Consider the following 56,350-nt stretch of genomic DNA (forward strand, 5'->3'; position numbering starts at 1 on the left):
GTCGGGGGGTGGTGGGGGGCGGTTCCGTAGGGTGCGGTCGTCGGTGTCGGGTGTGTCGTGGGGGTGTGCGGTGTCGGGTCACGGCGAGGTGGTGGCGGCGTTGCGGGCGGAGTCGGCGGCGCTGGAGGGGGTGTTGTCGGGGTTGTCGGAGGCGGAGGCGGTGTTGCCTTCGCGGTGTGCTCCGTGGGATGTGGCGGCGTTGTCGGTGCACACGGTGGGGGCGTTGCTGCGGGTGGGGTTGATGTTGGAGGAGGCGCCGCCGGGGCCGGGGGTGGGGTTGGTGTCGGCGGCGGGGTACTACGCGCCGGATGTGCGGTTCTCGCCGGAGGTGAACGGTGAGCGGGTGCGTTCGGCGCTGGTGGCGGCGGAGCGGCGTGCGGACGCGGGTGAGCCGGGGCGGGTGCTGCGGGAGCGGTGGCGTCCGCTCCTGGCGCGGTTGGCGTCCGAGGAGGGCGGCCGGGTGGTGGTGACGCGGCACGGTGATCCGATGCGGTTGACGGATTTCCTGGTGACGCGGGTGGTGGAGGCGTTGGTGCACGGGTTGGACCTGGCGGACGCGCTGGGTCGGGAGCCGTGGTGTTCGCGTGAGGGGTTGGGTGTGGTGACGGGGTTGGTGTTCGGGGGCGCCGACATGGTGGCGGTGGAGGCGGTGTTGCCGGGCGCGGCGGACGGCGGTGCTGGGTCGGTGGCGGCGGTGCGCGCGGTGACGGGGCGCGGGGGTCCTGTGGTGGACCGGGACGCGCTGGTGGCGGCGGGGGTGTGGTGGCCGGCTCTGGGGTGAGTCAGGCGTCGCGGCGCGGTTGGGGCAGGTAGCCGCTGACGCGTCCGTAGGCGCGCAGGATGCCGAGGCGCTGGATGGTGCGCATGCCTTCGCGTTCGGCGGTGGCGGTGGCGTCCCAGTGTTCCCAGTTGGCGTCCCAGCCGCCGTCGGGGCGCTGCTGCTTCTCGAAGAGGTCGAGGTTGCGTTCGATCTCGGTGTCGGTGAAGAGCGGCCTGGCGATGTGCTGGGGGTTGGTGGCCAGGTCGAGTGGTGTGTGGGCCCTGCCGTGGTCGTGCAGGCGGACGTCGATGACGGCGCGGAGTTTGGTGGAGAGCCGGTTGATGGCCTGGATGGCCCGTTGGCGGTCGTCGACGTGCTGGAGGAAGGTGCAGAGTCCGACGGCTTCGTGGCCGTTGGTCCAGGCGAGGGTGTCGATGTGCTTCCAGCAGTAGGCGGTGGCGGTGTCGCGCCAGGGGTGGGTGACGCGGCCCTTGTGGAGCAGGCCGGTGATGTGGGCGGTGGTGTCCAGGCGGGCGCTGAAGTCGGTGGTGTGGCGCCACCAGGGGGCGGCTTCGGTGTGGCGGACGGTGGGCAGGACGGGTGGGACGCCTCCGTCGGGTTGGCTGACGCCGGAGAGGTACCGGCAGACGCCCTGGCCGATGTCGTGGGGGATGGGACCGAGTTCGTCGAGGTAGCGCAGGGCGGTCTCGATGGCGAGGGGTTGGCTGGCGTGGCCGCGCAGGTCGGGGTCGAGTCCGTTGCCGTAGCCGCCGTCGAGGTTGCGGTAGGCGGCCAGGGCCGAGCGGACGGGGTGGGTGGGGCCGTTCTGGAAGAGGTGGGCGAAGCGCTGCCGGTCGATCAGCCGGGCGTTGCGCATGGTGAAGTGTTCCGCGGCGCGGACTGAGTCCCAGGTCACGACTGTCATGGTTCGACCGTACGACCGTCGGTCGGCGGGGCGTACGGCTTGTGGGTCAATCCATTCGCGATTTTTACGCCTGGTTCGGGCGGGCGTGGCGGCGGTGTCGGCCGTGGTGGGTGTGGCGCGGGGCCGGGGCGCGGGGTGTGGAGGCTCGGCCCCTTGGGCGCGGGGGGTTCGGCCCTTGGGCGCGGGGGGTTCGGCCCTTGGGCGCGGGGTGTGGCGCCTCTCCGCAAGCGCGGGGCGGCGCCTCAGGCGGGCGCGTGGTCCCTGGCGCGTCGTCGGCGGAGGGTGAGCAGGGCCAGGCCGGTCCAGGAGGCGATGACGACGGCGCCGACGCCGGCCTGCACGGTGACGAGGTGTTCCTGGGGGTAGATGACGCCGGTGAGGTAGTGGTCGATGAAGCCCTCGTCGGGGAGTCCGGCCTGTCCGGCCCGCTCACGGCCCCAGTTCTCGACGTGGGTGAGGGGGCAGATCCAGCCGACGACGCTGATGCTGAGGCCGTAGAGGGCGCAGCCGAGGTGGATCCAGAAGGTGCGGGGCCATTTCCAGGCGAGGAAGCCGCCGATGGCCATGTAGAGGATGAAGGCCGCGTGGGCGACCATGGCGGCTTCGCCGATGATGCGGTAGAGCATGGTGCCTTTCCCGGGGTGGGGGGTGGTGGGCCCGGGGGCGCGGGGAGGTTCGGGTCGGCGCGGGCCGCCACGTGTGGCGGTCCGTCCGCGGTGTCCATGGTGGGCGGTGGAGGTGGGGTGGCCGACACGGCGGGGTCACGGGTGGGCAACGTCGCCGTGGGTGTCCGGCCGGTGGCGCGGGTGGGACGGCGCCGGGCGCGGGGGTGGTCCCCCGCGCCCGGCGCGTTTTCCGCGTTTCCGCGTTTCCGCGGTCCTGCTGTCCTGCTGTCCTTCTGTCCTTCTGTCCTGCGGCCGTCCTAGACGAGCGGGCGCTCGGTCGGCGGGATGGCCACGGGCAGGGTGGTGTCCTCGCTGAGGTAGCGGTCCACGCCGGCGGCGGCGGAGCGGCCCTCGGCGATGGCCCACACGATCAGCGACTGGCCGCGGCCCATGTCGCCGGCGCAGAAGACGCCGTCGACGCTGGTGTGGTAGTCGGCGTCGCGCTGGACGTTGCCGCGGCCGTCGAGGTCGACGCCGAGCGCCTCGATCATGCCCTCCTTCTGGGGGCCGACGAAGCCCATGGCGAGGGTGACGAGGTCGGCGGGGATCTCGCGTTCGGTGCCCTCGACGGGTTCGAAGCCCTTGTCGGTGCGCTTGACCTCGACGAGCTTGAGGGCGCGCACGTTGCCGTCCTCGTCGCCGAGGAACTCCAGGGTGTTGACGGAGTAGATCCGCTTGCCGCCCTCCTCGTGGGCGCTGGTGACCTTGTACAGCATGGGCATGGTGGGCCACGGCTGGTGGTCGGGGCGCTCCTTGGGAGGCTTGGGCATGATCTCGAGCTGGGTGACGGAGGCGGCCCCCTGGCGGTGGGCGGTGCCCACGCAGTCGGCGCCGGTGTCGCCGCCGCCGATGACGACGACGTGCTTGCCCTCGGCGTGGATGGGGGCGCGTTCGATGTCGCCCTCCTGCACCCTGTTGGCCAGGGGCAGGTACTCCATGGCCTGGTAGATGCCCTTGAGTTCGCGGCCGGTGGCGGGCAGGTCGCGCCAGGCGGTGGCTCCGCCGGTGAGGACGACGGCGTCGTGGTCGGCGCGCAGCTGGTCGACGGTGATGTCGACGCCGATGTTGACGCCGGTGCGGAAGGTGGTGCCCTCGGCGGTCATCTGGGCGAGGCGGCGGTCGATGTGCCGCTTCTCCATCTTGAACTCGGGGATGCCGTAGCGGAGCAGGCCGCCGATGCGGTCGGCGCGCTCGTAGACGGTGACGTCGTGCCCGGCTCGGGTGAGCTGCTGGGCGGCGGCGAGTCCGGCGGGGCCGGATCCGACGACGGCGACCTTCCGACCGGTGCGGGTGGCGGGCGGCAGGGGCTTGACCCAGCCTTCCTCCCACGCGCGGTCGATGATGGAGACCTCGACGTTCTTGATGGTGACGGCGGGCTGGTTGATGCCGAGCACGCACGCGGATTCACAGGGGGCGGGGCAGAGCCGTCCGGTGAACTCCGGGAAGTTGTTGGTGGCGTGCAGCCGTTCGATCGCCTCGGCCCAGTCGTGGGTGTAGACGAGGTTGTTCCACTCGGGGATGAGGTTGCCGAGCGGGCATCCGTTGTGGCAGAAGGGGATGCCGCAGTCCATGCAGCGCGAGGCCTGCTTGGTGACGGTTCCTCGGTCGAAGTCCTCGTGGACCTCGCGCCAGTCCTGGATGCGCACGTCGACGGGGCGGTGTGCCGGGAGCTCGCGCTCCGTGATCTTCAGGAAACCCTTGGGGTCAGCCATGTGTTCTTCCTCCTCTCGTGTTCGCTGACGCTCAGGACTGCGCGGAGGCCATGACGGCCTCGTTGACGTCGCGGCCCTCGCGCTCGGCCTCGGCCTGGGCGAGCAGGACGCGCTTGTAGTCGCGCGGCATGACCCGGCTGATCCGGTCGAGTCCGCTGTCGCCGGCGGCCAGGAGGCGTTCGGCGACGGCGGAGCCGGTCTCGGCGTGGTGGCGGGTCAGGACGTCGGTCAGGAACGCCCGGTCCTCGTCGGTGAGGGCCTCGATCTCGACCATCTCGCCGTTGACGCGGTGGGCGTCCAGGTCCAGGACGTAGGCGACGCCGCCGGACATGCCGGCCGCGAAGTTGCGTCCGGTGCGTCCGAGGACGACGGCGCGGCCGCCGGTCATGTATTCGCAGCCGTGGTCGCCGATGCCCTCGACGACGGCGAGCGCACCGGAGTTGCGGACGCAGAAGCGTTCGCCGACGACGCCGCGGAGGAAGATCTCTCCGGAGGTGGCGCCGTAGCCGATGACGTTGCCCGCGATGATGTGGTCCTCGGCGACGAGTCGCGAGTCGGCGTGGGGCCGTACGACGAGGCGGCCGCCGGAGAGGCCCTTGCCGACGTAGTCGTTGGCGTCGCCGGTCAGCCGGAGGGTGACGCCCCTGGGGACGAACGCTCCGAAGGACTGTCCGGCGGAGCCGGTGAAGCTGACGTCGATGGTGTCGTCGGGCAGGCCGTCGGCGCCGTAGCGCTTGGTGACCTCGTGTCCGAGCATGGTGCCGACGGTGCGGTTGACGTTGCGCACGGGCAGTTCGAGCCTGACCGGCTGGCCGAAGTCCAGGGCACCCTCGCTGAGCTGGATGAGGGTGTTGTCCAGGGCCTTCTCCAGGCCGTGGTCCTGGGCGCGGGTGTGGGAGCGGTGGTCGCCGCCCCACGGCTCGACCTCGTGCAGGATGGGGCTCAGGTCCAGGCCCTGGGCCTTCCAGTGCTGGACGGCGTCGGTGGTGTCGAGCAGGTCGACGGCGCCGATGGCCTCGTCGATGCTGCGGAAGCCGAGCTGGGCGAGGTACTCGCGGACCTCCTGGGCGATGAACTCGAAGAAGTTCACGACGTACTCGGCCTTGCCGGAGAACCGTTCGCGCAGGGCGGGGTTCTGGGTGGCGACGCCGACCGGGCAGGTGTCCAGGTGGCACACGCGCATCATGACGCAGCCGGAGACGACCAGGGGCGCGGTGGCGAAGCCGAACTCCTCGGCGCCCAGCAGGGCGGCGATGACGACGTCGCGGCCGGTCTTCATCTGGCCGTCGGTCTGGACGACGATGCGGTCGCGCAGGCCGTTGAGCAGCAGGGTCTGCTGGGTCTCGGCGAGGCCGAGCTCCCAGGGGGTGCCCGCGTGCTTGAGCGAGTTCAGCGGCGAGGCGCCGGTGCCGCCGTCGTGGCCGGAGATGAGGACGACGTCGGCGTGGGCCTTGGACACGCCGGCGGCGACGGTGCCCACTCCGGCCTCGGAGACCAGCTTGACGTGGATCCGCGCGGACGGATTCGCGTTCTTGAGGTCGTGGATGAGCTGGGCGAGGTCCTCGATGGAGTAGATGTCGTGGTGCGGCGGCGGGGAGATGAGCCCGACGCCGGGCGTGGAGTGGCGGGTCCGGGCGACCCACGGGTAGACCTTGTGGCCGGGCAGCTGGCCGCCCTCGCCGGGCTTGGCGCCCTGGGCCATCTTGATCTGGATGTCGTCGGCGTTGCTGAGGTAGTGCGAGGTGACGCCGAAGCGGCCGGAGGCGACCTGCTTGATGGCGCTGCGGCGCAGGTCGCCGTTGGCGTCCGGGGTGAAGCGGGCCGGGTCCTCGCCGCCCTCGCCGGTGTTGGACTTGCCGCCGAGGCGGTTCATCGCGATGGCCAGGGTCTCGTGTGCCTCGGCGGAGATGGAGCCGTAGGACATGGCGCCCGTGGAGAAGCGCTTGACGATCTCGGAGACGGGTTCGACCTCGTCGACGGGGATCGGTTCGCGCACGCCCTCCTTGAGGCGGAAGAGCCCGCGCAGGGTCATGAGCTCCTCGGCCTGGTCGTCGACCTTGGAGGTGTACTCCTTGAAGATCTCGTAGGCGCGGGTGCGGGTGGAGTGCTGGAGCTTGAAGACGGTCTCGGGGCTGAACAGGTGCGGTTCGCCCTCGCGGCGCCACTGGTACTCGCCGCCGACCTCCAGGCGCCGGTGCGCGTTGGGGTTGGCGGTGTGGGCGCGGCGGTGGCGGATGGCGACCTCTTCGGCGAGGACGTCGAAGCCGACGCCGCCCAGGCGTGAGGTGGTGCCGGTGAAGCAGCGGTCGATGACCTCCTGGCCCAGTCCGAGGGCCTCGAAGATCTGGGCGCCGGTGTAGGAGCTGACCGTGGACACGCCGATCTTCGACATGATCTTCAGGACGCTCTTGCCGTAGGCCTTGACGGTGTTGCGCACGGCGGTGTCGGCGTCGATGCCGCCGATGGTGCCGCGCTCGACCAGGTCGCGCACGGTGGCCAGGGCCAGGTACGGGTTGACCGCGGAGGCGCCGTAGCCGACCAGGAGGGCGACGTGGTGGCACTCGCGTACGTCGGCGGCCTCGACGAGCAGGCCGACCTCGGTGCGGGTCTTCTCGCGTACCAGGTGGTGGTGGACGGAGCCGGTGAGCAGCAGCGACGGGATGGGGGCGCGGGTGGCGCCGGCCCGGCGGTCGCTGAGCACGAGGATGTGGGCGCCGTCGGCGATGGCGGCCGAGACCTCGTCGTTGAGTTCCTCCAGGCGGGCGGCGAGGGCGTCGCCGCCGCCGTCGACGGGGTAGGTGCCGTCGACGGTGAAGGTCTTCAGCGCCGGGTTGGTGCGGCCGGCCGCGACGATGGCGGCGAGTTCGGCCTGGTCCACGACGGGGGTGGGCAGGACGAGGCGCTGGGTGTCACCGGGCGCGGCGTCGAGGATGTTGTGCTCGGCGCCGAGCAGGGTGGACAGGCTGGTGACCATCTCCTCGCGGATGGCGTCCAGCGGCGGGTTGGTGACCTGCGCGAAGTTCTGCGAGAAGTAGTCGAAGAGCTGGCGTGAGCGGTCGGAGAGCGCGGCGACCGGGGTGTCGGTGCCCATGGAGCCGATGGGCTCGGCGCCGGTGCGGGCCATCGGTGTGAGGATGATCCGCAGTTCCTCCTCGGTGTAGCCGAACACCTGCTGGGCGAGGTTGAGTTCGGCGACCGGGGCGGGGTCGGCGTCGGGCAGGTCGGCCAGGCGCAGGACGCCGTTGTCGATCCACTCCTGGTAGGGGTGTTCGGCGGCGAGTTCGGCCTTGATCTCCTCGTCCTCGATGATCCGCCCCTGGGCGGTGTCGACGACGAAGATGCGGCCGGGCTGGAGGCGTCCCTTGCGCACGATGGCGGCGGGGTCGATGTCGAGCACGCCGGCCTCGCTGGCCAGGACGACGAGGCCGTCCTCGGTGACCCAGTAGCGCCCGGGGCGCAGGCCGTTGCGGTCCAGGACGGCGCCGACGAGGGTGCCGTCGGTGAAGGACACCGAGGCGGGTCCGTCCCAGGGCTCCATGAGCGTGGAGTGGTACTCGTAGAAGGCCCGGACGGCCGGGTCCATCTCGGTGTGGTTCTCCCACGGCTCGGGGATCATCATGAGCACCGCGTGCGGCAGGGAGCGTCCGCCCAGGTGCAGGAGCTCCAGGGCGTCGTCGAAGGACGCGGTGTCGGAGTCGTCGGGGTCGACGATCGGGAAGATGCGGTCGAGGTCGCCGGGGATGAGGTCGGTGGCGAGCTTGGCCTCGCGGGCCCGCATCATGTTCCGGTTGCCCTTGACCGTGTTGATCTCGCCGTTGTGCGCGACGTAGCGGAACGGGTGGGCCAGGGGCCAGGACGGGAACGTGTTGGTGGAGAACCGGGAGTGGACCAGGGCCAGGCCGGAGGCGTAGCGCCGGTCGGACAGGTCGGGGAAGAACGGCTCCAGCTGCGGGGTGGTGAGCATGCCCTTGTAGGCGATGGTGCGCGGGGACAGGCTCGGGAAGTAGACGTCGGTCTCGTGCTCGGCGCGCTTGCGGACGCAGTAGGCGTAGCGCTCCAGGGCGATGCCGGTGAGGCCTTCGGTGGCGGTGCCCGGGGTGCCTGTGATGAAGAGCTGCCCGAAGTAGGGCATGGCCTGCCGGGCGGCGGGGCCGCTGTACTGGGGCTCGAAGGGCAGTTCGCGCCAGCCGAGGACGGTCAGGCCCTCGTCGGCGGCGATGGCGTCGATGGCCGCGACGGCGGCGGTGCGCTCGGCCGCGTCGGAGGGCAGGAAGGCGATACCGGTGGCGTAGGCGCCGGCCTCGGGGAGCGTGAAGTCGCAGACCTCGGTGTAGAGCTCGTGCGGGATCTGGGTGAGGATGCCCGCGCCGTCGCCGTCGTCGGGGTCGGCTCCGGAGGCTCCGCGGTGGTCGAGGTTGCGGAGGACCGTGAGCGCCTTCTCGACGATGTCGTGGCTGCGACGTCCAGTGAGGTCGGCGACGAAGCCCACACCGCAGGCGTCGTGCTCAAAGGCGGGGTCGTACAGGCCCTGGGAAGTGGTTTCCGCGTTCGTTCGGACGGACGAACGCCGCACCTGAGCAGCAGGCATCTACCCTCCTGTCGTCTTTCGTCGGCTTCGTGAAAAGCGCATCCGGGACGACATTGGCCCTGCTGCGTGATCGAGTTGTGCCGCCTGTGAGGGCGGTGGTCCCCTGTGGCGGGCGCCTGTCCGTCACCGCGTGTGTCCACGTCCTCGTGGCGTCGGTGTCGGCCGGGTCGCCCTCGTTGGGGCAGGTTCTCTTATACATGCTGGTCCAGCGGCGATGCGAATCGCAGGTCTAGACCAAGTGCGGCCGCGCGCTACGTCGTTGGTCACGCGGTGTGCCGCCTCGTGGAGGTGACACGGTCTCTCTCGGACGGGTGTGTCCGATGAAAGCTGGCTTTGCCGGTTTTTCCACGAGGGAACCCCGGTAAACCTCCCAAAGTGGATCAAGACTCCGCCCGGAGGCGGTGACCTCAACCTGGGCATGCGGACGCCGAGGACCCTGACCACACATTACCCCGCTGTTAACGCCCCACCCAAGTGGGGACGAAGACTGTGCGGGGGTGATATCCCCCTCATCCTTCGCCGCGCGTCTGACCAGGGCGCCGGTGAACCGGCGCGAACGTGGGACGATCGTCGCATGGCAGGACACCCGACTTCTCCCGGCGCCGCCGGCTCCGGCGCCGCGCGCACAGACGACCTCCCGGCGGATGCCACGGCACCGCCGCTGCCCGCGCCCGCCCCGCCGCTGCCCGAGGCGGCCTACCGGCTGCTGTACGCGCACGGCGTGGACGCCCCGCGCCCGCGCCGCGTGCTGGCCCTGCTGTCCGACGGGCGCTGGTGGAGCGCCAACGACCTCGTGCGCGCCAGCGCTGTGGCGCACTCGGTCGTGGCGGGTCTGCTGCGCGGGTTGGACGAGGCCGGTGAGCTGGTCACCGAGGGCGGTGAGGGCCAGGGGCGCGTCCGGCTGGTCCGGCCCGCCGACTACCGCGGCGCCTCGCTCGACGACCTGGCCGACCCGGTGGCCCACATGGTGCCGCGGCACGCCCGCAACGCGGCCGAACTGGCCCGCGCGGTCGTCGAGGGCCCCGAGTCGGACCTGGACCTGGACCACGTCACCGCGACCGCCGACACCGCGCTGCGCCGCGCCCTGTTCCTGACCACCCGCTTCGACCTGTCCGATCGCACGGTGCTGTGCGTGGGCGACCACGACCTGACGTCGGTGGCCCTGGCCCTGGTGTGCCCCAGTGCCCGCACGGTGGTCGTGGACGTCGACGAGCGCGTCCTGGCGCACATCGACGCGCTGTCGGCCTCGCTGGGGCTGCCGGTGCGCACGCACGCGGCCGACCTCCGGCTGGGGCTGCCCTCGACGGTCCGGGGCGTGGCCGACGTGGTGTTCACCGATCCGCCCTACACCCCCGACGGGGTGGAGCTGTTCGTACGGCGGGGGCTGGAGGGCATGGCCGACCCCCGCAGGGGCCGGGTCCTGGTGGCCTACGGCGCGAGCGAGGCCACCCCGCGCCTGGCCGCGACGACGCAGGCCCGGCTGCTGCGCATGGACCTGCTGGTGGAGTCGATGTGGCCGGACTTCAACCGCTACCAGGCGGCCGAGTCGATCGGTGCCGCCTCGGACCTGTACGTGCTGCGCCCGCTCTCGCGCACGCCTCCCGGCGGCACGGACGAGGCCGCGCGCGTGTACAGCCAGGGCGTCAACGCCAAGGAGGCCAGGGGCGGACTGGACGCCGAGGCCGCGCTGGGCGTGGCCGCCAGGGCGGTCGAGGACCAGGGCGGTGCCTCCGTCGCCGGGGAGCCGACGCTGGTGGGCGAGTGGCCCGCCGAGGTGACGCGCGGAGGCAGGGTCCGGCTCTCGACGTGGATGGACTCCCCCGCCCCGGCGGCGGGGTTCGCCGTGGTCAACCTCACCGGTGGCTGGGAGCGGCTGGCGGCGCGCGCGGCGCTGGCCGCCACCACCGACACGGTGTACGTGCTGGTGCCCTCCGCCGCGGCGTGCGTCCGGGACGAGGCGGGCCAGCGCGCGCTGCGCGCGATGCTGGAGCCGCGCTTCGGGGTGCGGTTCCTGCGCGGCTTCGGCCGGTCGGATCTGACCGCGGTCCGGCTCCTGCGGGGACCGGAGTCCGACACCGCGTCGGCGGTCGACCGGCTGCTGGCCCACGTGAAGGGGCGGGCGCACGGGACGCTGACGTCCACGCTGCGGGGCGGCCTGGTCGAGGTGTCGGCGTGGCTGGGGCGGCCGGTGAACAAGCGCACGGCGCGGCACGCGGTGGCGTCGGCGCCGGGGTGGGTGGCGGGGCACAGCCTGCTCGACCTGCCCGAGCACCGGTTCGCCGAGCTGCGCGGGGTGGCCCAGGGCCTGCTGGCGGAGATCGGAGAGGCGTAGGGCGTGTTCCGCGGACACTCGCCCCGCTGCGCGGCGGGTCCGCTCCGGAGCCGTTCCCTGGGTCCGCGCACGGCTGCGGCCGCCGACCCGTGCGGGTCGGCGGCCGCGGGAGTTCCCTGGGTCGTGTTTTTTGCAGCATTCCGGGCTCGCGGCCGCCAGGCTGCCTCTCGCCGCGCCTCTGCGCTCGTGAAGCACAACCAGGCTGAACTTCGCACATCCTTGCGAGAGATGGCCTGGCGACCGCTCGCTCACCCGAAAGCCTGGAAAAAAGACTCCCTAGTCGGTGCCGGTCGTGCCGGTGGTGCCGTCCGTGGTCCCGGTGCCGTCGGTGGTGCCCGTCCCGTCGGTGGTACCGGTCCCGTCCGTGGTCCCGGTGCCGTCGGTCGTGCCGTCCGTGGTCCCGGTCCCGTCGGTGCTCCCCCCGGGCTCCTCCTCGCGCAGGTTCACCATGCGCCGGTAGAGCGGGTCGCGGAAGTTGGCCAGCGCGACCAGCGGGCTGGACAGGCTGACCCGGTCCTCGACCGACTCAGAACCGGTCGGCTGCACCCACACGACCACGAGGTAGTGGCCGCTGATGATGGCGTCGGCGGCGCTGTAGCCCTCACCGAGCCGGTTGAAGGGGTCCTGGCCCGAGGGCGGCACGACGAACCCCGTCGCGGGCGCCGCCGCGGCGTCCTCGTCCTCTTCCCCGCCCTCGGCGTCCTCGGGTTCGGCCATCGCGGCGGCGACGGCACGGCTGCCCTCGACGTCGCCGAGGTTGAACACGGCGGCCACGCCGAAGTAGGTGTCGGAGACGTAGGTGGCACGGCCCGCCTGCGCGCAGTCGGCCGCGGCGAGGGCGTCCCGGACGTCCTGGCCCCACACGGCCTGTGAGCAGTCCTCGACCAGGTCGGAGTCGCGCAGCGTGAACTCCAGGCTCTGGCTGGAGATCTCGGCGTTGTTGCGCTCGAACAACTCGCCTTCGTTCAGGACCCGTGAGTCGTCCTCACGGGAGGCCAGGACGGTGTTCATCTCGCCGCTGTCGACGACCTGGTAGGCGGCCGGGCGCGCCTGGACGGGCGCGGATCCGCCCTCCTGGGAACCGGATCGCAGGTAGAAGACGACTCCGACGCCGATCAGCGCGACGACCAGCACGCCCACGAGGGCGAAGAGCAGGGGCCGGCCGCGCCGTGCCTCCTGCTTCCTGCGGCCTCCGGCGCGGCGCCGTCCTCCCGACCGCCGGGACCGGCCGTCGTCCTCGACGGGGGCCGCAGCGCCGGGTTCGCTGACTTTCCTGCGACGTCCCACGGAGCCGGACGCCGGCGGTTCGGAAGGGGACACCATGGACCTTTCCTCGGGGCGGGCCGTCCGCGTGATCGCGGACCGGCCCGTGTTCGCTCGGGCGGGAGGCGGGCCTGGCCCGGCCTCCGCACGACCCTGGCGGATGGGTCGATCTGTCCGAGATCCTATCGGGGCCCCCGAGGGCGCCAGGACGAGGATGGAGCCCAGGGCTCCGCGCCGGGTGGAAACACAGCGCCCGCCATGCGCCCCGTGGGCGATGGCGGGCGGTGCTCGGGCCCCGGGCTGGCCTAGTCCCGGTCGGCCTCCACGACCTCGTCGTAGACGTAGCGCACGGCGTTCATGGACGCCACGCTCAGCGTCGCCATGTCGGAGTCGTCGCCGGGGTCGGAGCCGTCGGTGCGGGCGACCCAGAACACGGCCAGGTAGTGGCCCATGACCTGGGTGCTGGCCTGGCTGTAGCCCTCTTGCAGAGCCTGCACGTCACCGGTCTGCGAGAGCACGAATCCGGCGCTGTGCTCGGGGTTGCTCGGGTCCAGAACGGCGGCCACGTCCGCGGCCGCGTCGCTGTTGGCCAGGTCGAACAGCGAGACCTGGGCGACGTACTCTCCGCCGGAGTCGGTGTAGACACCGTTCGCGGCGTTGACGCAGTTGCCGTCGACCAGGCTCTGGCCCAGGTCCTCGCCCCACACCATGGAGGTGCAGGAGTCGGTCACCGAGCTGTCCTGGAGTTCGAGGGACATGCCGTCCAGCTCGATCTCCTCGACCGGGCCGAACACGGCGTCCTCGGTCATCGGCTCGTGCCCCTCGGGGCGCTCGTTGATGGCTCCGAAGACGTCGTCGCGGTTGCCCTCGGACAGGTACAGATCCGGAGTGAGGGTGCCGTGCCCGTCGGGCGGGATGACGACGGCCTGGTCACCGCCCTCGATCACGCCGTCGGAGGTGGTCGTCAGCTGGAAGACCAGCAGTCCGAGCAGGGCGACCAGGGCGACGCCGAAGGCGCCCAGCAGCACGCCCAGGGCGGCGGTGCCGCGCTTGCGCTTGCTCTGCTCGGCCAGCGTGTACACGATCTGGTTGGGCCGGTCGCCCAGGACGGAGACCTTCTTGATGGCGGAGGCGGAGAAGGCCGAGACCTTGCCCACACCGCCGCGTCCCACGGCCGAGGGGGCGCGTGAGCCGCCGCGGCGGCGCCGGGAGGCGCGCCTCGATCCCCTGCGCCGGGGCTCGCCGCCGGCGCCGTCGTCGCGGGCCTCGTCCTGTGCCTGGTCGTCGGGGCCCTCGTCGTAGCGCTCGGACTCGTCGGCACGGGTGTGGGTGTGGCCGTACTCCGCGGAGAAGTCCTCCTCGGGGTCGTAGCCGTCGGTGCCCGTGTCGGGCCCGAGGTCGTCGGGGCGGTCGTAGGCCCGGTCGGCGCGGCGTGTACCGCCGCGCCGACCTCTGCGCCCGGACCGGGACTCAGCTCTGCTCACGGTCTTTCTCAATCGTCAACCCGGGGTCTGCTCGAAGGTGCGGGGAGCACCGCTGGGTGTGGCCGGACACGGCCGCAGGTCCAGATGGTTCCCCTGCGCTACTCGGGCTTGGTCCCGGAGTCGGTGCCCGTGTCCTCGGATGCGCTCTCGGTGGAGCTCTCGGTACTAGATCGCTCAGGGCTCGGGTGGTATTCCGTCCCCGCCCCCTCTGAACTGCCGTTCCGTGTTCCGATCTCCGAATCCTCGGCGTCCACGGCGCTGTAGACGGTGCTGTCGTCAGCGACATCACTCTCGGGTGTGGGACCGAACACCTGGGTTCCGGCGTCGTGCCCGTGCGGGACGACCGCGGAGGAGAACCGGTCCAGCCGGCGGCCCGCCCACACGAAGTAGACCAGGGCGCCCAGGAAGACCGCGATGGAGGTCCAGTTGTTCAGGCGCAGGCCGAAGAAGTCGTTGGCCGGGTCGATCCGCAGGTACTCGATCCAGAACCGGCCCACACAGTAGCCCATGACGTAGAGCGCGAACAGTCGTCCGCCCGCGAGGCGCTCCTCGTAGCGGCGGCCGAGGTAGGCCAGCAGGACGGCCAGGCCCAGGCACCACAGGGACTCGTAGAGGAAGGTGGGGTGGTACAGGGTCTCGCCGGGGATCATGCCCTGGCGCAGGCCGCCCTCGGGGTAGGGGTTGATGCGCAGGGCCCAGGGCAGGTCGGTGGGGGCGCCGAAGAGCTCCTGGTTGAAGTAGTTGCCCCAGCGGCCGATGGCCTGGGCGAGCGGGATGGTGGGCGCGATCGCGAAGGAGAGCTTGGACATGGACAGGCCGCGCTTGCGCGCGACGATCCACACGCCCACGGCGCCCAGCGGGACGGCGCCCCAGATGCCCAGGCCGCCCTCCCACACGTACAGGGCGCGGATGGGTTCGCGGCCGGGCCCGAAGTAGAGCTGGGCGTCGCTGATGACGTGGTAGAGGCGGCCGCCGATCAGGCCGAGGATCACGGCCCACACGGCCATGTCCATGATGGTGCCGCTCTCACCCCCCATGCGGGCCCAGCGGCGTTCACTCCAGAACACCGCCACGATGACCCCGGCGAGGATGCACAGGGCGTAGAAGTGGATCTCCAGGGGTCCGATCGGGATCGAGCTGATCTCGGGGCTGGGAATGGCCGCGAGGGCGCGGCCGTACTCGGCCGCGCCCTCGGAAGCTGTCGACGACACAGTCACTGCTCTGCTCTCAGGTTCGCCCCGCGTGCGGGGGTGGCTACTGGGATGTGTCCGCTTCGCCCCCGTCGCCCAGCGGCTCGGTCTGGACCTCGCCGGCGTCCGCCTCGGCGATCGCCTGGGTCAGGCCCCTGACCGTCATGGCGGTGTCATTGGAGAGCAGCTCGCCGTTGATGTAGACGGCGGGGGTTCCGCGGAACATGTTGTCTCCGCTGTAGCGAGTGTAGATCGTCCCCGTGGCATCGATGATCTCGCCCGTGTAGGTGCCCTCCAGGAAGGAGGGGTCGTGCCCGTGGTCGGCGCCCCAGGAGATGAGGTCGGACAGGACCATGGTGCCCAGGGTGTCCTCGCCGATCTCCTCGGCGGCGGACTCGGTCAGTGCGGGCAGGTAGTCCTGGGTGAACCGCTCGACGACCTCGGCCTCCTCCTCGACGCGGGCGTCGAAGGTCTCGGCCTCCTCCTCGGTGCCTCCGGCCTCGCGGAACCACTCCTGGAGCTCGGCGACGGTGAAGCCCTCCTGTCCCTCGGCGGGCTGGTTCTCGAACAGCAGGTCGTTGTACTGGACGAACACCCCGGCGTCGGCGGCGGCCCGGGCGGCGGCTCCGGCCCGCAGGGAGTTGCTGCTGATGGGCGCCGGCTGCTGGGCGAAGATGCTGACCGGGCGGTAGTGGACGATGGCCTCGCCCTCGGCGGCGCTCTCCTTGAGGGTGTCCCCGTTGAGCAGCTCGAACTGGCGGCAGGCGGGGCACTGGTAGTCGGCGTAGACCTCCACGACCGGGGCCTCCACGCCCTCCTCGGCCAGGACGACGCTGCCGTCCTCCTGCAGGACCTGCGGCGGCAGGGCGCCCTCGAATCCGCTGTCGCGCCGGTCGGCGGTCAGGACGGCGTAGCCGACGCCGACGATGAGCACCACGACGATGGCGGCCACGCCGACGACGAGGAGGGTCTTCTTGCGCTGCGCGGCGCGCTTCTCCTTCGCCCTCTGCTCCTTGAGCCTTTCGCGCGAGCGCTTGCGCGCTTCACTCCCCATGCTTTCCTCGGTTTCTGGACGTGCGGTGTCGGTCGGTCGCCGTTCGGCGCGCGGTCTCAGCGGAACAGGCCGAGGGCGCGGTCGACGGCGAAGGGTGAGCGGGGCCAGATCGCGATGAAGGCGCCCAGTGCGGCGAAGCCGATGTCGCGGGCGATGGACAGCCCGTAGCTGGTCTCGCCGGGGTCGACCTGTCCCCCGCCGCCGAAGCAGCCGCAGTCGATGCTCAGGCCGCGGGCCATGGCCGAGACGATGCCGGCGATGAACGCGATCATGAGCAGGGCGCTGACGGCCCCGGTGAAGCGGGTGGCCAGCCCGACCAGCAGGAGCAGGGCCAGGGCGATCTCGAAGAGCGGGAGGGTGTAGCCGATGAGTTCGGCGATCTCGACCGGGAAGAGGTCGTAGGCCTCCACCGCCTGGATCGACAGGGCGGGCGGGTACTTGGACACGGCCGCGTAGAGCAGCACGCCGGCGAGCCCGAGACGGCAGGCGAGCGTGATCCAGGGCTGGACGGCCGGCCAGCGTGTGGGGGACGCGGGTGGCGCGGTGGTGTCGTCTGCGGTGTCCATCGTGGGGCCTTCGCGGAGTGGGTCGGGTCGGGGGCGACGCTGAGGACACCGGTGGCATCGCTCAGGGTAGTGGTCCAGATACTACTGGTCGCAGCGCCCCGGTGGCACTCGGATGGCGGGCCCCGGACGCGTCCGGAGGCTCCCGCCGCGCGCCGTTTCCATACCACCATCGATCCGGTCCCCACGGTGGCCGAATCGGAGGCGGCGGGTAGGATCTCACGGGATTCTCACCTTCTTTACCGCTTTCTTGCCCGGGTTCCGGTGCGGGCCCGGAGGTGCCCGCGACAGGAGCGCGCCCGGGAGCGCCACACGACAACGGTGGCCGCCCCCGAGGGAGCGGCCACCGTGGTGTGGATGCGCGTGCGGTCAGCGGCGCACGCCCGCCGCGAGCTCCTGGGCGAAGGAGCGGACGGCGGTCAGCGCGGTCTCCAGGTCGGGGGCGTCCAGGACCCGCTGGCAGAACCCGGCACCGACGATGACGCCGTCGGCGTAGGCGGCGACCTCGGCGGCCTGGGCGGCGGTGGAGATGCCCAGGCCCACGCAGATCGGCAGGCCGGAGTCGGCGGTGGTCTCCCGTACCCGGCGCACCAGGGTCTCGGCGGTGTCGGCGACCTGCGCGCGGGTGCCGGTGACCCCCATGAGGGAGGCCGCGTAGACGAAGCCCGAGCAGGCGTCGGTGGTCAGCGCGAGCCTGCGGTCGGTGGAGGAGGGCGCCACGAGGAAGATCCGGTCCAGTCCGGCGGCCGTGGAGGCCTCGACCCACTCCTGGGACTCCTCGGGGATGAGGTCGGGGGTGATCACCCCGGCCCCGCCCGCCTTGGCCAGCCGGTCGGCGAACCGGCCGACCCCGTAGCGCTCGATCGGGTTCCAGTAGGACATGACCACCGCGGCGGCGCCGGTGGCGGCGGTCGCCTCGACCACGCGGAACACGTCGTCGGTGGTGGTCCCGGCGGCCAGTGCGCGGTCGGCGGCGCGCTGGATGGTGGGGCCGTCCATCATGGGGTCGGAGTAGGGCAGGCCGACCTCGACGACGTCGCAGCCGCCCTCGACCATGGCCTCCACGACCTTGACGGAGGACTCCACGTCGGGGAACCCGGCGGGCAGGTAGCCGATGAGGGCGGCGCGGCCGGCCGCCCGGGTCTCGGCCAGCGTGGTCTGCAGCGTGGTGGCGGTCATCGCGCCTGTCCTTCCGGGTCCGAGTCCATGAGGCCGAAGTAGGCGGCCGCGGTGTCGACGTCCTTGTCGCCGCGCCCGGAGAGGTTCACCAGGATGACGGCGTCGGGGCCCAGGCGCTCGCCGAGCTTGCGGGCTCCGGCCAGGGCGTGGGCGCTCTCGATGGCGGGGATGATGCCCTCGGTGCGGCACAGCAGCCGGAAGGCCTCCATGGCCTCGGCGTCGGTGATGGGCTCGTAGTGGGCGCGCCCGGTGTCGGCGAGGTAGGCGTGTTCGGGGCCCACCGCCGGGTAGTCGAGTCCGGCGGAGATGGAGTGGCTGGGCAGGGTCTGCCCGTACTCGTCCTGGAGCAGGTAGGTGCGGGCGCCGTGGAAGACGCCGGGGCTGCCCGCGGTGATGGAGGCGGCGGTGCGCGAGGGCCCCTCTCCCCCGGCCTCGAAGCCGTACAGGGCGACGCCCTCGTCGGGGATGAACGCCGCGAAGATCGCGATGGCGTTGGAGCCGCCGCCCACGCACGCGGCGACGGCGTCGGGCAGGCGCCCGGTGAGGGCCCGGACCTGGTCGCGGGCCTCGGCGCCCACGACGTAGTGCAGGTCGCGCACGAGTTTGGGGAAGGGGTGCGGGCCCGCGACGGTGCCGAAGAGGTAGTGCGTGTGGTCGACGTTGGCGACCCAGTCGCGGAACGCCTCGTTGATGGCGTCCTTGAGGGTGCGGCTGCCGATGGTGACGGGCACGACCTCGGCGCCGAGCATGCGCATGCGGGCGACGTTGAGCGCCTGGCGGCGGGTGTCCTCCTCGCCCATGTAGATCACGCAGTCCAGGCCCATGAGCGCGCAGGCGGTGGCGGTGGCCACGCCGTGCTGCCCGGCCCCGGTCTCGGCGATCACGCGGGTCTTGCCCATGCGCTTGGTGAGCAGGGCCTGGCCGAGCACGTTGTTGATCTTGTGCGAGCCGGTGTGGTTGAGGTCCTCGCGCTTGAGCAGGACGCGTGCCCCGCCGCAGTGCTCGGAGAAGTTGCGCGCGTCGGTGAGGGCGCTGGGGCGCCCGGTGTAGGTGCGCAGCAGGTCGTCGAGTTCGGCCTGGTAGGCGGGGTCCTGGCGGGCCTTCTCCCACTCGGCCTCGACCTCGTCGAGGGCGGCGATGAGGGCCTCGGGGGCGAACCGGCCCCCGAAGCGGCCGTAGTGCCCGTGCGCGTCCGGCACCGGCGGGGTGTTGCTCATGCGAAGTCTCCTACAGACGGGGCCGACCGCGGTGGCGTCCCGGGCGTGGCCGCGGGCCGCGCGGGTCGGCCGTCCGCGCGCCACCGGGCTCGGGCGGCGCGGTCGGGCTGGGGCGTGGCGTGTGCCGTGGATGCTGTTCGCCGCGGGCCGGTGGGAACGCGGCGGACGTGCTGCTGGGTCGTCGCCGCAGGGTGTGCTCGGTACGAGACGGGCCCTGGGAGCGACGAGGTACGGGGAACCCGCGCGGAACGTGCTCTAGGACCATCGCCATCGGCGGCCCGGACGTGTCCGGTCGGTCACCGCTGTCGTCGTTCCCATCCCGGTCCTCAGTTCCTGTCGCGCAGCGCGGGGTGGGCGCCCGCGGTCACCAGGTCGGCCACGGCCTCGCGCGGGTTCCGTCCGCGGACCAGGCTCTCCCCGACGAGGACGGCGCCGGCGCCGGCGCCGGCGTAGGCCAGCAGGTCGTGCGGGCCGCGGATCCCCGATTCTGCGATCTTGACACAGTCGGCGGGGATGCGGGGGGCGAGCCGGGCGAACGTGTCCCGGTCGACCTCCAGGGTCTTGAGGTTGCGGGCGTTGACGCCCACCACGGTCGCTCCGGCCTCCAGGGCGCGGTCGACCTCGTCCTCGTCGTGGACCTCCACGAGCGGGGTCAGTCCCAGGGAGCGGGCGCGCTCGACCAGGGAGACCAGCGCCTCCTGGGGCAGGGCCGCGACGATGAGCAGGATCGCGGAGGCCCCGAAGACGCGGGCCTCCCACAGCTGGTAGGAGCTGACCACGAAGTCCTTGCGCAGCAGCGGCGTGTCGACCGCCTTGTGGACCGCTTCGAGGTCGGCGAGGCTGCCCTTGAAGCGCCGCTGTTCGGTCAGGACGCTGATCCAGGCGGCTCCGCCGGCCTCGTAGTCGCGGGCGAGGGCGGCCGGGTCGCCGATCGAGGCCAGCGGCCCCTTGGAGGGGCTGGCGCGCTTGACCTCGGCGATCACGTGGACTCCGGGGCGGCGCAGCGCGGCTTCGGCGTCCTTGGGGGTGGGCACCGACTCGGCCAGGGCCTTGAGGCGGTCCAGCGGGAGTTCGGCCTCCCGCTCCGCCAGGTCGGCGCGTACCCCGTCGAGGATCTCGTCGAGCACGCTCACCAGTTACCGCTCCCTACGTGAATTGGCCGGTCACGGTGGTCGGACCCGTCTGGGGCGGTGTCCGCGCGCGGCGGGCTTCGGTTGAGCCGCCGACACACCGTGTGCTCGTCATCGTATCCACCCACCCGGCCGGTGGGGGCGCCGCCCCCACCCGCGGGTCCGTCAGTAGGTGGTCGTCGGGGCGGTGGCCATGAGCCCGACCAGCACCACGAAGAACAGGATGTACAGCACGACGAAGACGATCATCAGGATGAAGCTGACCAGGCCGATGATCCCCATGATCTTGGCGGTCTTGGCCGCGGACTCGGCGCCGGCGTAGTCGCCCATCTCCCACTTGCTGCTGACCTGGAGGGAGAAGATCAGCCCGATGATGCCGATCACGGTGCAGCTGAGGATGCCCAGGATGTTGTGCACCATGTAGTTCTTGGGCGGGCCGCCGGCGGGCGGGACCTGACCGTAACCGGGGCCTTGGCCGTAGCCGCCGGGGGGCGGACCGTAGCCGCCGGTGCCGTAACCACCGGATGGGCCCTGGTGTCCGTAGCTCATGAATCTGCCTTCCGGGAGGAGTGAGGAGTTGTGTCCACAACTGGGACGTACACGGGGGTGTCACGGTTCGGTGTGCCGGAGGACCGGCGCGGGGAAGATGCGGTCACCAGCCGGGAAGCAGGGGCACGCCGGGCGCGAGGAACGAGAACCAGGGCAGGTTGCGCAGCAGCCAGTACGCGTTGATGACGATCAGCATGCCCCACAGGAACCAGCCGGGTGTGAGCTTCGGCGGCGTCTTCGGAGGCCGGATCGTCCACGAGAACCAGCGCGTGTAGGCCCACAGGATGTAGGGGGCCAGCAGGAACAGCAGGGGGTTCATGCTCAGGGCGCCGGTGATGTCCAGGTGCGTGGTGAGCGCGATGGCGCGCATGGTGCCGCAGCCGGGGCAGAAGGTCCCGGTGAGCAGCAGCCACGGGCACGTGGGGTAGTTGCCGGGCTCGTTGGGGTCCACGAAGTGCAGGAGTGTGGCACCCAGGAGTCCGAGCGCGCCGAGCCCGGCCGGCCACACGACCGGGGGCAGGGCGTCGACCCGCTGCCGGAGCCGGTCGGTCCACGACGGGGCGGCCGTCGGCGCTTCCGGGGGGTCGGATTCGCTCTGGTGGGTGTGGGGTGGGTGCACGTCGACCAGCCTACGGGGTGGGAGAGGGTTCTGCCCCCGGACGCCGTGGGCGTACGGGGGCAGAGGAGGGCGCCTGCGCGCCGGGGGTCCGACGACTAGTAGTAGGTCGGGGTGCTCGCGGCGGCGACGATGAACATCAGCACGTAGAAGGCGATGAGCAGTACGTACGCGATGCCGCCGAGGATGAAGGCGAGCTTGGTGAACTTCTTGGCCTGGGCCTGCGCCTCCATGGCACCGGCCTGGTCGCCCCGGTTCCACAGGTCGTTGACCTTGGTGGCGTTGATGATGGCCGGGATGGCGAAGGGCCAGCAGCAGAAGATGGCGACGATGGCCCAGGTCAGACCATTGTCGGGCGGGGTTCCGCCGCCCATGGGGGCACCGTAGCCGCCGGAGGGCGGGCCGCCGTAGCCGCCACCGGGGGGCGGGGGGTTGCCGGGGGGCGGGGGACCATAGCTCATGATCGGAACAACTTTCCTGAAAGGGACAAGGGGTTTGCACGCGGCGTACGGAACGCACACCGACCCAACACGGGGCAGGGCTGGGTCACCGGACGAGAGCCGCGGGCAGTAACGAATGATGCCAGATCGGCGAGACATCCATCTGCTGAAACATACGCGGCGGACAGGACCGGTGGAGAGAATCTACCCGCCCTATGCGACCTTCGTCCATTTTCCGTTACCCAGTCGTTGCGAGCTGGGCAAACGTCACAGGAGGACGGTGGCGTCAGGCCTGGCCCGCGGTGACGGAGGACGCACGGGCCGCCTCCCACTCCTCGCGCGTGGGCGGCACCGGGCGCGGCTCCTTGCGGCCCAGGCCCGCCTTCTTCATGACCCCGGCGATCACCGCGCACACCACGCTGACGCCGAGGGTCAGACCGGTCCACAGCAGGAAGTCGCCGCCCGCGATGATGGCGACGCCGCCGACGGACCACACGATCAGCCAGGACGCGGTGAGGAACCACGCGGACAGGGTGTTGCCGTGGTCTTCGTGCTCTTCGTGGTGTCCGTCGGCCATCAGCTGTTCTCCTTCGGTTCGGCTGGCCGTCGTGCCAGCGGAGCGGTGGCGGTGCCACCCTCGGGTGCGGTGCGGTCCGCGCCGTCGGCGCGCCCGTCGCCGCGCCCGGGGGCGTCGAGTGTGGGGTCGTCACCGGCGTCCAGGGATCTCCACAGGTCGGAAGGTGTCTCCGCCTGGTGCTGTCGCGGTGCGGCGTCCCGATCGTACCTGGTGCCCATCCCCGGCCACGCGGGGGAGCGTACGGTCGCCAGCAGGCCGCTCAGGAGCAGGGCCAGGGCGCCCGCCGCGGCCATGGCCGGGCCGAGCGCGGCCAGATCCGGTTCGGCGGCGACCTGGGCGGTGCCGCCGGAGGCGGCGGCGTGCGAGGCGACCGTGTCGGCGAGCACACCGGGCCGTGTGGCGCTCCACACCGAGGCGAGCACGAGCACGCCGCCGGCCGCGGTGAGCAGTCCGATGGCGCGGCGGACCCAGCCGCGCGCGGCGTAGAGCCCCGCGACCGCGGCCAGCCCGGCCCAGCCGACGCCGGTGGGCGTGCCGGTCAGGTCGGCACCGGTGAGGTCGATCGCCGTCGGCGCGACGGGTCCGGGCACGTCCAGTACGCCGGTGACCCAGTGGCGTCCGGCCGCGGCCAGCAGCAGCGCCGCCCCGGCGACCATGGCCAGGGTGGTGATCCCGTATTCGCGGCGGTCGCGGGCGCGGTCGGAACTCACAGCAGCCGTCCCGCGTCGAAGCACGTGTGGTCGCCGGTGTGGCAGGCGGCTCCGTGCTGGTCGACACGGACGAGCAGCGTGTCGCCGTCGCAGTCGAGTGCGACCGACACCACACGCTGGGTGTTTCCGGAGGTGGCCCCCTTGACCCAGTACTCTCCCCGGCTGCGGGACCAGTACGTGGCCGCGCCCGTGGTCAGGGTGCGGTGCAGGGCCTCGTCGTCCATCCACGCGAGCATCAGGACCTCGCCGCTGTCGTGCTGCTGCACGATGGCGGGGACGAGTCCGTCGGGGTTCCGTTTCAGCCGTGCGGCGATGCCCGGGTCGAGGCTGGTGAGGCTCATGCCCCCAGATTATGGCCGACGCGCGAGCGCCCGGCACCGGGGCGGTGTCGGGCGCCGGCGCTGTCGGTGGGAAGCGCCGTGTCCGGCTACAGTTCGTGCGTCCGACGCCTCGCCGCCCGCGGGGCACACACGGGAGTGGGGAGTTCCTTGACCGCCGAGTCCCTGTCCGCCGACCTCTCCGGCATGCCCGCGGCGCTGACCGCCCTGTCCAGGCGCTTCCCGCGCTGGGACCCCTTCGCGGCGCTGCCCGCGCTGCTGGACGACGAGCCCGCGTCCGTGCGCCTGCTGGGGCTGGGGCCGGCCCGCCACCTGTGCGAGACGGCCGCCGCCCGGCTGCGCCGCGCGGGCGTGGGCGCCGGCGCCGACTTCTCCTCCTCGGCGGAGGAGCCCCCGGCCGGCCCGGAGACGCTGGTGGTGGGGGTGTCCCTGGGCGGTGGCCAGCGCGAACTGTGCACGGTGCTCGACCGCTACGTGGCCCGCTCGCCGGTGATCGTGCTGACGCCCGACCCGGATGCCGTCGTCACGCGCTACGCGGACCTGCTGGTGCCGTTGCACGCCGGCGAGGAGGCCAGCGGGCTGGGATGCCGCGCCTACCAGCACGCGATGGCCCTGCTGCTGCTGTTGGGGCACCGGCTGGGCGCTCCGGCGTCCGGGAGCGCGCAGAACCTGCCGGGTCTGCTGCTGCGGGCGGCCAACGCGACGGGGTCGCTGCTGAAGAGCGCCCCCGAGTGGGTGCCCGAGGCGGCCCGGGTCCTGGACTCCCCGCACGGGGTGCACATGGTGGCGCCGGCGGAGCGGCTGGCGTCGGCGTGGCAGGGGGCGCAGATCGTACGGCGGGGGCCGGTTCGGGTGGCGCACGTGTGCGAGACCGGGGAGTGGTCGCACACCGACCGGTACCTGGCGGCGGTGACGGACTACCGCGCGCTGCTGTTCGCGGGGTCGGCCTACGACGAGCGCTTCGCCGAGCACCTGGGGCAGCTGCGGGGGCGGTTCGTGGCCGTGGGTCCCACCCCCGGGCACGAGCGCGTGCCGGGGGCGGAGCTGACGGTGCGCTATCCGGGCGACGGGGACGCGGACGTGAGCCTGCTGGTCGAGCCGCTCGTGGCCGAACTGCTGGCCGCCCACTGGTGGCACGGCGCCCCGCGCTGACGGGGACGGCGGGCCAAGCCCTGCGGGTACCGGCCCGGCCGCGCCCACCGGAGGAAGGCCCCCACGCACAGGGCCCCGGACCGGTGCGCCTCCCCCACCAGCGCAGGCGGGCCCACCGGCCACCCGCCGGGTACCGGCCCGGCCGCGCCCGCCGGGTGCGGCCGGTGCGCCCCTCAGGCGGAGGAGCGGGCCCAGGAGGCGTACAGGTCGGCGTAGACCCCCGGCCGGTCGACGAGTTCGGCGTGCGCGCCGCTCTGGACGACGCGCCCGTCGTCGAAGACGAGCACCCGGTCGGCCGCCTCGGCCGTCGAGAGCCGGTGGGCGATGGCCACCGAGGTGCGGCCCCGCGTGAGCCGGTCCAGGGCGCGCTGGATGCGCACCTCGGTGTGCGGGTCCACCGCCGAGGTGGCCTCGTCCAGGACCAGCAGGTCGGGGTCGGCGACGTAGGCGCGGACCAGGGCGACGAGCTGGCGCTCCCCCGCCGAGAGCGACTCCCCCCGTTGGCCCACGGGGGTGTTCAGCCCGTGGGCGAGGCTGCCGAGCCAGTCGGCCAGCCCGAGTTCGGTGACGGCGGCCTCCAGTTCGGCGTCGGTGCTCTCGGGTCGGGCGAAGCGGATGTTGTCGCCCAGGGAGCTGTCGAAGAGGAAGCCCTCCTGCGGCACCATGACCACGCGCCCGCGCAGTGACGTGAAGGCGACCTCCCGCAGGTCCACGCCGTCGAGTCGGACGGTGCCCCGCGCCGGGTCCATGAGCCGGGTCAGGAGCTTGACGAAGGTGGTCTTGCCCGATCCGGTCTCCCCCACCACCGCGACGCGGGTGCCGGGGGCGATGGTGACGTCCACGTCGTCCAGGACGACGGGGCCCTCGGGGTAGGCGTAGGTCACGTGGTCGAAGCGCACCTCGACGGGGCCGCGCGGGAGCACGTGCCCGGCCTCGCCGGGGTCGGCGATGTCGGGGACGGTGTCCAGGACACCCAGGACGCGCCGCCACCCGGCGATGGCGTTCTGGGCCTCGTTGAAGATCTCGGTGGCCATCATCATGGGCTGGATGAACAGCGTCATGAGGAAGAGGAAGGCGATGAGCTGCCCGGCGGTGAGGCCGCCGCCCAGGCCGAGCCACACGCCGACCAGGACCACGGCGGTGTTGCCGACGGCGGCGACGATCTCGGCGAAGGGCGAGACGGCCATGGACAGGCGCTGGGCCCGGACCTGGGCGGCGCGGGTGGCCAGCACGGTGGTGTCGATGCGTCCGGCGGTGCGCTCCTCGGTGCCGTGCGCGCGGATGACGGCGGCGCCCATGACGGTCTCTCCGACCGCGCCGAGCATGTCGCCGGTGCGCTCGCGGACCTTGAGGTAGGCCTTGGACAGCAGCTTCTGCAGCCAGCGCACGCCGAAGAGCAGGGGCAGGAAGCACACCCAGACGACGATGGTCAGCTGCCAGGAGTAGACGGCCATGAGGATGGTGGCCACGAGCAGCTGTCCGGAGCTGACGATCAGGAGCAGGCCGCCCCACTGCATGAAGGTGCTGATCTGGTCGACGTCGCTGGTGACGCGGGAGACCAGGGCGCCCTTGCGCTCGCTGTTCTGGGTGAGCACGGACAGGTCGTGCACGTGGCGGAAGGCCTTGCGCCGCAGGGTGGCCAGCCCGGACTCGGTCGCCCGGTACAGGCGCAGGTTCATCAGGTAGGAGCAGGCCATGGTGACCACGAGCAGGCCGGCGCAGGTGGCCACCATGCGGGTGACGAACGCCAGGTCGGGCCCGTCCGGGCCGGTCAGGCCGTTGTCGATGATCTGCTGGACGGCGACGGGCACGATGATCTTGCCCGCGGTGGCGACCACGGCCAGGGCCAGGGTGATCCACAGGCCCTTGGCGAACTCCGGTGAGAGCTGCAGGCCGCGGCGCAGGGTGCCCATGGCGGTGTCGGTGGAGCGGTGCAGGGACAGCAGGGAGCGGCGCCGGCCGCCGTCGTCGTCGGGGGCGCGCTCGTCGGAGCGGGTCGGGGCTGGTGCGCTCATCGGCGGGTCTCCTCCGTGGTCGCGCCGCCGTTCGCTCCGGCGCGGGCGGTCGGATCGGTCAGGGAGGTGTCGACGGGGCGCGGGTCGAGGGGCCCCGGCTCCTCGGGGACGGGGTCCCGCGCGGCCTCGGCGGAGGCGCGCTCGTAGGCGGTGACGAGCTTGGTGTAGCCGGGCGAGGTGTGCAGGAGTTCGTCGTGGGTGCCGCGCGCCAGGACGCGACCGCCTTCGAGGTAGACGACCTCGTCGGCGAGTTCGATGGTGGCGCGGCGGTAGGCGACCACGACCACGGTGGCCGCGTCGTCGCGTTCGCGCAGTCCGGCCAGGATCTGGGCCTCGATCTGCGGGTCCACGGCGGAGGTGGCGTCGTCCATGATCAGCAGGCGGGGGCGGCGCACGATGGCGCGGGCCAGGGCCAGGCGCTGGCGCTGGCCTCCGGAGAGGGTGGTGCCCTTCTCCCCCAGCCGGGCGTCGAGGCCGCCGTCGAGCGCGCCGACGAACCCGTCGGCGCGGGCCAGGCGCAGGGCCGCCCACACCTGGTCGTCGTCGATGGCCCTGCCCAGGGTGATGTTGTCGCGGACGGTGTCCTCGAACACGAACGTGCCCTGGGGGACGAGGGCGGCGTGCGTGGGGATCTGGTCGCGGGCCAGGTCGCGGACGTCGACGCCGTCGAAGGAGACGGAGCCGGCGTCGGGGTCGACCAGGCGCATCAGGACGGTGGTCAGCGTCGACTTGCCCGATCCGGTGGGGCCGACCAGGGCGACGGTGCGCCCGGGGGCGATGTCGAGGTCGACGCCGTTGAGTACGGTGGTGCGCGCGCCGGTGGCGGTGTCGTCCATGAGGTCGTGCACGGCGCCGTCCGCGGTGTAGGCGTCGGCGTAGGAGAAGGTGACGTCGCGGGCGCTGAGCGCGATGCCGGTGGGGGTGTCGTCGAGCGTGCGGTCGCCGTGTTCCATGGTGCCCTCGGCGCGCAGGACGGACTGGACGCGGTCCCACCCGACGACGCTGCGGGGCAGGTCGCCCAGGATCCAGCCGAAGGCGCGGATGAACAGCGCCATGAGGGTGAAGAGGTAGGCGATCTGGACGAGGTCGCCGGGGTCGATGGCGCCGGTGGACAGGCGCCACATGCCCAGGAGGAGGACGGCGAGGACGCCGAAGTTGGGCAGGGCCTCCATGAAGGGGTCGAACAGCGAGCGCATCCGGCCGACCTGGATGAGGGCGTCGCGCAGGCGGTGGGCGGCGTGGGTGAAGCGCTCGGTCTCGGTGTCCTCGCGGCCCAGGCTCTTGACGACGAGGGCGCCGTCGAAGGACTCGTGGGCCACGCCGCTGACCTCGGCGCGCAGGGCCTGGGCGCGGGAGGCCATGGGCGAGACGCGGCGCTGGTAGACGACGTTGGCCACGGCCAGGACCGGGAAGACGACGAAGCCGACCATCGCCAGGACGGGATCGGTGACGATCATGGCGATGCCCGCGGTGAGGAGCATGAACACGCTTCCGACCGCCATGGGCAGGGGCGCCAGGGGCGACCAGGCGGCCTCGACGTCGGCGTTGGCGTTGGACAGCAGCTGTCCGGTGGGGTGGCGGTGGTGCCAGGCCAGCGGGAGTTCGAGGTACTTGCGGGCGACGGCGCGGCGGTAGCGGGCCTGCATCCGGAACTGGTGGAGCCCGGCGAAGAGGCGGCGCAGGGCGAGTCCGACGGCCTTGCCCAGGCCCACGCCCATGAGCAGGGCGGCCGCGGTGAGCAGTGCGGCGGCGGTGGTCTCCCCGCTGGCGAACGCGGGCAGGATGGTGGCGTCGGTGAGATGGCCCAGGACGGAGGCGGACCCGACCGTGACGAAGGCGTGCAGCATGGCACCGGCCACGGCGGTGAGGAAGACGAGGGGTTCGGTCCGCGCGGCGACCCACATGACCCGCAGGCCGCGTGCGAAGACCCGGGTGTGGCGCTCCGGCCCGGCTGCGGGGGCCCGCCCGGAGGAGGCGTCCCTGCCCTCTTCGGGTGGCGCGCCGTCCTCCCCTTCGCTCCGGTCCCGCGTCGTCGTCCCCTGCGCCATGCGCCCCCCGTTCTCGTCGTGCGGTCGGCCGCGTGCGGCCGACCGGGCAGCGGCCCCGGCGCGCGGCGTCCTCCGGGCATGCCGAAGCGGGCCGTGCGCGTGCCGGGTCAACCTATCCAGCGTCAGCGACAGGTTCCACCGGTTTGTTTCAGCGTCGGCCGCTGCGGGGCTATTCCGTCCAGGTGGCGGGCGCGGCGCCCGGGGTCGGGGGGCGCGTTCCGTGCGGACGGCTCAGCGGTCGTAGCCCTGGTAGGCGATGAGTGCGCGGAAGGTGGCGGGGCCGGTGATGCCGTCGACGTCGGTGCCCAGGTGGTCCTGTGCGGAGCGCACCGCCCGCTCGGTCTGGGGCCCGTAGAGCCCGTCGGTGGCCAGGTGGAGGGCGTACTTGGCGTTGAGCAGGCGCTGGACCGCCTCGACGACGGGTCCGCTGGAGCCGCGCCGGTAGAGGCCGAAGGTGTCGTCGCTCAGCAGCTCCCAGGTCGGCTCGTCCAGCCGCCCGGTCTGGGTGAGGCCGCCGTTGGCCTGGTAGGCGTTGACCGACGCCTCCATCTGCGCGTTGAAGGGGATGGGGTGGGAGTAGTCCATGTGCGGGTCGTAGCCGAGGTCGATGAGCAGGAGCTTGGCGGCCGCGACGTCGACGTCGGCGTCACCGGTGCCGTACTCGGGCCAGGGCTCGGCGCCGGCGGCGGGCGTGGGGACCGGGGCGGCGGGCCGGTCGTGGGCGGAGGCCGACGAGGTGCCGGCCAGGGCGACGGCCAGGACCAGGAGTCCGGCCGAGAGCAGGGCCGCCAGGCGGCCCGTGGGGCGGGTGCGCGATGTGGTGGACATGAGAGGTGTTCCTTCCCGCCGAGGATGATCCTCGTTCACCTCATGGGATGAGCGGCGCGGACGTGTCGTTCACCACATGTTCGGGAAAGCGCGCGGGGCCGTGCCGGCCCGCGGCACGGCCCCGCCCGTGGAGCCGCCGGTCCTCGTCCGACCGGTGGCGCACGGCGTCGCGCCGGACACCGCGGGAAGGACGCCCCCGCGGTCCCGGACCGGCCCCGGACCGGCCCGGGCGGAGCGCGGGTCCGGTCCGCGCGCGGTGTCCTCAGCGCACCGGGTGGCCGGCCTCCCGCAGGCTCCGCTTGACGTCGTCGATGGTGAACTCTCCGAAGTGGAAGACGGTCGCGGCCAGGACCGCGTCGGCGCCGGCCTCGACCGCCGGGACGAAGTGCTCCACGGCCCCCGCCCCGCCGGAGGCGATCAGCGGCACGTCGACGCGGGCGCGCACGGCCCGGATGAGTTCCAGGTCGAAGCCCTCCTTCGTGCCGTCGGCGTCCATCGAGTTGAGCAGGATCTCGCCCGCTCCCAGGTCGGCGGCGCGCTCGCACCACTCCAGGGCGTCGGTGCCGGTGCCCCGGCGCCCGCCGTGGGTGGTGACCTCGAACCCGCTGGGCGTGGGCTCGCCGCCCTCGCGGACGCGGCGCACGTCGGCGGAGAGCACCAGGACCTGGCGGCCGAAGCGCTCGGCGATCTCCGAGATGAGCTCGGGGCGGGCGATGGCGGCGGTGTTCACGCCGACCTTGTCCGCGCCCGCGCGCAGCAGCTGGTCGACGTCGTCGGCGCTGCGCACGCCGCCGCCCACGGTCAGGGGGATGAACACCTGGTCGGCGGTGCGGCGCACCACGTCGTAGGTGGTCTCCCGGTTGCCGCTGGAGGCGGTGACGTCCAGGAAGGTGAGCTCGTCGGCGCCGCCGCGGTCGTAGGTCCCGGCGAGTTCCACCGGGTCGCCCGCGTCGCGCAGGTTCTCGAAGTTGACGCCCTTGACCACGCGGCCGGCGTCCACGTCCAGGCAGGGGATGACTCGGACGGCCAGGGTCACGGGTTCACTCCGTTCACGGTCGCCAGGGCGTCCTCCAGGGTGAACGCCCCCTCGTAGAGCGCGGTCCCCATGATCGCGCCCTCCACGCCCTCGGGCACGAGCGTGGCGATCGCCCGGAGGTCGTCGAGACTGGACACGCCGCCGCTGGCCACGACCGGCTTGTCGGTGCGCTCGCACACCGTGCGCAGCAGGTCGAGGTTGGGGCCCTTGAGGGTGCCGTCCTTGTTGACGTCGGTGACGACGTAGCGCGCGCAGCCCTCGGACTCCAGGCGCTCCAGGGTGGCGAACAGGTCGCCGCCGTCCCGCGTCCAGCCGCGCGCGGCCAGGGTGGTGCCGCGCACGTCCAGGCCGATGGCGATCCGGTCGCCGTGCTCGGCGATGATCCTGGCGCACCACTCGGGGTTCTCCAGCGCGGCGGTGCCGATGTTCACGCGCCGGCAGCCGGTGGACAGGGCGGCGGCCAGGGACTCGTCGTCGCGGATGCCGCCGGACATCTCGACCTTGACGTCCAGGCGGCCGACGATGTCGCGCAGCAGGTCGCGGTTGTGGCCGCGGCCGAAGGCGGCGTCCAGGTCCACGAGGTGGATCCACTCGGCGCCGGCGTTCTGCCAGGCCGTGGCGGCTTCGAAGGGGTCGCCGTACTGGCCGCCGGAACCGGCCTTGCCCTGGACGAGCTGGACGGCCTGGCCGCCCGCCACGTCCACGGCGGGCAGCAGTTCGAGGACGGGTGCGGTCGTGGTGGTCTCGCCGGTCATCTTGCCTTCTCGTACTCGGTGGGGTGGTGGCGCTACAGAGTGGCGGCCCAGTTGGCCAGCAGGCGGGCGCCGGCGTCGCCGGACTTCTCCGGGTGGAACTGGGTGGCGCTCAGGGGCCCGTTCTCGACGGCGGCCACGAACGGTTCGCCGTGTTCGGCCCAGGTGACCCTGGGCGCGTTCACGCGCGGGTTGTGGGAGGCGAGCTCCCAGGTGCGCACGGCGTAGGAGTGCACGAAGTAGAACCGGTCGCCGGGGTCGATGCCGTCGAAGAGCACGGAGTCCTCGGGCGCGCGGACGGTGTTCCAGCCCATGTGGGGCAGGATGGGCGCGCGCAGGCGCTCGACGGTGCCGGGCCACTCGCCGCAGCCCTCGGTGGCCTTCTCCTCGGCGTGCACGCCGGCCTGTTCGACCCCGCGGTCGAACAGGACCTGCAGGCCCACGCAGATGGCCAGGACGGGGCGCCCCCCGGCCACGCGCCTGCCGATGACGCGGTCGCCGCCGGCGGCCCGCAGGCTGGACATGCAGGCGCTGAAGGCGCCGACGCCGGGGACGACGAGCCCGTCGGAGTCGAGCGCCACGCGCGGGTCGGAGGTGACGGTCACCTCGGCGCCGGTGCGCTCCATGGCGCGCTGGGCCGAGCGCAGGTTGCCGGAGCCGTAGTCGAAGACGACCACGTGTGCGGGCATGGGTGTGCTTCCTTTACTCGAGGTCGCCGGGGTCTAGAGGTAGCCGAGCCGGAGTACGCCGGCGGCCACGGCCAGCGCCGTGCATCCGCCCAGGGCGACGGCCAGGGCCCGGTTGGTCTTCCACAGGGCGTAGGTGCCGCCGGCCAGGAATCCGGCCAGCACGATGAAGAACAGCCCCCACAGGTCGCCGTCCATCTACAGGGCGCCCTTGGTGGAGGGGACTCCGCTCACGCGGGGGTCGTCCTCGGTGGCCGTGCGCAGGGCGCGGGCCAGGGCCTTGAACTGGCACTCGACGATGTGGTGGGCGTTGCGGCCGTAGGGCACGTGGACGTGCAGGGCGATGCGCGCCTGGGCGACGAACGACTCCAGGATGTGCCGGGTCATGGTGGTGTCGTAGTCGCGGCCGATGACGGGCGCCATGCCCTCGGGCTCGCTGTGCACGAGGTAGGGGCGGCCCGAGACGTCGACGGTGACCTCGGCCAGGGCCTCGTCCAGGGGCACCTTGGCGTCGGCGAAGCGGCGGATGCCGCGCTTGTCGCCGAGGGCCTCGCGGAAGGCGGCGCCCAGGGCCAGGGCGGTGTCCTCCATCGTGTGGTGGGAGTCGATGTGCAGGTCGCCCTCGGTGCGCACGGTGATGTCGAACAGGCCGTGCTTGGCGAGCTGGTCGAGCATGTGGTCGAAGAAGCCGACGCCGGTGGAGACGTCGGCGACCCCGGTGCCGTCGAGGTCGATCTCGACCCTGACCTTGGTCTCCTTGGTGGCGCGTTCGACGCGTCCGATGCGGCTCATGGTGGTCCCTCCTGGCGTTGAGGATAGGCGGCCCTGGGGCCGTTCGTTGCTGGTGGCGACGGGTGGGCGGGCTGCGGGTGGGCGGTCAGCGCCCAGTGGCCGCGAGCAGGGCGGCGCGGAAGGCGGCCATCTCCTGCGGGGTGCCGACGGTGACGCGCAGCCAGCCGGGCGGGCCGACCTCGCGGATGAGCACCTGGTGGTCGAGCATCGCCCGCCACACGCTCGTGCGGTCCTCGAACTCGCCGAACTGGACGAAGTTGGCGTCGGAGTCGGCGACGGTGAAACCGTGTTCGCGCAGCCAGGCGACCAGGGCGTCGCGTTCGGCGCGCAGGTCGGCGACGGCGCCCAGGAGTTCGTCGGCGTGGTCCAGCGCGGTGAGCGCGACCACCTGGGTGACCGCGGACAGGTGGTAGGGCAGGCGGACGAGCTGGAGGGCGTCGACCACGGCCGGGTGGGCGGCGAGGTAGCCCACGCGCGCGCCGGCCAGGGCGAAGGCCTTGGACATGGTGCGCGAGACGATGAGCCGCGGGTGCTCGTCCAGGAGCGTCACGGCGCTGGGCGTGTCCTCGCGGCGGAACTCGGCGTAGGCCTCGTCCACGACCAGGACCCCGGGCGCCGCCTCCGCCAGCCGCCGGATGTCGGCGATGTCCACGGCGGTACCGGTGGGGTTGTTGGGCGAGGTGAGGAAGATGACGCTGGGCCGGTGCTCCTCGATGGCGGCCAGGGCGGCCTCGACGTCGACGCGGAACTCGGCGTCGCGCGGGACGGACACCCACGCGGTGCCGGTGGCGCGGGAGATGATCGGGTGCATCGAGTAGGAGGGCTCGAAGCCCATCGCGGTGCGGCCGGGCCCGCCGAAGGCCTGGAGGATCTGCTGGAGGACCTCGTTGGAGCCGTTGGCGGCCCACACCTGGGCGGCGGTCAGCCCGTGGCCGAGGTAGGCGGCCAGGCCCTCGCGCAGGCGCACGGCGTCGCGGTCGGGGTAGCGGTTCAGGTCGAGGGCGGTCTGGGCGACCGCCTCGGCCAGGGCCTTGGCCAGGCGGGCGGAGGGCGGGTGCGGGTTCTCGTTGGTGTTGAGGACCACCGGCACGTCCATCTGCGGCGCGCCGTAGGGCGACTGGCCTTTGAGGTCGTCGCGCAGGGGCAGGTCGTTGAGGCTGAAGCTCACGTGTGTCACGCTCATGCTCGGTTGTGGGCCGGTGGGTCGTGTGGCCGTCGGGCCGTCCGTTCGGGCGGCCCCGCCGTGGTCGGGCCGCCCGGTGCGGACCGCAGCGGGCGGGCCGGTGGCCGGTGGGTGGGCCGCCCGCCGGGGCGGGCCTGGCGCCGTGGCACCGCCTGTCGACGCTGGCAGGCGAGCCCTTGACCGCGGGACCACCCGTTCGGGTGGACCCGGAGCCGCCCGGACCTCCGTCTCCCTTGACGGCGAGCCGGTGGCCGCGCGGCCGTCCCTCGGGACGGGCCCGGGGCCGCGGCACCACCCCTCGACATCGGCGGGCGGGCCGGTGGCCGCGGGACCGTCCGTTCGGGTGGACGGCGTCCGGGCCGTGCTGGGAGACCCGGTGTCGCGAGCGCCGACACGCACCGGCGCCGGACGAGTCCGGGCCGCCGTGCTCGCGGTGACCGCATCCCGCGCCTCCCGGCGGTGCCGCCGGGCTCAGTTCCGGCTCGGGTCCGTCCGCGCGGCCACGGCCTCGCCGTGCGCGGGCAGGTCCTCCGCCTCGGCCAGGGCGATGACATGGTGGGCGACGTCGGCCAGCGCGTCGCGGGTGTAGTCGACGATGTGCACCCCCCGCAGGAAGGTCTGCACGCTCAGACCACCGGAGTGGCAGGCGCAGCCGCCGGTGGGCAGGACGTGGTTGGATCCGGCGGCGTAGTCCCCCAGGGAGACCGGCGAGTGGTCGCCGACGAAGATCGCGCCCGCGTTGCGCACGCGGTCGGCGACCCCCGCGGCGTCCTCGGTCATGATCTCCAGGTGTTCGGCCGCGTAGGCGTCCACGACGGCGAGCCCGTGGTCGAGGTCGTCGACCAGGACGATCCCGGACTGGGGTCCCGCCAGGGCCTCGCGGACCCGGTCGCCGTGCTTGGTGGCGGCGGCGCGGACGGCCAGGCGCGCGGTGACGGCCTCGGCCAGGGCCTCGTCCGGGGTCACCAGGACGGAGGCGGCGACGACGTCGTGCTCGGCCTGGCTGATGAGGTCGGCGGCGACGTAGTCGGGGTCGGCGGTGGCGTCGGCCAGGATGGCGATCTCGGTGGGACCGGCCTCGGCGTCGATGCCGATGACCCCCTTGAGCAGGCGCTTGGCGGCGGCGACCCAGATGTTGCCCGGGCCGGTGACCATGTCGACGCGACCGCACTCGCCCGCGCCGTAGGCGAACATCGCCACGGCCTGGGCGCCGCCCACGGCGTAGACCTCGTCGACGCCCAGCAGGGCGCAGGCCGCGAGGATGGTCGGGTGCGGCAGCCCGCCGAAGTCGCTCTGGGGCGGCGAGGTGACGGCCAGGGACCGCACGCCCGCCTCCTGGGCGGGAACGACGTTCATGATGACGCTGGAGGGGTAGACCGCGCGCCCGCCCGGTACGTACAGGCCGACGCGGTCGACGGGGATCCACTTCTCGGTCACGGAGCCGCCGGGGACGACCTGGGTGGTGTGGTCGGTGCGGCGCTGGTCGCGGTGGACCATGCGGGCGCGGCGGATGGACTCCTCCAGCGCGGCGCGCACGACCGGGTCGAGGTCGGCCAGGGCGGCGTCGATCGCGTCCTTGGGGACGCGGATGTCGGTGAGCCGGACGCCGTCGAAGCGTTCGGTGAGGTCGATCAGTGCCTCGGTTCCGCGATGGCGCACGTCCTCGCACAGCGGTCGCACGCGGTCGACGGCGGCCGCCACGTCGAGTTCCGCCCGCGGAAGGGCTTCTCGGGGGTCGCCTTGGGTGCCTCGGAGGTCGATTCGACTGATCACGGCCCCAGTCTAGGGTGCTCCGCCCGCCTGGCGGGTGGCGGTGTCCGAATGATGGACACCACATCCGCGCACGGCGGGTGCGACCGGGGCGAACACCGTCGCGGGGGCATCGTGGAACAGCCCCCCGCATACCGGACGAATAAGTGTCGCCTTACTTTGGAATACCTAACCTCAGCGATATTGCGAAAGGCTTGCCTAACTAATTCCGAGACGCTCGTGTGCGTTTCGCATATCGCCATTGTTTGCGTTATCGTGGGGCCATGACTGCAGTTAAGAGTTCGGATAGCGGCCTTTCCAAGTTCCACCGCCTCCTGGTTGACCAGGTGCGGCACGAGTTCACCGCTTCGCACCAGTACGTCGCGATCGCGACCTGGTTCGACAACCAGGACCTCCCGCAGCTGGCCCGGGTGTTCTACGAGCAGTCGCTCGAGGAGCGCGACCACGCGATGATGATCGTGCGTTTCCTGCTGGACAGCGACATCGACTTCGCCATGCCGGGCGTGGACGAGATCGAGACGCATTTCACCGCTCCGCGCGACCTCGTCGCCCTGGCCCTGCGCCAGGAGCGCGAGGTGACCGACCAGTTCCTGCGCATGGCCAAGGTGGCCCGCGACGAGGACGACTACACCGGCGAGCAGTTCCTCCAGTGGTTCATCCAGGAGCAGACCGAGGAGGTCGCCAAGATGTCCACCCTGCTCAACGTGGTGGACCGCTCGAACGGCAACCTGTTCGACGTGGAGACCTTCGTCGCCCGCGACATGCCCAGCGACGACGCCGGCAGCCAGGGCGCTCCTGGCACGGCCGGACCCTCGGTCTCCTGACCGGGGCGGCAGCCACGGCCACCGGAGGGTGGCCCGTCCACGCGTCCCGGGGCGCCGGCTCGGCCGGTCTTTGAGGGGAGAACCGGCCGTCCCGCCCCGGGACGCTCGCGTGTGCCCGGCGCGGGGCGCCACTGTGCGCCGCGCGCCGGGACGGCGACGCCCGCAGCGCGTCATGACCGGCATACTGGGGGTATGCCCGTGGCACTGCCGATCTTTCCGCTGAACACCGTGTTGTTCCCCGGTATGAGCGTCCCTCTGCACATCTTCGAGCGGCGCTACCGGCGCCTGGTGTCGGAACTGCTCGACACCGAAGCCGAGTCCTCCGCCGCCGGGGAGGGATCACGCGGGCCGCGGCGCTTCGGAGTGGTGTGGATCGAACTGGGCCACGAGGTGGCCAGCGAGTCCGGGCAGGGCGCGGGCGGCGCGGAGACGGGTGTGCCGACGACCGGCGGCTCGCACGCGTCACTGCCCAGGATCAGCGCGGTGGGGTGCACGGCCGTGGTCCGCGACGTGCGGCCCTACGGCGACGGGCGCTACGACCTGGTCGTGGAGGGCGGCGCCCGGTTCTCCGTCACCGACCTGTCCGAGGTCGACCCCTCCTCCCCCGACGAGTACGCGCAGGCCTCGGTGTCCTTCCTGCCCGAGCCCCTGGGGCCGGACGTGGAGGAACACGCCGAACGGGTCCGGGACCTGTACGAGGTCTACTGTGAGCGCCTGGCCGCGATCGGCATGGCGCCCGAGACCTCGCCCGACCTGCCCAAGGACCCGATCGCCCTGTCCTACTCGGTGGCGGCTTCGACGGTGCTGGACCAGGCGGAGAAGCAGCGGCTGCTGGAGGCGGAGGACGCCGCGACGCGGCTCGCGGTGGCCGCGCGCTTCCTGCGCAGGGAGAACCGGATCGTGGCGGCTCCCACTCTTCCCAATCTCCCCGCGGGCCCCTTCCTCAACAACGGCGTCTCGTTCAACTAGATTGCTGGGCGGGCCGGGTGTGCGTCCGGAACGGCCGGGGCGCGCTCTCGTGCCGGGACGCAGACCCGCGCTCAGGCGCGCCGACACACCACCAGGGGATCCATGAGTGCACAAGCCACGCCCGCGACCGTGGCCGCCGGGCGGACCAAGACGACCTTCACCCTCCATCCGTACTCGGTCGACGGCGACGGGCACTCCTACGGGGCGGAGGCCGCCGACGCGCTCGGTGTGCCGCACGCGCGGGTCTTCAAGACGCTGATCGCCGAGGTGGACGGGGTCTTCACCGTGGGGGTCGTCCCGGTGAGCACGACACTCAACCTCAAGGCGCTGGCGTCCGCGGTGGGCGGGAAGAAGGCCGCGATGGCGGATCCGGCCCGCGCGGAGAAGATCACGGGGTACGTGCGCGGCGGCATCAGCCCGCTGGGACAGCGCAAACGGCTGCGGACGGTGGTGGACTCCTCGGTCACGGGCCTTCCGTCGGTGTTCGTCTCCGCCGGGCGGCGCGGGCTGCAGATGGAGTTGGCGCCGCGGGACCTGCTCTCGCTGACCGAGGCCGTCACCGCGCCGATCGGCGCGGTCTGATCCGTCCTGGGTCGTGTTTCTTGCAGCATTCCGGGCTCGCGGCCGCCAGGCTGCCTCTCGCTGCGCCTCTGCGCTCGTGCAGCACAACCAGGCTGAACTTCGCACATCGTCCTGCGAGAGATGGCCTGACGACCGCTCGCTCACCCGGAAGCCCGCAGAAGAACACTCCCTGGCCGGTCCGGGGCCGGAGCGTGTGTACCGACTGTTGCCGCAACCCCTACCCAGGGGTAGCTTTGTGACATGGGCAACAGTGAATCCCCCGCTCGTTCCGTCCCCGACATGTTCCTCTCCCGCGTACGGGAATCGGGTGACCACGAGGCTTTCAGCCACCCCGTCCCCAACACGACCGGCGCTCCGGAGGAGTGGAGGTCCCTCACCTGGTCACAGACGCTGGACCGGGTGCGCCACATCGCACTCGGCCTGCACACCCTCGGGGTGACCTCCCAGGCCAGGTGCGCCATCGACTCGGGCACCAGGATCGAGTGGATCCTGGCCGACCTCGGCGTGCTGTGCGCCGGCGGTGCCGTCACGACCATCTACCCCTCCTCCACACCGCCCGACTGCGCCTACATCGTCTCCGACTCGGGCAGCATGGTCGCCTTCGCCGAGGACGCGGAGCAGGTGGCCAAGCTCGTCGACCAGCGCCCCCGGATGCCGGGGCTGTCCAAGGTCGTGGTCTTCGACGGCGAGGGCGACGGCGACTGGGTCATGACGCTGGCCGAACTGGAGGCCAGGGGCGCCGAGCTGGCCGCGGAGAAGCCCGACCTGTTCGACGAGCTCGTGGACGCGGTCCGGCCCGACCACCTCGCCACCCTCATCTACACCTCCGGCACCACCGGGCGGCCCAAGGGCGTCCGGCTGGACCACGCCAACTGGCTGTACGAGGCGCAGGCGGTCCACGACCTCGGGGAGGAGGTGAAGGCGCAGGGCCACGACCTGATGACCGGCGACGACGTGCAGTACCTGTGGCTGCCGCTGTCCCATGTCTTCGGCAAGTACATGCAGGTCAGCCAGTTGCGGATGGGGTTCAGGACGGCGGTGGACGGGCGCGTCGACAAGATCGTCGACAACCTCGCGATCGTGCGGCCCACGTTCATGGCGGCGGCGCCGCGCATCTTCGAGAAGGTCTACAACCGCGTGGTCATGCAGGCCAAGGAGGGCGGGGCCGCCAAGTTCCGCATCTTCACCTGGGCCGTGGGCGTGGGCGACCGGGTCGCCCGGCTCAAGGAGCAGGGCAGGGAGCCCGCGGGTCTGCTCGCCCTGCAGCACGCGGTGGCCGACCGGCTGGTGTTCAGCAAGCTGCGCGCCAGGTTCGGCGGACGGCTCAAGTTCTTCGTCTCCGGCAGCGCTCCCCTCGCACCGGAGATCGGGCGCTTCTTCTACGGCGCGGGCGTGACGATCCTGGAGGGGTACGGGCTCACCGAGACCAGCGCCGGCTCCTTCGTCAACCGGCCGGGCGACGTGCGCTTCGGCACGGTCGGGCTTCCGATGCCGGGCACGGAGGTCCGGATCGCCGAGGACGGCGAGGTGCTGCTGCGCGGCGGCGGCGTGATGCGCGGCTACCACAACCTCTCCGGCGCCACCGAGGAGGTGCTCACCGAGGACGGCTGGTTCGCCACCGGCGACATCGGTGTCCTGGAGGAGGGCCGGTTGAGGATCACCGACCGCAAGAAGGAGCTGATCAAGACCTCGGGCGGCAAGTACGTGGCGCCGCAGGGCATCGAGAGCCGGTTCAAGTCGGTGTGCCCCTACATCAGCAACTTCGTCGTGCACGGCGACCGGCGCGCCTACTGTGTGGCGCTGGTGGCCCTGGACCCGGAGGCGATCGAGGTCTGGGCGCGGGAGAACGGCCTGGGTGACCTGAACTACGCCGGGCTGGTCAAGGAGCCCAAGGTGCGCCAGATGGTGCAGGAGGCCATCGACGTGCTCAACCGGGACCTGCCGCGGCACGAGACGATCAAGAAGTTCACCATCCTGCCCCGTGAGCTCTCCGTGGACGAGGGCGAGATCACGCCCAGTCTGAAGATGCGGCGGCGCGCGGTCGAGGACAAGTACCGTGACCTGCTCGACGCCATGTACGAGGACTCGGTCCAGGCGCTGTGACGGCGGCGAGTCAGGCCTCGTCGGCCCGCGGTCGGCCGTCGGACGGGCCCCGATGGGTGGGCGGACGCGACGAGCGTCCGCCCCGCGCCGGGGCCCGCGGTGTGTCGCGGCCCGGCTCGGGATCCCCGCCGTGGCCGGCGGGCCGGTCGGCGGCGGGGTCGTTAGCGGGGCCGGCGGCAGGATCGGAAGCGGCACTGCGGTCGGTGGCGGGCGCGGGGCCGCGGTCGTGGTCGGGACGGTGGTCGGCCCCCTGTCCAGGGCTGGACGCGGAGCCGCGCTCGGCGGCACTCTCGCGCTCGTGACCGGTTCCGGGAGCATGGTCGGAAGCGGCTGCGGGACCGCTGTCGTCTGCGTGACCGGCCCCGGGAGCAGGGTCCGAACCGGGCACGGAACCGCGGTCGGAGTCTCCGAAGCCGGGGTCGGGCGCCCCGACGACGACGGGGCTGCGCGCTGACGTCCGCTCCGGCACACCAGGCTGGTCACGGCGGATCGCACTGATCAGATCCAGCAGCGCGTACTGCAGGGCGAAGACGAAGGGCCAGGCCACCAGGAAGGCGGTGGCACGCAGCCGGAGGCCGACCTCGACGGTCTCCCCCGGTTCGGCCGCCGCCATGGCGGCGTGCAGCGGGGCGTCCAGTGCGACGCCGATCCGCCAGGTGAGCAGCGTGGCCGCGACCGAACCCGCGAACCCCGCCAGCAGGCACACCAGCCGCAGGTCCTGGAACATCCGCCGCGCCAGCGGGAACTGCACCATGTAGGCGGTGTAGCCGGTGACCAGCCCGGCGATCGAGGTCATGACGACGAAGTAGCCCTCGGCGGCGAACACGTCCTGGCTCGTACCGGTGAAGACCTCGCCGTCTCCCAGCGAGGTGCCCTCGGCCCGGACGGGAACCAGCTCCCACCACAGCGGCCCGAGGAGCGCACCCAGCAGCGCCACGCCTCCGAACAGGCACGCCCCCACGATCAGTTGGCGTCGTACCCCCGCGGGCCGCCTGTCCTCGGTCATCCGGACCTCCCCGTCCCCGTCACCCCGAAAACCGGTGGCCTCGGGGCATGGCCGGAAGGAGAATACCGGCATGAGCGACATGAACAGCCCTGTCACCCTGTCCGCGTCGACGCGTGTCGACCCGCCGATGGCCGCGGACGAGCGCACGATGCTCCTGTCCTGGCTGGACTGGCACCGGTCCACGGTGCGGGTCAAGTGCGCGGGTCTGGCTCCTGAGCTGTCCTCCGCCACGCCCCTGCCGGCGTCACCGCTGATGAGTATCGGCGCCATCGTCTCCCACCTGCGCTGGGTGGAGGGGTTCTGGTTCGAGGTGGTGCTCCTCAACCAACCGCATCCGGCGCCCTACTCCGCAGCGGAACCCGACGGGGAGTTCCGGGCGGGGCTGCACCGGCCGCTCACCGAGCTCCTGGACGAGTACGACGCCCAGTGCGCGCGCTCGCGGGAGATCACCGCCCGGCTCGAACTGGGCAGTTCCGCCCGGGCGATCACCGACCAGCGGGGGCGCACGACCCTGCGGTGGGTGCTGGTGCACATGATCGAGGAGACCGCCCGGCACAACGGGCACCTGGACGTGCTGCGCGAACTCGCCGACGGCACCACCGGCGAATAGCCCCCGCGCTCGGCCGCGGCGTCGCGGGCGGGTCAGTCGTCGCTGGCGTCCGCCTCCGGGGCGGCCGGCCCGGTGTCCTCCTCGGCGAGGATCCGGTACAGGCTCCGCGTCGAGTCGCCCAGGAGCCGCTTGGCCCGCTCCACCTGTTCGTCGGTGCCCGCCTGCGCGACCTGCGCGGCGGCGGCGCTCAGCTGGTAGGCGAGGTTGCCGATGTCCTCGTAACGGGACCGGCTGTCGGCGTAGGCGTCGGCCACCGCCTCCCAGGGCGGGGTGAGTCCGGCGGCGTTCTCCTCCAGGTAGTCGACGCCCTCCTCCGTGAGCCGGTAGGGACGGCGGCGGCCCTCACCTTCCTCCTGGACGACCAGGCCCTCGTCCTCCAACTGCTGGAGCATCGGGTAGACGGAGCCTGGGCTGGGCCGCCACATCCCGCCGCTGCGCTCCCGGCCCTCGCGGATGATCTCGTAGCCGCTGCGCGACTCCTCGGCGAGCAGCAGCAGGATGCCGGTGCGCACGTCTCCGCGCTTGGCGCGGTGTCCGCCGCGGCCACCGCGCCCGCCCCGGCCGGGGCCGAACCCGCCCCCGGGGCCGAACCCGCCGAAGGGGTGTCCAGGGTGGCCACCTCCCCACGGGGGGACGCCGGGAGGCGGGGGGCCGAACGGGGGCTGGGGCGGGGTGGGCGGCGGCGGCCCGAACTGGGCCCGGTGCCCGCGTGGTCCGCCGTCGTCGTGTCCGTGGGGCCCACCGCCGTGGTGTTCCCCGTGGCGGCCGTGCAGCGGACCGCGGGAGTCCTCGCCCGGGGCCCAGCCCCAGAATCCGCGCGAACGCCCGGCACGGCCGGAACGTCCGCCGCGCGCGTTCCAGGACCAGGGACCGGGAAGTGCCATGGCACTCATGGTGTGTTCTCCTTCGATCGATACAGCGCGACTGTCTTGGTAAGTCGCGATAGCTCAAAGATATATCGCTAACTTCGCCATGGCAAGTGCGAGCACGACGAAGTCCCCGCGCGCCGTGGGGCACGCGGGGACTTCGGGGTCGTGCGGGTCCGTCGGGTTCAGTAGGTCCGGCGGGTCCGGCGGTCAGTAGTCGACCGCGTACGCCCCCAGCAGGCTCTTCATCTCACCGTTGAACTCCGGGGAGATCCGGACCGTGTACTTGTCCACGGCGTAGATCCGCGACCGGACCGGGTTGTCCACCCGGATGCGGACCGGGGTCTCTCCCTTGTGGGTGTCCAGCACCTGGCGCAGGTCGGCCACCAGTTCCGGCGTGAGCCGCTTCTCGTCCACGGTCAGCAGCACCGGCGGTTCGCCCTCGGTGACGTGGGAGATGTCCAGGATCGACATCTCCGAGGCGAACATCGAGTACGTGCCGTCGCGGTCGTTGAGCCGGCCCTTGACGGTGACCGCGGTGTCCTCCAGCAGGGCGTCCACGTACAGCGGATACGTCTTGGGGAAGAACAGGACCTCCATCGAGGCGTCCAGGTCCTCCACCGTGGCGATCGCCCACTGGTTGCCCGCCTTGTTGGTGCGCTTGTCCACCTTGGAGATCAGGCCCGCGATCCGCACCTCACCGCGTTCGCGCGCCATCTCCCCCGCCACGACCTGCGCGATCGAGGTGTCCCGCGAGCGCGCCAGCACCCGCTCGGCCCCGGCCAGCGGGTGGCTGGAGACGTACAGGCCCAGCATCTCCCGCTCGAAGGCGAGCTTGGTCTTGCGGTCCCACTCCTCGTCGCCCCAGTTGATGTTGAGCCCGATGGGGGTGGAGTCCTCGTCGTCGCCTCCGCCGAACAGGTCGAACTGGCCGTGCGCCTCCTGCTTCTTGGAGCTGATCATGCCGTCCACCGCGGTCTCGTGGTGGCGGTACAGCTCGCGCCGCGGCTGGCCCAGGGAGTCGAATCCGCCCGCCTTGACCAGCGACTCGATGACCCTCTTGTTGCAGGCGGCGAGTTCGATCTTGGACAGGAAGTCGGTGAAGGAGGTGAACTTGCCCTTCTCCGTGCGGGTCTTGATGATCGAGTTGACCACGTTCGCGCCGACGTTGCGGACCGCGCCCATGCCGAAGCGGATGTCCCGGCCGACCGGGGTGAAGCGCAGACCGGACTCGTTGACGTCCGGCGGCAGCACCTTGATGCCCTGCGCGCGGCACTCGGCCAGGTAGACCGCCATCTTGTCCTTGTCGTCACTGACCGAGGTCAGCAGCGCGGCCATGTACGCGGCGGGGTAGTTGGCCTTGAGGTAGGCGGTCCAGTACGCGACGAGGGCGTATCCGGCCGCGTGCGACTTGTTGAACGCGTACCCGGCGAAGGGGAGCATGACGTCCCAGATCGCCTGCATGGACTCCCGGGAGAAGCCCTTCTCGATCATCCCGGCGGAGAACTTCTCGAACTCCTTCTCCAGGGCCTCCTTCTTCTTCTTGCCCATCGCGCGGCGCATCAGGTCGGCGCCGCCCAGGCTGTACCCGGCCATCTGCTGGGCGATGGCCATGATCTGCTCCTGGTAGACGATCAGGTGATACGTCTCGCCGAGGATGGGGTCCAGCGCTTCCTTGAGCTCCGGGTGGATCGGGGTGACGTCCTGGCGCCCGTTCGACCGGTCCGCGTAGTCGTTGTGCGCGTTGGCGGCCATCGGGCCCGGCCGGTACAGCGAGATCACGGCCGTGATGTCGCCGAAGTTCTTCGGTTCCATCCGCTTGAGCAGGTTGCGCATGGCGCCGCCGTCGAGCTGGAACACGCCCAGGGTGTCGCCGCGGGCCAGGAGCTTGTACGCCTTCTTGTCGTCCAGGGGGACCTTGGACATGTCCAGGTCCACACCCTCGGCTTCCTTGATGCTCTTGACCGCGTCGTCGATGATCGTGAGGTTGCGCAGGCCCAGGAAGTCCATCTTGAGCAGACCCATGTCCTCGCACTGAGGGTAGGGAAAGCCGGTGATGATGGCGCCGTCGGTGTCGCGCTTGTGCAGCGGGATGACGTCGAGCAGCGGGTCGCGGGACAGGATGACGCCGGCGGCGTGCACACCCGTGCCGCGGGTCAGGCCCTCGATACCCCGCGCGGTCTCCATGACCTTGGAGACCTGCGGGTCGTTCTCGACCAGGTTGCGCAGCTCCGTGGTCTCCGGGTACCGCTCGTGGTCGGTGTTGAACACCGCGTCCAGCGGGATCTCCGCCCCGCCCACGGCGGCGGGGAAGGCCTTGGTGATCTGGTCGCCGACCGAGTAGGGCATGCCGAGGATGCGCGTGGAGTCCTTCACGGCGGCCTTGGCCTTGATGGTGCCGAAGGTGAGGATCTGCGCGACGCGCTCCTCGCCGTACAGGCGGGTGACGTAGTCGATCATCTCGGTGCGCCGACGCTCGTCGAAGTCCAGGTCGACATCGGGCATGCTGACGCGTTCCGGGTTGAGGAACCGTTCGAACAGCAGGCCGTGCGCCATCGGGTCGAGGTCGGTGATGCCCAGGACGTAGGCGACCATCGACCCGGCGGCCGAGCCGCGGCCCGGCCCCAGCGCGATGCCCTCGCGGCGCGCGTACTGGCAGATGTCGGCGACGACGAGGAAGTAGGCCGGGAAGCCCATCTCGTTGATGATGCCGAGTTCGTAGTCGACGCGCTGGCGGTACTCGGCGCTGACCCCGTCGGGGTAGCGGCTCGGCAGGCAGCGCTCGACCTCCTTGCGCAGCCAGGAGGACTCGGTCTCACCCTCGGGGATGGGGAAGGCGGGCATGAGGTCGCGATGGGCGAACACCGAGTCGTAGGCGTCCGGCTCGATCCGCTCGGCGATGAGCAGGGTGTTCTTGCAGCCCTGGGCCCACTCGTCGAAGTCGAGCAGGCCGCGCATCTCGTCCGGGGTCTTGAGGTAGTAGCCCGAGCCGTTGAAGCGGAACCGGGTGGGGTCGTCCAGGTTCTTGCCCACTCCCACGGCCAGCAGGGCGTCGTGCGCGGAGGCCTGGCTCTCGTACACGTAGTGGGAGTCGTTGGTCACCAGCGGCGGGATGTTCAGCTCGCGGCCGACCTCGAGCAGGCCGTCGCGGACCTGCTTCTCGATGTCGACGCCGTGGTCCATCAGCTCCAGGAAGACGTTCTCCCTGCCGAAGATGTCCTGGAGCTTGGCGGCGTACTCGATCGCCTCCTTCTCCTGGCCCAGCCGCAGCCGCGTCTGCACACCGCCGGACGGGCACCCCGTCGAGACGATGATGCCCTCGCTGTTCTCCGCCATGAGGTCCAGGTCCATCCGGGGCTTCATGTAGTAGCCCTCCATGGACGCCAGCGAGGACATCTTGAAGAGGTTGCGCAGCCCGGTCGCGTTCTGCGCCAGCATCGTCATGTGCAGGAAACGACCGCCACCGGAGATGTCCTTGCCGCCTTCACCCGAGGCGTCGTCGGAACCGCTGGCCCGGCCCCAGAACACCCGCTTCTTGTGGAAGCGCGACTCCGGCGCGACGTAGGCCTCGATGCCGATGATGGGTTTGACGCCCGAGCCCTTGGACTGCTGGTAGAACTCGTAGGCCCCGAACATGTTGCCGTGGTCGGTCATGGCGACCGCAGGCATCTCCAACCGCGCGGCCTCCTTGAACAGGGGCTTCAGCTTCGCGGCGCCGTCCAGCATCGAGTACTCGGTGTGGACGTGCAGATGGGTGAACGAGTCGGCCATGGCTCGGGTGCCCCCAGGAGGGTCGATGGACTGGTGATGCTCCCGAGCCTACGACTTTCCCACGACTCTCGCGGCCCCCTGTGGACAACCGACTGGGCCCGTGCCACGAAGACACGAGCCCAGCGGTGAGAGGTGGTCCTGGAACCGCCGTCCAGTTCGGCCTGCCGTAGCGATGCCCGGTCACGGAACCCCGGACACCGGAATGCCGCTCACAGTGGGCGACCCGTACCCACAGGCGGTCACAGGACCTTCGGGCATCCCGGGTGCCTGCTCACAGAGAGGTGGTGACCAGGGTTCCCATCTCCAAACCGCACGTCCCGCCACCCGGCCTGGGCCTCGGGAGAACTCGGTCAGCTCAATCGGAAGCCAGATGCCCCTGACCCCAGCAGGGCTGAAGAGGTCAGCTCCGTTCAGCGGACGTGAGGAATGCTCTCCACTCATCCGAATCGAAGAAGAAGTAGCCCAGTCCGGGATTCCTGGAGTCCCGAAGGTTCATGCCGTGATCACCCTCGGCCACCTCCACGCACTCGCCGCCTTGGGCACTGCTGTAGGAGGACTTCCGCCACTGCATACCCGTCGCGGAGGGGGTCCTGTTCATGTCTCTCCCATGTACTTCTTGATCATCTCCGCCGACAGAGACGGCGGTAGTGCAGTGCTGCACAAAGCGAGGAAGCGCAGCTGCGCAGACCTCACCTCACTGGGAACAGTGGTGACGGTCGCGCTTCCCGGGCCCTCAACGTACAGTGCGGACTCACCCTCCGGCAGATCGAGGATGACATGCGACCCGTCGATGGCTGGATGGCCACCAATGGTGAAGGGGACGACAAGCAGCTTGACAGTCGGGCGCTGGGAGATGTCGATCAACCTCTGGAGCTGTTGCCTCTTCTCCGCGCCTGTCACTACGCACCGTTTGAGGACCGCTTCGTCGATGACGAAGAAGAGGTGCGGTGGTTCCTGCCGTTCCAGGATCTCCTGACGTTTGATGCGAGCAGTGACCAGACGTCCGACTTCCGTCTCGGTGGGAGCCGGGTACAGGCATCGGGCCAGCGCTTGGGCGTACTCCTCCGTCTGGAGCAGTCCGGGTATCGACTGTGATTGGAAGATGTAGATCGCCGTCGCCTCGGCCTCCAGGTTCGCGTAGGGCCTGAACCATGGCGGGTAGGCCTCGGCGGCGTCCTCCAACAAGGGGAGTATCCGGCTGAGGGCACCCCCGGTGTTGAGTACCTGGTCGCAGTACGCAGTGAACTTGGATGTGGCCCTGTCGCCCTCGCGGGCGTCCAGCGGCGACCGTTTGGCGGTCTCGATCATCGACACCATGGACTTGGAGTACGGGATCTGATCGGCGAGCTGCGCCTGCGTCAGACCCGCTGCCTCGCGATGGCGCTTGAGTTCGCTCGCGTAGTACCTGAGCGCCAGTGGAGTCGGGCGCTGCGGCTCGTCCGGCTCTTCATCGGGGACTACGCGCAGGTCAGTCATGACAGCACTCCGGTAGGGGCGAGGGGGTGACCGTGTCGCCGATCCCAGCGAACGGCCTTCTCAGCGTAGTTCTACGTTCACTGTCGGTGGGGGCTTTCCACAGGCCGAGTTCGATCACCTGGTCACCGTTCCCTCATCCGTGGTCACAGCGGATAGCGCCTGCCCACAGCCCTCCACAGGCCATCCGGCATTTCGGACGAGAACCCACGGCTCCTGTGGTGAGCGGGAACCGGTAGCGCAGGGTGACGTTCGTGTCCCAACCTCGGTGCATGGAGAACAACAGCACGTGCCGGTCCAACACTCTGACGATCACGCCCGAAGCGCTACGTGCCGAAGCCGATGCCCTGGCCTCCGAAGAGGCTCCCCGCCGGTTCGCGGTCTTCGCAATGGACTTCGACGAGTACGACGGCGTCATCCTCGCGTGGGGCCAGCGCTTCCGCGACGGCCGTGTCGTCCTGACCGGCGACACCGCGCCCGTTCACGGAAGGTTCGGTTCCCTTCGCACCGCCCTTCGGGTGTGCACTGTTGGGGACGCTCGGACATACGTGTCCTGGGTCGATCCGGAGCCCGTGCCGGGCGACGCGGCCTTCGACGGATCTCCGGTTCACGGGCTCCGATCCGTCAGCGGTGCCGGGGAGGCACACTGACGTACGCGGGAGGGCGGTTCAGCGGGGGCGGAGGGTGCGGGCGAGGTCGCGCAGCCAGGGCTCGCGGAAGGCCCGTTCGCCGGTGAGCGCCCGGTGGATCCGGGAGCGGGCCGCGGCCGTGCTGAGTACATCGACCAGCAAAAACACACGGACTGACCGTTCGGGCGGGTGAGGGAAGCGATTCCTCCCGGTCGTGATCGACCGGGATTCCTCGCTAGAACGCGTTGAAGCAAGGCGGGCGGGCCGGTCCAAGACCTTTTCGACGCCTGTGGACACACGGTCGCCCTCCCGGCGGTACCGTTCCTCCACATCCGCCCCGAGAGGATCCCGACCATGCGCCACCGCAGCTCGACCGCCACGCTCGTGCTGACGGCGTCCGGGGTGCGACCCGTCCCTCCCGCCCCGGGTGCGTCGCCGTCGGTGCCGCCGCCTCCGCCCGAGGGCGCGGTGCGCTTCGCGACGTTCAACGCCGCCCTGTCCCGACCGACCCCGGGGACCTTGCTGAGGGAGCTGTCCGCGCCGGACCACCCCCAGATCGGGAACGTCGCCGAGATCGTCCAGTGGGTGCGCCCCGACGTGCTGCTGGTCACCGAGTTCGACCACGACCACCACGGGCTCGGCCCCCGGCTCTTCCAGGACTCCTACCTGGCGGTGGGCCGGGGCGGCGCGGAGGGCGTGGACTTCCCCTACCTCTACACGGCCCCGGTGAACACCGGGGTGCCGTCCGGGGCGGACCTGGACGGCGACGGGCGGGTGGTCACGGCGCCGGGGAGCACGGCCTATGCCAGGGACGCGTTCGGGTTCGGGCTCTTCCCAGGCCAGTACGGGATGGCCGTGTTCTCGCGGTACCCCCTGCTGACCGACCGGGTCCGGACCTTCCGCGAGTTCCGGTGGGCGGACCTGCCGGGCGCCCTGCTGCCGGTGCGCCCCGACACCGGGGATCCGTTCCACTCGCCCGGGGCCCTGGCGGTGCTGCGGCTGTCGTCCAAGAGCCACTGGGACGTCCCGGTGGACGTCGGCGGCCGTCGTCCCGTGCACCTGCTGGCGAGCCACCCCACGCCCCCGGCCTTCGACGGCCCCGAGCGGCGCAACGTCCTGCGCAACCACGACGAGATCCGGTTCTGGGTCGACTACCTCTCCCCCGGCGCCTCACACCTGTACGACGACGCCGGGCACCGGGGCGGCCTGGCCCCGGGCGCCCCGTTCGTGGTCGCGGGCGACCTCAACGCCGACCCCCGCGCGGGCGACGGCCACCCCGAGGCGATCCGTCAGCTCCTGGAGCACCCGGGGATCACCGACCCCCGCCCCTCCAGCCGGGGCGGGCTGGGCCGGGCGGCCGTTGACCCGGCCGCACCGGCGGCGACCGGGCACCTGCGCGCCGACTACGTGCTGCCGTCGGCCGACCTGGGCGTGCGTGGCGCGGGCGTGTTCTGGCCCGCGCCGGACGACCCGCTCTTCCGGCTCACCGGGGACTGTCCGTTCCCCAGCTCCGACCACCGCCTGGTGTGGGTGGACGTGGCGTGCCGGTGAACCCGGCCGCCCCGCCGTGAACCCACGCGCGCCGCTCCGTGGAGCGGGTGCGTCCACGCCGTGGAACCCGTGCACCCGGGCTGAATCTCACACCGCGCCCTCCCGTGTGCCCGCGCCGTGGTCCTGTGCGCGGTGGGGTCCGCCCACGGCCACGCGTGCCGCCGCGGCGCGGCTCTTCACCTCCGCCGTTCGGCGTCCTCCTGGGCGGCGGACAGACCGGCGCTGATCACGCTGTCCATGATGGCGGAGAGCCGCTCGGCCCCCAGGCGCGGCGCGTGCTCGGCCATGCGCTCGACCAGTTCGCGCTCGCGGCGCGGGTCGCGGCCGGCGAAGTACCCGACGGGCTTGAGCCGCTGCACCTCGGCGGCGACGAGCGCGCGGCGCTCCAGGAGCGCGGCCAGCTCGGCGTCCATCCGGTCGATGCGGCCGCGGAGTTCGCGGATGCGCTCGTCGGGCGCGGGAGTGGTGGTCGGGGTGTGCACGGTGGCCTCCAACGGGTGTGAACCGGTCGCGGTGCGGCCGTCCGTTCCGCCGGACTGGGTGCGCGTGGGGAGCGTCGGCCGCCTGGAAAACGAAAGAGCACCGGGGCGCGATCGCCCGAGTGCTCTGTTGCCGACGTTCCCTGATCCGCCTATGCGAGCGCGGCCGACGGGTGCGTCGGCTGGCTAAACACATAGCTGCGGTGGGTCATGGGGACGACTGTACCGGGTCCGAGCACCGCGTGGGGAGCGTGGGGCCCGTGTTCCCTCCCACGGAATGGCCCACGGGGTATCACCGGGTGCCCCGAGGTGCCACGGAGGGCGGCGGAAGCGGCGGGGCACCGCGCCGCAGGAACGGGCGGGTCCTGAACGGCCGAGCCGCCGCCGTGGCCTAGTGCGGAAGTTCGACGCGGATCATCAGGGCGGTCGCCTCGGCGGTGACCTCGCCGTGGGCGCGGATCTCGCCGGAGACGAAGACCTTACGGCCGTCGGTCCGATCCACGCGGCCGACGACCTCCAACGGGGTGAACAGCGGCGTGGGCCTGCGGAAGTTCACTTCCAGCTTGGCGGTCAGGCCGGGGCTGGTCTCGACCGCGGAGGCACTCCCGATGGCCTGGTCCAGGAGCGCGGCGACCCAGCCGCCGTGCGCGAGCCCGGGCGGCCCCTGGTAGACGGTGTTGAGGGTGACCTCGCCGCGCAGCCCACCGGGGACGCGTTCGAGGAAGAGCGGCGGGGCGACGGGGTTGGTGTCGCCCGAGACGATGTTGGTGATGGTGCCGTACTCGGTCGTGCCGTCGGACATCGTGCGCTCGACCATGGTGCCGATCTGGCGGCGGTCGACGTCGAGCCGTCCCGTGAGGTCCTCGACGACGGCGGCGGCCTCGGCCAGGGTCTCCCTGTCGGCGCCGGTGTTGGCGACCGCGTCGATGAGGTCGTGCACGCGGGACACCAGGGAGCGCAGCTCGGCGGGGATGGAGCCGTCCTCGACCACGGGGAGACCGAAGGACCGGGGGTCGGGGGCTTCGGCGACCGGCTGGGTGTGGACCGTCATGTGTTCCTCGTCGGATCGGTGGTGCTGGGGCGTGGAGTCACCCACACCGAACCGAATCCTACTCGGTAGTATTCGAGGAAGACATCTCCGAACCGTGCGCTCCCCGTCACACCATCGCAAGTGCGCCCTGTCGTGCCTGGTCACCCGGCCGGTCGTGACCGCTCGGCCGCGCACCGGACCACCCGGGATCAGTCGAGCCGACGCACCATGTGCAGGTGCGGGATCCCGGCGTCGAGGAACTCCTCACCGTGCGCGGTGTAGCCGAGCCGCTCGTAGAAGCCGAGGGCGTGCGTCTGGGCGTGCAGCTCCACCGAGGAGAACCCGCGCTCGCGGGCCCGCTCCTCCACAGCTTTGACCAGCGCGGCACCCGTGCCCGATCCCCGGCCCTTGGGCAGTACCGCCAGGCGTCCCAGCAGCCCCGACTCCCCGCCGGTACCGCCGTCGGCTCCGCCCTGGGCCACGAGCCGCACCGTGCCGACCGGCACCCCGTCGAGCAGCGCCACGAACTGGTCCGCGGCCGGGTCGCGGCCGTCCCACTCCTCCTCGATGGGGACCTCCTGCTCGGCGACGAACACGGCACCGCGGATGACGAACACCGCGGCGAGGTCGCGGGCGTCCTCGGCCAGGCGGATCACAAGTTCATTCGTGCTCATCCCCGCAGGCTAGCGGGTGCGTCGACGGCCGGCGACCGGGCACCGGGGCCGAGGAACAGGGCCCCGCCGACCGGCACCGACCACCCCGCGACCCCAACCGGCGCCAGTGCGGGCGCCCCCGTGCCGGGACCTAATCTGGACGTATGGGCCAGCCCAGGGACGTACACCCGAACGTCGAGGATCCGCGCGTGGAGCACGCGCGCTACTGGCGCTTCCCGGGTCTGCCCGGCACCGAACTGCTCACCGCGCGCTTCGTCACCACGTCGTTCGTGCGGCACACCCATCCCACGTACACCATCGGCGTGATCACCGGCGGGATCGAGGAGTACACGCATCCCGGTGGCCGTGCCCGTGTGGGCCCGGGCGGACTGGCCGTCGTCGGCCCGGGCGAGGTCCACACCGGACACGCCGGCGTCCCCGAGGGGTGGGGCTACCGGGTCTTCTACCCCTCCCCCGACGTCGTCGGGGACATCGCCGCCGAACTCGGCATGCGCGGGACCCCCGCCTTCACCGAATCCGGCATCCACGCCCCCGAGGTCGCGCGGATCCTGGTCGACGCCCATCTGGCCGCCGACCACGGCGACGCGCTGACCGCCTCCGCCCTGACCCGGCAGGGGCTCGGACTGCTGCTGCGCACGCACGGGCGCGCTCCGGTGGCCGAGCCGACCGCGCACTCCGCCCGCCCCGAGGTGGAACGCGCCCGCCGCGTCCTCACGGCACGGCTGCTGGACCCGCCCACCCTGGAGGAACTCGCCGCCGAGGTCGGTATGGGCCCCTTCGCGCTCACCCGGGCCTTCCGCGCCGCCCACGGCCTACCTCCGCACGCCTACGTCAACCAGGTGCGCGTGGACCGCGCCCGCGCCCTGCTGCGATCGGGCCACCCGCCGGGCGACGTCGCGGCGCGGGTCGGGTTCGCCGACCAGCCCCACTTCACCCGCCACTTCAGGCGACACCTGGGCGTACCGCCCGGCGCCTACCAGAGAGCCCTGCTGGCCTCCTGACGCACCGGGCGCCCACGACCCGGTGACACCATGCTCGCGACCGCCCGCGGCGTTCGGCTCCAGCCCAGCGGGGCCCGCGCAAGAACGTTCAAGACACCACCGGGCCACCCTTCCTACGGTTCGTCGAGTGAGAACCTTCGCTCTGCTCAAGTCGCCCGCCGTGCGCGACAGCCTGGGGATCGGTGTCGCCGTGGGCGCCGCCGGCCTGGCCTTCGGCACGGCCGCGGTGGCCGCGGGCCTGTCCCCCGCACAGGCCCTGTTCCTCAGCCTGTTCGCGTTCACCGGCGCCTCCCAGTTCGCGCTCGTCGGCGTCATCGCCGGAGGCGGCAGCCTGGTCGCCGGAGTCCTCGGCGCCCTCCTGCTCGGTGCCCGCAACACGCTCTACGGGCTGCGCCTGGCCGACCTCCTCGGCTGGCGCGGCGCCAGGCGCGCCCTCGCCGCGCACGGCGTCATCGACGAGACCGCCGCGATCACCTTGGCCCAGTCCGACCGAACCTCGGCCCGCACGGCGTTCGTGACCACCTACGCGGTGCTCGGCTCGTTCTGGGTGGTGACGACCCTGGCGGGCGCGCTGGCCACCGAGCGCGTCAGCGACATGGACGCCTTCGGCCTGGACGCGGTCGGACCGGCGATCTTCCTGGGCCTGCTGTGGCCCCGGCTGCGCGAGGGCGGTGGCCGTGCGTGGCTGATCGCCGTCGCGGGAGCGGGCATCGCCCTGGCCGCCACCCCGCTGCTGCCGCCGGGCGTGCCGGTGCTGCTCGCCGCCTCCGCCGCCCTGGTCGCACTCGTGCGCCCGGTCGGCACCGCACCGACGACCGCGACCGAACCCGCCGAGGAGGCCCGCGCATGACCCTGTGGATCGCCCTCATCGCCACCGCGGCGGGCTGCTACCTGTTGAAGTTCGCGGGCCTGTCCGCGCCCCGGCGCCTGCTCGACAATCCGTGGCTGCAGCGGTTCGCCACCGCCGTCCCGCTCGCGCTGCTCGCCGCGCTCATCACGGTGGAGGCCCTGCGCGGCGACGGCCAGGCGCTCTCCTGGGACACCGCGCGGATGGCCGGACTGGGCGCGGCCGTGCTCGCCCTGGTGCTGCGGGCGCCCTTCCTGGTGGTGATCGTCGCGGCGGCGGCCACCACCGCGGGCCTGCGGGCCCTGGGCGCGGGCTGACCCCGCCCGGCCCCGGCCGTCCTTGACCGGCACCGGGGCGGGTGCCAGAGTCGGCCGCACGCGCCCCGGCGCGCCGAGTGGACCTTGCAACGACGGAAGGACCCCGCCCCATGACCCCTGACCGCCGCCAACCCCCCGCCGACACCGCCGCGCACGCGGCCGTGGAGGTCCTGGCCGCCGCCGGGATCCGACGGTGCTACACCGTTCCCGGAGAGAGCTTCCTGGAGCTCGCCGACGCCATCGACCGGCACCCCGGGATGTCCCTGGTCTCCACCCGCCACGAGAACGGCGCCGGGTTCATGGCCGAGGCCGACGCCAAACTCACCGGGATACCGGCGGTGGCCGCGGCCACGCGGGGCCCCGGCGCGGCCAACCTCGCCGTGGGCGTGCACACGGCCATGCAGGACTCCACGCCGATGGTCGTCTTCCTCGGCCAGGCCGAGACCGAGCGGCTCGGCCGCGAGGCCTTCCAGGAGGTCGACCTCACCGCGTTCTACGCGCCGATCACCAAGTGGTCCACGACCGTGCACCGCGCCGACCGGTTGGCGGAGGTCACCGCGAAGGCGATCCGGATCGCGACGAGCGGGCGGCCCGGACCCGTGGCCGTCGCGGTGCCCGGCGACCTGTTCGGGCAGCGGGTGGGCCGCCAGGATCCGCCCGTGCCCTTCCAGGTGCCCCGTCCCCCGCTCTCAGAAGGCGACCGCGACCGGCTGGCCGGCCTGCTGGCCCGCGCGGCCCGCCCGGTGATCATCGCGGGCGGCGGCGCCCGCGCGGCCAGGGAGGACCTGGTCGCCGTCGCAGAGCGGTTCAGTGCCGGGGTCTACGCGGCGTGGCGGCGCCAGGACGTCTTCCCCAACGACCACCCGCTCTACCTGGGACATCTGGGGCTGGGGTGTCCGCCACAGACCTTGGCGGCGCTGCGCGACGCCGACGCCGTCCTGGCGGTCGGCTGCCGGTTGAGCGAGACCACCACGCAGGGCTTCACCCTGCCGCGGGGCGGCGCCCGCACGAAGGTGGCGCAGATCGACATCGACCCGGGCCAGGTGGGCGCCACCACCGACCTGTGGTTCGGCGCGGTCGCCGACGCGGCCGCGGCCCTGCGCGCTCTGGCCGCGTCCCCGGTCCGAGCGCCCCACCGCGACTGGAGCGCGGCCCGGCGGGCGTGGGTGGACGCGTCCACGGTCCCGCCCGAGGCCGCCGACCACCTCGGTCCGGGCCTGCACCCGTGGTCGGTGGTGGAGGGCATGCGTGAGGCCCTGCCCGAGGACGCCCTCATCACCAATGACGCGGGCAACTTCGCGAGCTTCCTGCACCGGGGCTGGTGGTTCCGCCATCCCCGGACCCAGTTGGCTCCGACCAGCGGGGCCATGGGCTACGCCGTGCCCGCGGCGGTGGCGGCCAAGATCGCCGCGCCGGAGCGCACGGTGGTCGCGGTGGCCGGTGACGGCGGGGCGATGATGACCGGCCAGGAGCTGGAGACGGCCGTGCGCGAGGGCGCTCCGATCACCGTGGTCGTGTTCCAGAACGGCCTGTACGGCACGATCGCGATGCACCAGGCGCGTGAGATGGGCCGGATCGCCGGTACGCGGATCAGCGGGCCGCTGGACCTGGCCGGGTTCGCGCGGTCGCTGGGCGCGCGGGGGGCGACGGCGCACACGCGCGCGGAACTGGAGAAGGCGCTGGTGGAGGCGGTGGACGCCGATCTGCCGACCCTGGTGGACGTGCGCACCGACCCGGACGTCATCAGTCCGTCCGCCACCCTGACCGGTCTGCTGTCCGAGTAGGGCCGAAGGCTCCCGGCCGAAGGATCGCGTCCTCCACGGCGGACGCTGCCCCTGACCGGCCGGGCGCCGGGTCCGAGTAGGCGCGCGGCCGTCCCGGGCCGACCGGGGCGGCCGCGGCGCGCCTCACTCGGTGTAGGTGGCGGCGGCCTCGCGCAGCGCGCGGACGGTGGCGCGGATCGCGGGGCGGCGTGAGGCGTCGGTGCGCCAGAACACGTAGACCTGGCGCACCAGCGCGGGCTGGACGGGGACGACGCGTACTCCCTCGGGCACGGCCCCACGG

At 72.1% G+C, this 56,350-nt stretch carries 52 protein-coding genes (1 of these 52 cut by a window edge); 14 read left to right on the forward strand and 38 right to left on the reverse strand.

What is annotated here, in order from left to right:
• Nucleotides 1-130 precede the first annotated feature (130 nt).
• Nucleotides 131-781: a maleylpyruvate isomerase N-terminal domain-containing protein gene (locus ADL05_RS28425; RefSeq protein WP_369801011.1), complete on the forward strand. Its 651-nt coding sequence runs from the start codon at nt 131-133 to the stop codon at nt 779-781.
• 1 nt (nt 782) lies between these two features.
• Here the strand turns inward: ADL05_RS28425 and ADL05_RS28430 are convergent, their stop codons facing one another.
• The 4 genes from ADL05_RS28430 to gltB all read right to left on the reverse strand — a co-directional run bounded on the left by ADL05_RS28430 (nt 783) and on the right by gltB (nt 8,650).
• Nucleotides 783-1,676 carry a hypothetical protein gene (locus ADL05_RS28430; RefSeq protein WP_053620097.1) on the reverse strand — a complete coding sequence of 298 codons (894 nt, stop codon included), beginning with the start codon at nt 1,674-1,676 and terminating at the stop codon, nt 783-785.
• Between the two features lie 251 nt (nt 1,677-1,927).
• Nucleotides 1,928-2,311, reverse strand: a complete 384-nt coding sequence (locus ADL05_RS28435) for a DUF2784 domain-containing protein (RefSeq protein WP_053620098.1) — start codon at nt 2,309-2,311, stop codon at nt 1,928-1,930.
• A 296-nt stretch (nt 2,312-2,607) separates the two neighbouring features.
• The gene (locus ADL05_RS28440) at nt 2,608-4,062 is read right to left on the reverse strand and encodes a glutamate synthase subunit beta (protein ID WP_053620099.1); all 1,455 of its coding nucleotides are present in this window, start codon (nt 4,060-4,062) and stop codon (nt 2,608-2,610) included.
• A 31-nt stretch (nt 4,063-4,093) separates the two neighbouring features.
• Nucleotides 4,094-8,650, reverse strand: coding sequence for a glutamate synthase large subunit (gltB, locus tag ADL05_RS28445; RefSeq protein WP_053620100.1), 4,557 nt, complete (start codon nt 8,648-8,650; stop codon nt 4,094-4,096).
• A 574-nt stretch (nt 8,651-9,224) separates the two neighbouring features.
• On the opposite strand from gltB, the gene ADL05_RS28450 reads away from it, so the two are divergent.
• Nucleotides 9,225-10,982, forward strand: a complete 1,758-nt coding sequence (locus ADL05_RS28450; protein WP_053620101.1) for a bis-aminopropyl spermidine synthase family protein — start codon at nt 9,225-9,227, stop codon at nt 10,980-10,982.
• A gap of 276 nt (nt 10,983-11,258) precedes the next feature.
• On the opposite strand, the gene ADL05_RS28455 is transcribed toward ADL05_RS28450, so the two are convergent.
• From ADL05_RS28455 to hisI, 14 genes are all read right to left on the reverse strand, one after another.
• A complete protein-coding gene (locus tag ADL05_RS28455) occupies nt 11,259-12,302 on the reverse strand; it encodes a hypothetical protein (RefSeq protein ID WP_053620220.1) in 1,044 nt (347 codons plus the stop codon).
• Between the two features lie 248 nt (nt 12,303-12,550).
• A complete protein-coding gene (locus ADL05_RS28460; RefSeq protein ID WP_053620102.1) occupies nt 12,551-13,729 on the reverse strand; it encodes a hypothetical protein in 1,179 nt (392 codons plus the stop codon).
• 98 nt (nt 13,730-13,827) lie between these two features.
• Nucleotides 13,828-14,940, reverse strand: coding sequence for a prolipoprotein diacylglyceryl transferase (gene lgt, locus ADL05_RS28465; protein ID WP_053620103.1), 1,113 nt, complete (start codon nt 14,938-14,940; stop codon nt 13,828-13,830).
• A gap of 43 nt (nt 14,941-14,983) precedes the next feature.
• Entirely contained in the window at nt 14,984-15,973 is a 990-nt protein-coding gene (locus ADL05_RS28470; protein ID WP_053620104.1) for a thioredoxin domain-containing protein, read from the reverse strand.
• A 56-nt stretch (nt 15,974-16,029) separates the two neighbouring features.
• The gene (locus ADL05_RS28475; RefSeq protein WP_053620105.1) at nt 16,030-16,539 is read right to left on the reverse strand and encodes a MauE/DoxX family redox-associated membrane protein; all 510 of its coding nucleotides are present in this window, start codon (nt 16,537-16,539) and stop codon (nt 16,030-16,032) included.
• Nucleotides 16,540-16,905: 366 nt separating this feature from the next.
• Entirely contained in the window at nt 16,906-17,715 is an 810-nt protein-coding gene (gene trpA, locus ADL05_RS28480; RefSeq protein WP_053620106.1) for a tryptophan synthase subunit alpha, read from the reverse strand.
• Entirely contained in the window at nt 17,712-18,932 is a 1,221-nt protein-coding gene (trpB, locus tag ADL05_RS28485) for a tryptophan synthase subunit beta (protein WP_053620107.1), read from the reverse strand. Before trpB ends, trpA begins: the two co-directional genes overlap by 4 nt.
• A 326-nt stretch (nt 18,933-19,258) precedes the next feature.
• Nucleotides 19,259-20,065 carry an indole-3-glycerol phosphate synthase TrpC gene (trpC, locus tag ADL05_RS28490; RefSeq protein ID WP_053620108.1) on the reverse strand — a complete coding sequence of 269 codons (807 nt, stop codon included), beginning with the start codon at nt 20,063-20,065 and terminating at the stop codon, nt 19,259-19,261.
• A gap of 162 nt (nt 20,066-20,227) precedes the next feature.
• Nucleotides 20,228-20,611, reverse strand: a complete 384-nt coding sequence (locus ADL05_RS28495) for a CD225/dispanin family protein (protein ID WP_053620109.1) — start codon at nt 20,609-20,611, stop codon at nt 20,228-20,230.
• Nucleotides 20,612-20,714: 103 nt separating this feature from the next.
• Complete coding sequence (locus tag ADL05_RS28500) at nt 20,715-21,230, reverse strand: DUF2752 domain-containing protein (RefSeq protein WP_231640939.1); 516 nt, start codon at nt 21,228-21,230, stop codon at nt 20,715-20,717.
• A 95-nt stretch (nt 21,231-21,325) separates the two neighbouring features.
• Entirely contained in the window at nt 21,326-21,688 is a 363-nt protein-coding gene (locus ADL05_RS28505) for a CD225/dispanin family protein (protein WP_053620110.1), read from the reverse strand.
• Nucleotides 21,689-21,953: 265 nt separating this feature from the next.
• Nucleotides 21,954-22,244, reverse strand: coding sequence for an HGxxPAAW family protein (locus ADL05_RS28510; protein WP_053620111.1), 291 nt, complete (start codon nt 22,242-22,244; stop codon nt 21,954-21,956).
• Nucleotides 22,244-22,900, reverse strand: a complete 657-nt coding sequence (locus ADL05_RS28515) for a Trp biosynthesis-associated membrane protein (RefSeq protein ID WP_082376969.1) — start codon at nt 22,898-22,900, stop codon at nt 22,244-22,246. The genes ADL05_RS28510 and ADL05_RS28515 overlap by 1 nt, the downstream gene beginning before the upstream one ends.
• Before the next feature lie 50 nt (nt 22,901-22,950).
• Nucleotides 22,951-23,295 carry a phosphoribosyl-AMP cyclohydrolase gene (gene hisI, locus ADL05_RS28520; protein WP_053620113.1) on the reverse strand — a complete coding sequence of 115 codons (345 nt, stop codon included), beginning with the start codon at nt 23,293-23,295 and terminating at the stop codon, nt 22,951-22,953.
• A 147-nt stretch (nt 23,296-23,442) separates the two neighbouring features.
• On the opposite strand from hisI, the gene ADL05_RS28525 reads away from it, so the two are divergent.
• Complete coding sequence (locus ADL05_RS28525) at nt 23,443-24,444, forward strand: sugar isomerase (protein WP_053620114.1); 1,002 nt, start codon at nt 23,443-23,445, stop codon at nt 24,442-24,444.
• Between the two features lie 173 nt (nt 24,445-24,617).
• Here the strand turns inward: ADL05_RS28525 and ADL05_RS28530 are convergent, their stop codons facing one another.
• The 10 genes from ADL05_RS28530 to hisD form a co-directional block, all read right to left on the reverse strand.
• The gene (locus ADL05_RS28530) at nt 24,618-26,459 is read right to left on the reverse strand and encodes an ABC transporter ATP-binding protein (protein ID WP_053620115.1); all 1,842 of its coding nucleotides are present in this window, start codon (nt 26,457-26,459) and stop codon (nt 24,618-24,620) included.
• Entirely contained in the window at nt 26,456-28,507 is a 2,052-nt protein-coding gene (locus tag ADL05_RS28535) for an ABC transporter ATP-binding protein (RefSeq protein ID WP_053620116.1), read from the reverse strand. The genes ADL05_RS28530 and ADL05_RS28535 overlap by 4 nt, the downstream gene beginning before the upstream one ends.
• Nucleotides 28,508-28,738: 231 nt before the next feature.
• Nucleotides 28,739-29,335: a peptidoglycan-binding protein gene (locus ADL05_RS28540; protein ID WP_053620117.1), complete on the reverse strand. Its 597-nt coding sequence runs from the start codon at nt 29,333-29,335 to the stop codon at nt 28,739-28,741.
• Between the two features lie 262 nt (nt 29,336-29,597).
• Nucleotides 29,598-30,371, reverse strand: a complete 774-nt coding sequence (gene hisF, locus ADL05_RS28545; protein WP_053620118.1) for an imidazole glycerol phosphate synthase subunit HisF — start codon at nt 30,369-30,371, stop codon at nt 29,598-29,600.
• On the reverse strand, nt 30,368-31,126 hold the full coding sequence (gene priA, locus ADL05_RS28550) for a bifunctional 1-(5-phosphoribosyl)-5-((5-phosphoribosylamino)methylideneamino)imidazole-4-carboxamide isomerase/phosphoribosylanthranilate isomerase PriA (RefSeq protein ID WP_053620119.1): 759 nt from the start codon (nt 31,124-31,126) through the stop codon (nt 30,368-30,370). The genes hisF and priA overlap by 4 nt, the downstream gene beginning before the upstream one ends.
• Before the next feature lie 32 nt (nt 31,127-31,158).
• Nucleotides 31,159-31,812, reverse strand: a complete 654-nt coding sequence (hisH, locus tag ADL05_RS28555; RefSeq protein ID WP_053620120.1) for an imidazole glycerol phosphate synthase subunit HisH — start codon at nt 31,810-31,812, stop codon at nt 31,159-31,161.
• Nucleotides 31,813-31,845: 33 nt separating this feature from the next.
• Entirely contained in the window at nt 31,846-32,007 is a 162-nt protein-coding gene (locus tag ADL05_RS31425; protein ID WP_197285973.1) for a hypothetical protein, read from the reverse strand.
• Nucleotides 32,008-32,601, reverse strand: coding sequence for an imidazoleglycerol-phosphate dehydratase HisB (gene hisB, locus ADL05_RS28560; RefSeq protein ID WP_053620121.1), 594 nt, complete (start codon nt 32,599-32,601; stop codon nt 32,008-32,010).
• 85 nt (nt 32,602-32,686) lie between these two features.
• Entirely contained in the window at nt 32,687-33,784 is a 1,098-nt protein-coding gene (locus ADL05_RS28565; protein WP_197285974.1) for a histidinol-phosphate transaminase, read from the reverse strand.
• 471 nt (nt 33,785-34,255) lie between these two features.
• On the reverse strand, nt 34,256-35,557 hold the full coding sequence (gene hisD, locus ADL05_RS28570; RefSeq protein ID WP_082376963.1) for a histidinol dehydrogenase: 1,302 nt from the start codon (nt 35,555-35,557) through the stop codon (nt 34,256-34,258).
• Between the two features lie 260 nt (nt 35,558-35,817).
• On the opposite strand from hisD, the gene ADL05_RS28575 reads away from it, so the two are divergent.
• The 4 genes from ADL05_RS28575 (at nt 35,818) to ADL05_RS28590 (ending at nt 40,032) form a co-directional block, all read left to right on the forward strand.
• Complete coding sequence (locus ADL05_RS28575; protein WP_053620124.1) at nt 35,818-36,378, forward strand: ferritin; 561 nt, start codon at nt 35,818-35,820, stop codon at nt 36,376-36,378.
• A gap of 192 nt (nt 36,379-36,570) precedes the next feature.
• Nucleotides 36,571-37,347, forward strand: a complete 777-nt coding sequence (locus ADL05_RS28580) for an LON peptidase substrate-binding domain-containing protein (RefSeq protein ID WP_053620125.1) — start codon at nt 36,571-36,573, stop codon at nt 37,345-37,347.
• Nucleotides 37,348-37,476: 129 nt separating this feature from the next.
• A complete protein-coding gene (gene ybaK, locus ADL05_RS28585) occupies nt 37,477-37,929 on the forward strand; it encodes a Cys-tRNA(Pro) deacylase (protein WP_053620126.1) in 453 nt (150 codons plus the stop codon).
• Between the two features lie 240 nt (nt 37,930-38,169).
• Nucleotides 38,170-40,032: a long-chain fatty acid--CoA ligase gene (locus ADL05_RS28590; RefSeq protein WP_053620127.1), complete on the forward strand. Its 1,863-nt coding sequence runs from the start codon at nt 38,170-38,172 to the stop codon at nt 40,030-40,032.
• 10 nt (nt 40,033-40,042) lie between these two features.
• On the opposite strand, the gene ADL05_RS32510 is transcribed toward ADL05_RS28590, so the two are convergent.
• Nucleotides 40,043-41,038: a hypothetical protein gene (locus ADL05_RS32510; RefSeq protein ID WP_197285975.1), complete on the reverse strand. Its 996-nt coding sequence runs from the start codon at nt 41,036-41,038 to the stop codon at nt 40,043-40,045.
• A 70-nt stretch (nt 41,039-41,108) separates the two neighbouring features.
• Between ADL05_RS32510 and ADL05_RS28600 the strand changes: the two genes are divergently transcribed.
• Nucleotides 41,109-41,648, forward strand: a complete 540-nt coding sequence (locus tag ADL05_RS28600; protein ID WP_053620128.1) for a DinB family protein — start codon at nt 41,109-41,111, stop codon at nt 41,646-41,648.
• A gap of 32 nt (nt 41,649-41,680) precedes the next feature.
• Here the strand turns inward: ADL05_RS28600 and ADL05_RS28605 are convergent, their stop codons facing one another.
• The 4 genes from ADL05_RS28605 to ADL05_RS28620 form a co-directional block, all read right to left on the reverse strand.
• Complete coding sequence (locus ADL05_RS28605; RefSeq protein ID WP_053620129.1) at nt 41,681-42,541, reverse strand: PadR family transcriptional regulator; 861 nt, start codon at nt 42,539-42,541, stop codon at nt 41,681-41,683.
• Between the two features lie 183 nt (nt 42,542-42,724).
• Complete coding sequence (dnaE, locus tag ADL05_RS28610) at nt 42,725-46,285, reverse strand: DNA polymerase III subunit alpha (RefSeq protein WP_053620130.1); 3,561 nt, start codon at nt 46,283-46,285, stop codon at nt 42,725-42,727.
• Between the two features lie 400 nt (nt 46,286-46,685).
• A complete protein-coding gene (locus ADL05_RS28615) occupies nt 46,686-46,883 on the reverse strand; it encodes a DUF397 domain-containing protein (RefSeq protein WP_053620131.1) in 198 nt (65 codons plus the stop codon).
• On the reverse strand, nt 46,880-47,761 hold the full coding sequence (locus ADL05_RS28620) for a helix-turn-helix transcriptional regulator (protein ID WP_053620132.1): 882 nt from the start codon (nt 47,759-47,761) through the stop codon (nt 46,880-46,882). The genes ADL05_RS28615 and ADL05_RS28620 overlap by 4 nt, the downstream gene beginning before the upstream one ends.
• 269 nt (nt 47,762-48,030) lie before the next feature.
• Between ADL05_RS28620 and ADL05_RS28625 the strand changes: the two genes are divergently transcribed.
• A complete protein-coding gene (locus ADL05_RS28625; RefSeq protein WP_156366094.1) occupies nt 48,031-48,408 on the forward strand; it encodes a hypothetical protein in 378 nt (125 codons plus the stop codon).
• Between the two features lie 18 nt (nt 48,409-48,426).
• On the opposite strand, the gene ADL05_RS32225 is transcribed toward ADL05_RS28625, so the two are convergent.
• A complete protein-coding gene (locus ADL05_RS32225) occupies nt 48,427-48,549 on the reverse strand; it encodes a hypothetical protein (protein WP_255351873.1) in 123 nt (40 codons plus the stop codon).
• Nucleotides 48,550-48,741: 192 nt separating this feature from the next.
• On the opposite strand from ADL05_RS32225, the gene ADL05_RS28630 reads away from it, so the two are divergent.
• On the forward strand, nt 48,742-49,938 hold the full coding sequence (locus tag ADL05_RS28630) for an endonuclease/exonuclease/phosphatase family protein (RefSeq protein WP_082376964.1): 1,197 nt from the start codon (nt 48,742-48,744) through the stop codon (nt 49,936-49,938).
• Between the two features lie 176 nt (nt 49,939-50,114).
• On the opposite strand, the gene ADL05_RS28635 is transcribed toward ADL05_RS28630, so the two are convergent.
• The 3 genes from ADL05_RS28635 to ADL05_RS28645 all read right to left on the reverse strand — a co-directional run bounded on the left by ADL05_RS28635 (nt 50,115) and on the right by ADL05_RS28645 (nt 52,121).
• The gene (locus ADL05_RS28635) at nt 50,115-50,420 is read right to left on the reverse strand and encodes a chorismate mutase (RefSeq protein WP_053620222.1); all 306 of its coding nucleotides are present in this window, start codon (nt 50,418-50,420) and stop codon (nt 50,115-50,117) included.
• A 388-nt stretch (nt 50,421-50,808) separates the two neighbouring features.
• Nucleotides 50,809-51,468 (reverse strand): PaaI family thioesterase, encoded by a 660-nt coding sequence (locus ADL05_RS28640; RefSeq protein ID WP_053620223.1) that lies wholly within the window; start codon nt 51,466-51,468, stop codon nt 50,809-50,811.
• Nucleotides 51,469-51,656: 188 nt separating this feature from the next.
• Nucleotides 51,657-52,121 (reverse strand): GNAT family N-acetyltransferase, encoded by a 465-nt coding sequence (locus ADL05_RS28645; RefSeq protein ID WP_053620135.1) that lies wholly within the window; start codon nt 52,119-52,121, stop codon nt 51,657-51,659.
• Nucleotides 52,122-52,264: 143 nt separating this feature from the next.
• On the opposite strand from ADL05_RS28645, the gene ADL05_RS28650 reads away from it, so the two are divergent.
• The 4 genes from ADL05_RS28650 (at nt 52,265) to ADL05_RS28665 (ending at nt 56,070) form a co-directional block, all read left to right on the forward strand.
• Nucleotides 52,265-53,122, forward strand: a complete 858-nt coding sequence (locus ADL05_RS28650; RefSeq protein WP_053620136.1) for an AraC family transcriptional regulator — start codon at nt 52,265-52,267, stop codon at nt 53,120-53,122.
• A gap of 127 nt (nt 53,123-53,249) precedes the next feature.
• Nucleotides 53,250-53,972: an AzlC family ABC transporter permease gene (locus tag ADL05_RS28655; RefSeq protein ID WP_231640940.1), complete on the forward strand. Its 723-nt coding sequence runs from the start codon at nt 53,250-53,252 to the stop codon at nt 53,970-53,972.
• Nucleotides 53,969-54,286, forward strand: a complete 318-nt coding sequence (locus tag ADL05_RS28660; RefSeq protein WP_053620137.1) for an AzlD domain-containing protein — start codon at nt 53,969-53,971, stop codon at nt 54,284-54,286. Before ADL05_RS28655 ends, ADL05_RS28660 begins: the two co-directional genes overlap by 4 nt.
• 110 nt (nt 54,287-54,396) lie before the next feature.
• The gene (locus ADL05_RS28665) at nt 54,397-56,070 is read left to right on the forward strand and encodes a thiamine pyrophosphate-dependent enzyme (protein ID WP_053620138.1); all 1,674 of its coding nucleotides are present in this window, start codon (nt 54,397-54,399) and stop codon (nt 56,068-56,070) included.
• A 123-nt stretch (nt 56,071-56,193) separates the two neighbouring features.
• Here the strand turns inward: ADL05_RS28665 and ADL05_RS28670 are convergent, their stop codons facing one another.
• Nucleotides 56,194-56,350, reverse strand: the 3' end of a protein-coding gene (locus tag ADL05_RS28670; protein ID WP_053620139.1) for a LysR family transcriptional regulator. It continues 749 nt past the right edge of the window; the window shows 157 of its 906 coding nt (coding positions 750-906); the start codon falls outside the window, past its right edge — the gene reads right to left on this strand; it ends in the stop codon at nt 56,194-56,196.

Source organism: Nocardiopsis sp. NRRL B-16309, from assembly GCF_001279585.1.
Classification (GTDB): domain Bacteria; phylum Actinomycetota; class Actinomycetes; order Streptosporangiales; family Streptosporangiaceae; genus Nocardiopsis.

Coding starts and splice junctions, on each gene's coding strand:
- ADL05_RS28435 (WP_053620098.1), bottom strand. CDS start 2,311: ATGCTCTACCGCATCATCGGCGAAGCCGCCATGGTCGCCCACGCGGCC.
- ADL05_RS28440 (WP_053620099.1), bottom strand. CDS start 4,062: ATGGCTGACCCCAAGGGTTTCCTGAAGATCACGGAGCGCGAGCTCCCG.
- gltB (WP_053620100.1), bottom strand. CDS start 8,650: ATGCCTGCTGCTCAGGTGCGGCGTTCGTCCGTCCGAACGAACGCGGAA.
- ADL05_RS28450 (WP_053620101.1), top strand. CDS start 9,225: ATGGCAGGACACCCGACTTCTCCCGGCGCCGCCGGCTCCGGCGCCGCG.
- ADL05_RS28470 (WP_053620104.1), bottom strand. CDS start 15,973: ATGGGGAGTGAAGCGCGCAAGCGCTCGCGCGAAAGGCTCAAGGAGCAG.
- ADL05_RS28475 (WP_053620105.1), bottom strand. CDS start 16,539: ATGGACACCGCAGACGACACCACCGCGCCACCCGCGTCCCCCACACGC.
- trpA (WP_053620106.1), bottom strand. CDS start 17,715: ATGACCGCCACCACGCTGCAGACCACGCTGGCCGAGACCCGGGCGGCC.
- trpB (WP_053620107.1), bottom strand. CDS start 18,932: ATGAGCAACACCCCGCCGGTGCCGGACGCGCACGGGCACTACGGCCGC.
- ADL05_RS28495 (WP_053620109.1), bottom strand. CDS start 20,611: ATGAGCTACGGACACCAGGGCCCATCCGGTGGTTACGGCACCGGCGGC.
- ADL05_RS28505 (WP_053620110.1), bottom strand. CDS start 21,688: ATGAGCTATGGTCCCCCGCCCCCCGGCAACCCCCCGCCCCCCGGTGGC.
- ADL05_RS28510 (WP_053620111.1), bottom strand. CDS start 22,244: ATGGCCGACGGACACCACGAAGAGCACGAAGACCACGGCAACACCCTG.
- ADL05_RS28515 (WP_082376969.1), bottom strand. CDS start 22,900: ATGGTCGCCGGGGCGGCGCTGCTGCTGGCCGCGGCCGGACGCCACTGG.
- hisI (WP_053620113.1), bottom strand. CDS start 23,295: ATGAGCCTCACCAGCCTCGACCCGGGCATCGCCGCACGGCTGAAACGG.
- ADL05_RS28530 (WP_053620115.1), bottom strand. CDS start 26,459: ATGAGCGCACCAGCCCCGACCCGCTCCGACGAGCGCGCCCCCGACGAC.
- ADL05_RS28535 (WP_053620116.1), bottom strand. CDS start 28,507: ATGGCGCAGGGGACGACGACGCGGGACCGGAGCGAAGGGGAGGACGGC.
- ADL05_RS28540 (WP_053620117.1), bottom strand. CDS start 29,335: ATGTCCACCACATCGCGCACCCGCCCCACGGGCCGCCTGGCGGCCCTG.
- priA (WP_053620119.1), bottom strand. CDS start 31,126: ATGACCGGCGAGACCACCACGACCGCACCCGTCCTCGAACTGCTGCCC.
- hisH (WP_053620120.1), bottom strand. CDS start 31,812: ATGCCCGCACACGTGGTCGTCTTCGACTACGGCTCCGGCAACCTGCGC.
- ADL05_RS31425 (WP_197285973.1), bottom strand. CDS start 32,007: ATGGACGGCGACCTGTGGGGGCTGTTCTTCATCGTGCTGGCCGGATTC.
- hisB (WP_053620121.1), bottom strand. CDS start 32,601: ATGAGCCGCATCGGACGCGTCGAACGCGCCACCAAGGAGACCAAGGTC.
- ADL05_RS28565 (WP_197285974.1), bottom strand. CDS start 33,784: ATGAGCGTGACACACGTGAGCTTCAGCCTCAACGACCTGCCCCTGCGC.
- ADL05_RS28575 (WP_053620124.1), top strand. CDS start 35,818: ATGACTGCAGTTAAGAGTTCGGATAGCGGCCTTTCCAAGTTCCACCGC.
- ADL05_RS28580 (WP_053620125.1), top strand. CDS start 36,571: ATGCCCGTGGCACTGCCGATCTTTCCGCTGAACACCGTGTTGTTCCCC.
- ADL05_RS28590 (WP_053620127.1), top strand. CDS start 38,170: ATGGGCAACAGTGAATCCCCCGCTCGTTCCGTCCCCGACATGTTCCTC.
- ADL05_RS32510 (WP_197285975.1), bottom strand. CDS start 41,038: ATGACCGAGGACAGGCGGCCCGCGGGGGTACGACGCCAACTGATCGTG.
- ADL05_RS28600 (WP_053620128.1), top strand. CDS start 41,109: ATGAGCGACATGAACAGCCCTGTCACCCTGTCCGCGTCGACGCGTGTC.
- ADL05_RS28605 (WP_053620129.1), bottom strand. CDS start 42,541: ATGAGTGCCATGGCACTTCCCGGTCCCTGGTCCTGGAACGCGCGCGGC.
- dnaE (WP_053620130.1), bottom strand. CDS start 46,285: ATGGCCGACTCGTTCACCCATCTGCACGTCCACACCGAGTACTCGATG.
- ADL05_RS28615 (WP_053620131.1), bottom strand. CDS start 46,883: ATGAACAGGACCCCCTCCGCGACGGGTATGCAGTGGCGGAAGTCCTCC.
- ADL05_RS28620 (WP_053620132.1), bottom strand. CDS start 47,761: ATGACTGACCTGCGCGTAGTCCCCGATGAAGAGCCGGACGAGCCGCAG.
- ADL05_RS28625 (WP_156366094.1), top strand. CDS start 48,031: ATGGAGAACAACAGCACGTGCCGGTCCAACACTCTGACGATCACGCCC.
- ADL05_RS28630 (WP_082376964.1), top strand. CDS start 48,742: ATGCGCCACCGCAGCTCGACCGCCACGCTCGTGCTGACGGCGTCCGGG.
- ADL05_RS28640 (WP_053620223.1), bottom strand. CDS start 51,468: ATGACGGTCCACACCCAGCCGGTCGCCGAAGCCCCCGACCCCCGGTCC.
- ADL05_RS28645 (WP_053620135.1), bottom strand. CDS start 52,121: ATGAGCACGAATGAACTTGTGATCCGCCTGGCCGAGGACGCCCGCGAC.
- ADL05_RS28650 (WP_053620136.1), top strand. CDS start 52,265: ATGGGCCAGCCCAGGGACGTACACCCGAACGTCGAGGATCCGCGCGTG.
- ADL05_RS28660 (WP_053620137.1), top strand. CDS start 53,969: ATGACCCTGTGGATCGCCCTCATCGCCACCGCGGCGGGCTGCTACCTG.
- ADL05_RS28665 (WP_053620138.1), top strand. CDS start 54,397: ATGACCCCTGACCGCCGCCAACCCCCCGCCGACACCGCCGCGCACGCG.